Source organism: Streptomyces sp. NPDC058239 (assembly GCF_042882185.1).
Lineage (GTDB): Bacteria > Actinomycetota > Actinomycetes > Streptomycetales > Streptomycetaceae > Streptomyces.
This window is the reverse complement of sequence record NZ_JBHVWS010000002.1, coordinates 161,083-216,819: the sequence shown is the minus strand read 5'-3', so window position 1 is coordinate 216,819 and position 55,737 is coordinate 161,083. Positions and strand designations below refer to the sequence as shown.

At 69.3% G+C, this 55,737-nt stretch carries 56 protein-coding genes and 3 pseudogenes (2 of these 59 cut by a window edge); 36 read left to right on the top strand and 23 right to left on the bottom strand.

Annotated features, from left to right (window positions below; translation table 11 throughout):
* From ACFVYE_RS03555 to ACFVYE_RS03545, 3 genes are all read right to left on the bottom strand, one after another.
* Positions 1–237, bottom strand: the start of a protein-coding gene (locus ACFVYE_RS03555; protein WP_327272219.1) for a glycine C-acetyltransferase. Its footprint begins 957 nt before the window's first position; the window shows 237 of its 1,194 coding nt (coding positions 1–237); it begins with the start codon at positions 235–237; the stop codon falls past the left edge of the window.
* A gap of 36 nt (positions 238–273) precedes the next feature.
* Positions 274–1,302 carry an L-threonine 3-dehydrogenase gene (gene tdh, locus ACFVYE_RS03550; RefSeq protein ID WP_383972132.1) on the bottom strand — a complete coding sequence of 343 codons (1,029 nt, stop codon included), beginning with the start codon at positions 1,300–1,302 and terminating at the stop codon, positions 274–276.
* 394 nt (positions 1,303–1,696) lie between these two features.
* Entirely contained in the window at positions 1,697–2,941 is a 1,245-nt protein-coding gene (locus tag ACFVYE_RS03545; protein WP_383972129.1) for an MFS transporter, read from the bottom strand.
* Positions 2,942–3,051: 110 nt separating this feature from the next.
* Here ACFVYE_RS03545 and ACFVYE_RS03540 point away from each other — a divergent pair, with 110 nt between their 5' ends.
* The 4 genes from ACFVYE_RS03540 (at position 3,052) to ACFVYE_RS03525 (ending at position 5,128) form a co-directional block, all read left to right on the top strand.
* Positions 3,052–3,270 (top strand): hypothetical protein, encoded by a 219-nt coding sequence (locus tag ACFVYE_RS03540; protein WP_389603863.1) that lies wholly within the window; start codon positions 3,052–3,054, stop codon positions 3,268–3,270.
* Between the two features lie 29 nt (positions 3,271–3,299).
* Positions 3,300–3,632, top strand: a complete 333-nt coding sequence (locus tag ACFVYE_RS03535) for a hypothetical protein (RefSeq protein ID WP_389603861.1) — start codon at positions 3,300–3,302, stop codon at positions 3,630–3,632.
* Complete coding sequence (locus tag ACFVYE_RS03530; RefSeq protein WP_389603859.1) at positions 3,589–4,380, top strand: hypothetical protein; 792 nt, start codon at positions 3,589–3,591, stop codon at positions 4,378–4,380. Before ACFVYE_RS03535 ends, ACFVYE_RS03530 begins: the two co-directional genes overlap by 44 nt.
* 229 nt (positions 4,381–4,609) lie before the next feature.
* Entirely contained in the window at positions 4,610–5,128 is a 519-nt protein-coding gene (locus ACFVYE_RS03525; protein ID WP_389603857.1) for an RICIN domain-containing protein, read from the top strand.
* Positions 5,129–5,318: 190 nt separating this feature from the next.
* Here ACFVYE_RS03525 and ACFVYE_RS03520 read toward each other — a convergent pair whose 3' ends face one another.
* The 3 genes and pseudogenes from ACFVYE_RS03520 to ACFVYE_RS03510 form a co-directional block, all read right to left on the bottom strand.
* Positions 5,319–6,155: an alpha/beta fold hydrolase gene (locus ACFVYE_RS03520; protein WP_389604134.1), complete on the bottom strand. Its 837-nt coding sequence runs from the start codon at positions 6,153–6,155 to the stop codon at positions 5,319–5,321.
* A 702-nt stretch (positions 6,156–6,857) separates the two neighbouring features.
* A pseudogene (locus ACFVYE_RS03515) lies at positions 6,858–6,983 on the bottom strand (IS5/IS1182 family transposase); the annotation flags it as partial.
* A gap of 124 nt (positions 6,984–7,107) precedes the next feature.
* Positions 7,108–8,118: a hydroxyacid dehydrogenase gene (locus ACFVYE_RS03510; protein ID WP_383960685.1), complete on the bottom strand. Its 1,011-nt coding sequence runs from the start codon at positions 8,116–8,118 to the stop codon at positions 7,108–7,110.
* Between the two features lie 472 nt (positions 8,119–8,590).
* On the opposite strand from ACFVYE_RS03510, the gene ACFVYE_RS03505 reads away from it, so the two are divergent.
* The 9 genes from ACFVYE_RS03505 to ACFVYE_RS03465 all read left to right on the top strand — a co-directional run bounded on the left by ACFVYE_RS03505 (position 8,591) and on the right by ACFVYE_RS03465 (position 18,579).
* On the top strand, positions 8,591–9,919 hold the full coding sequence (locus ACFVYE_RS03505; protein WP_383960688.1) for an extracellular solute-binding protein: 1,329 nt from the start codon (positions 8,591–8,593) through the stop codon (positions 9,917–9,919).
* A complete protein-coding gene (locus ACFVYE_RS03500; protein WP_389603855.1) occupies positions 9,916–10,890 on the top strand; it encodes a carbohydrate ABC transporter permease in 975 nt (324 codons plus the stop codon). Before ACFVYE_RS03505 ends, ACFVYE_RS03500 begins: the two co-directional genes overlap by 4 nt.
* On the top strand, positions 10,887–11,753 hold the full coding sequence (locus ACFVYE_RS03495; RefSeq protein ID WP_383960693.1) for a carbohydrate ABC transporter permease: 867 nt from the start codon (positions 10,887–10,889) through the stop codon (positions 11,751–11,753). Before ACFVYE_RS03500 ends, ACFVYE_RS03495 begins: the two co-directional genes overlap by 4 nt.
* Before the next feature lie 42 nt (positions 11,754–11,795).
* A complete protein-coding gene (locus ACFVYE_RS03490; RefSeq protein ID WP_383960696.1) occupies positions 11,796–12,074 on the top strand; it encodes a hypothetical protein in 279 nt (92 codons plus the stop codon).
* Positions 12,058–13,413, top strand: a complete 1,356-nt coding sequence (locus ACFVYE_RS03485) for an alpha-L-fucosidase (RefSeq protein ID WP_383960699.1) — start codon at positions 12,058–12,060, stop codon at positions 13,411–13,413. The genes ACFVYE_RS03490 and ACFVYE_RS03485 overlap by 17 nt, the downstream gene beginning before the upstream one ends.
* Before the next feature lie 44 nt (positions 13,414–13,457).
* Positions 13,458–14,891, top strand: a complete 1,434-nt coding sequence (locus tag ACFVYE_RS03480; RefSeq protein WP_383960702.1) for a chondroitinase-B domain-containing protein — start codon at positions 13,458–13,460, stop codon at positions 14,889–14,891.
* A gap of 129 nt (positions 14,892–15,020) precedes the next feature.
* The gene (locus ACFVYE_RS03475) at positions 15,021–16,448 is read left to right on the top strand and encodes a polysaccharide lyase 6 family protein (protein ID WP_383960705.1); all 1,428 of its coding nucleotides are present in this window, start codon (positions 15,021–15,023) and stop codon (positions 16,446–16,448) included.
* A 450-nt stretch (positions 16,449–16,898) separates the two neighbouring features.
* Positions 16,899–17,672, top strand: a complete 774-nt coding sequence (locus tag ACFVYE_RS03470; protein ID WP_383960708.1) for a sugar phosphate isomerase/epimerase family protein — start codon at positions 16,899–16,901, stop codon at positions 17,670–17,672.
* Positions 17,673–17,784: 112 nt separating this feature from the next.
* Positions 17,785–18,579 carry an SGNH/GDSL hydrolase family protein gene (locus ACFVYE_RS03465; RefSeq protein WP_383960710.1) on the top strand — a complete coding sequence of 265 codons (795 nt, stop codon included), beginning with the start codon at positions 17,785–17,787 and terminating at the stop codon, positions 18,577–18,579.
* 187 nt (positions 18,580–18,766) lie between these two features.
* Here the strand turns inward: ACFVYE_RS03465 and ACFVYE_RS03460 are convergent, their stop codons facing one another.
* Both ACFVYE_RS03460 and ACFVYE_RS03455 read right to left on the bottom strand, forming a co-directional pair.
* Positions 18,767–19,195, bottom strand: a complete 429-nt coding sequence (locus ACFVYE_RS03460; protein WP_383960713.1) for a TIGR03668 family PPOX class F420-dependent oxidoreductase — start codon at positions 19,193–19,195, stop codon at positions 18,767–18,769.
* An 81-nt stretch (positions 19,196–19,276) separates the two neighbouring features.
* A complete protein-coding gene (locus tag ACFVYE_RS03455; protein WP_389603850.1) occupies positions 19,277–20,101 on the bottom strand; it encodes an LLM class F420-dependent oxidoreductase in 825 nt (274 codons plus the stop codon).
* 347 nt (positions 20,102–20,448) lie between these two features.
* Between ACFVYE_RS03455 and ACFVYE_RS03450 the strand changes: the two genes are divergently transcribed.
* The 3 genes from ACFVYE_RS03450 (at position 20,449) to ACFVYE_RS03440 (ending at position 23,165) form a co-directional block, all read left to right on the top strand.
* Positions 20,449–21,177, top strand: a complete 729-nt coding sequence (locus ACFVYE_RS03450; RefSeq protein WP_383960719.1) for an SDR family NAD(P)-dependent oxidoreductase — start codon at positions 20,449–20,451, stop codon at positions 21,175–21,177.
* A 180-nt stretch (positions 21,178–21,357) separates the two neighbouring features.
* The gene (locus tag ACFVYE_RS03445; protein ID WP_383960722.1) at positions 21,358–22,344 is read left to right on the top strand and encodes an LLM class flavin-dependent oxidoreductase; all 987 of its coding nucleotides are present in this window, start codon (positions 21,358–21,360) and stop codon (positions 22,342–22,344) included.
* A 335-nt stretch (positions 22,345–22,679) separates the two neighbouring features.
* On the top strand, positions 22,680–23,165 hold the full coding sequence (locus ACFVYE_RS03440) for a hypothetical protein (protein ID WP_383960725.1): 486 nt from the start codon (positions 22,680–22,682) through the stop codon (positions 23,163–23,165).
* Between the two features lie 32 nt (positions 23,166–23,197).
* Here ACFVYE_RS03440 and ACFVYE_RS03435 read toward each other — a convergent pair.
* Positions 23,198–23,549, bottom strand: a pseudogene (locus ACFVYE_RS03435) (ATP-binding protein).
* A 158-nt stretch (positions 23,550–23,707) separates the two neighbouring features.
* On the opposite strand from ACFVYE_RS03435, the pseudogene ACFVYE_RS03430 reads away from it, so the two are divergent.
* Positions 23,708–24,562 (top strand): annotated as a pseudogene (locus ACFVYE_RS03430) (helix-turn-helix transcriptional regulator).
* On the top strand, positions 24,559–24,804 hold the full coding sequence (locus tag ACFVYE_RS03425) for a DUF397 domain-containing protein (protein ID WP_383960728.1): 246 nt from the start codon (positions 24,559–24,561) through the stop codon (positions 24,802–24,804). The pseudogene ACFVYE_RS03430 and the gene ACFVYE_RS03425 overlap by 4 nt, the downstream one beginning before the upstream one ends.
* Positions 24,805–24,891: 87 nt before the next feature.
* On the opposite strand, the gene ACFVYE_RS03420 is transcribed toward ACFVYE_RS03425, so the two are convergent.
* Positions 24,892–25,068, bottom strand: coding sequence for a hypothetical protein (locus ACFVYE_RS03420; RefSeq protein ID WP_389603847.1), 177 nt, complete (start codon positions 25,066–25,068; stop codon positions 24,892–24,894).
* A gap of 13 nt (positions 25,069–25,081) precedes the next feature.
* On the opposite strand from ACFVYE_RS03420, the gene ACFVYE_RS03415 reads away from it, so the two are divergent.
* The 3 genes from ACFVYE_RS03415 (at position 25,082) to ACFVYE_RS03405 (ending at position 30,044) form a co-directional block, all read left to right on the top strand.
* The gene (locus ACFVYE_RS03415) at positions 25,082–25,789 is read left to right on the top strand and encodes a hypothetical protein (RefSeq protein ID WP_389603845.1); all 708 of its coding nucleotides are present in this window, start codon (positions 25,082–25,084) and stop codon (positions 25,787–25,789) included.
* A complete protein-coding gene (locus ACFVYE_RS03410) occupies positions 25,786–28,224 on the top strand; it encodes a GTPase-associated protein 1-related protein (RefSeq protein ID WP_383960735.1) in 2,439 nt (812 codons plus the stop codon). Before ACFVYE_RS03415 ends, ACFVYE_RS03410 begins: the two co-directional genes overlap by 4 nt.
* Before the next feature lie 176 nt (positions 28,225–28,400).
* Positions 28,401–30,044, top strand: a complete 1,644-nt coding sequence (locus ACFVYE_RS03405) for a GMC oxidoreductase (RefSeq protein ID WP_383960738.1) — start codon at positions 28,401–28,403, stop codon at positions 30,042–30,044.
* 54 nt (positions 30,045–30,098) lie between these two features.
* Here the strand turns inward: ACFVYE_RS03405 and ACFVYE_RS03400 are convergent, their stop codons facing one another.
* Positions 30,099–30,578, bottom strand: coding sequence for a carboxymuconolactone decarboxylase family protein (locus tag ACFVYE_RS03400; protein WP_383960741.1), 480 nt, complete (start codon positions 30,576–30,578; stop codon positions 30,099–30,101).
* Positions 30,575–31,654: a dihydrodipicolinate reductase gene (locus ACFVYE_RS03395; protein WP_383960743.1), complete on the bottom strand. Its 1,080-nt coding sequence runs from the start codon at positions 31,652–31,654 to the stop codon at positions 30,575–30,577. Before ACFVYE_RS03395 ends, ACFVYE_RS03400 begins: the two co-directional genes overlap by 4 nt.
* 308 nt (positions 31,655–31,962) lie before the next feature.
* On the opposite strand from ACFVYE_RS03395, the gene ACFVYE_RS03390 reads away from it, so the two are divergent.
* A complete protein-coding gene (locus tag ACFVYE_RS03390) occupies positions 31,963–32,433 on the top strand; it encodes a hypothetical protein (protein WP_389603842.1) in 471 nt (156 codons plus the stop codon).
* Positions 32,434–32,467: 34 nt separating this feature from the next.
* Here the strand turns inward: ACFVYE_RS03390 and msrB are convergent, their stop codons facing one another.
* From msrB to ACFVYE_RS03370, 4 genes are all read right to left on the bottom strand, one after another.
* A complete protein-coding gene (gene msrB / locus ACFVYE_RS03385; protein ID WP_114247299.1) occupies positions 32,468–32,875 on the bottom strand; it encodes a peptide-methionine (R)-S-oxide reductase MsrB in 408 nt (135 codons plus the stop codon).
* 9 nt (positions 32,876–32,884) lie between these two features.
* Positions 32,885–34,279, bottom strand: a complete 1,395-nt coding sequence (gene murC / locus ACFVYE_RS03380; protein WP_389603839.1) for a UDP-N-acetylmuramate--L-alanine ligase — start codon at positions 34,277–34,279, stop codon at positions 32,885–32,887.
* 41 nt (positions 34,280–34,320) lie between these two features.
* On the bottom strand, positions 34,321–34,773 hold the full coding sequence (locus tag ACFVYE_RS03375; protein WP_383960752.1) for an indole-3-glycerol phosphate synthase: 453 nt from the start codon (positions 34,771–34,773) through the stop codon (positions 34,321–34,323).
* A gap of 147 nt (positions 34,774–34,920) precedes the next feature.
* A complete protein-coding gene (locus tag ACFVYE_RS03370) occupies positions 34,921–35,685 on the bottom strand; it encodes a pyrimidine reductase family protein (RefSeq protein ID WP_383960755.1) in 765 nt (254 codons plus the stop codon).
* 37 nt (positions 35,686–35,722) lie between these two features.
* Between ACFVYE_RS03370 and zapE the strand changes: the two genes are divergently transcribed.
* The 6 genes from zapE to ACFVYE_RS03340 all read left to right on the top strand — a co-directional run bounded on the left by zapE (position 35,723) and on the right by ACFVYE_RS03340 (position 41,315).
* Positions 35,723–36,838 (top strand): cell division protein ZapE, encoded by a 1,116-nt coding sequence (zapE, locus tag ACFVYE_RS03365; protein ID WP_383960757.1) that lies wholly within the window; start codon positions 35,723–35,725, stop codon positions 36,836–36,838.
* An 82-nt stretch (positions 36,839–36,920) separates the two neighbouring features.
* Positions 36,921–37,346 (top strand): OsmC family protein, encoded by a 426-nt coding sequence (locus tag ACFVYE_RS03360; protein WP_383960760.1) that lies wholly within the window; start codon positions 36,921–36,923, stop codon positions 37,344–37,346.
* 125 nt (positions 37,347–37,471) lie between these two features.
* A complete protein-coding gene (locus ACFVYE_RS03355; RefSeq protein WP_383960761.1) occupies positions 37,472–38,851 on the top strand; it encodes an alkaline phosphatase PhoX in 1,380 nt (459 codons plus the stop codon).
* Positions 38,852–39,083: 232 nt separating this feature from the next.
* Entirely contained in the window at positions 39,084–40,067 is a 984-nt protein-coding gene (locus ACFVYE_RS03350; RefSeq protein ID WP_383960764.1) for a LacI family DNA-binding transcriptional regulator, read from the top strand.
* A gap of 26 nt (positions 40,068–40,093) precedes the next feature.
* Positions 40,094–40,582: a hypothetical protein gene (locus tag ACFVYE_RS03345; protein ID WP_389603835.1), complete on the top strand. Its 489-nt coding sequence runs from the start codon at positions 40,094–40,096 to the stop codon at positions 40,580–40,582.
* Positions 40,467–41,315 (top strand): NAD-dependent epimerase/dehydratase family protein, encoded by an 849-nt coding sequence (locus ACFVYE_RS03340; protein ID WP_383960770.1) that lies wholly within the window; start codon positions 40,467–40,469, stop codon positions 41,313–41,315. The genes ACFVYE_RS03345 and ACFVYE_RS03340 overlap by 116 nt, the downstream gene beginning before the upstream one ends.
* A 53-nt stretch (positions 41,316–41,368) precedes the next feature.
* Here the strand turns inward: ACFVYE_RS03340 and ACFVYE_RS03335 are convergent, their stop codons facing one another.
* Genes ACFVYE_RS03335 through ACFVYE_RS03320 form a run of 4 tightly spaced genes read right to left on the bottom strand, consistent with a single transcriptional unit; the run spans position 41,369 to position 43,837 of the window.
* Positions 41,369–41,569 (bottom strand): hypothetical protein, encoded by a 201-nt coding sequence (locus ACFVYE_RS03335; protein ID WP_383960858.1) that lies wholly within the window; start codon positions 41,567–41,569, stop codon positions 41,369–41,371.
* A 14-nt stretch (positions 41,570–41,583) separates the two neighbouring features.
* Complete coding sequence (locus ACFVYE_RS03330) at positions 41,584–42,252, bottom strand: ABC transporter (protein WP_383960772.1); 669 nt, start codon at positions 42,250–42,252, stop codon at positions 41,584–41,586.
* Entirely contained in the window at positions 42,249–43,115 is an 867-nt protein-coding gene (locus ACFVYE_RS03325) for an ATP-binding cassette domain-containing protein (protein WP_383960850.1), read from the bottom strand. The genes ACFVYE_RS03330 and ACFVYE_RS03325 overlap by 4 nt, the downstream gene beginning before the upstream one ends.
* Positions 43,116–43,159: 44 nt before the next feature.
* Positions 43,160–43,837: an AIM24 family protein gene (locus tag ACFVYE_RS03320; protein WP_389603832.1), complete on the bottom strand. Its 678-nt coding sequence runs from the start codon at positions 43,835–43,837 to the stop codon at positions 43,160–43,162.
* Between the two features lie 72 nt (positions 43,838–43,909).
* Here ACFVYE_RS03320 and ACFVYE_RS03315 point away from each other — a divergent pair, with 72 nt between their 5' ends.
* The 6 genes from ACFVYE_RS03315 (at position 43,910) to ACFVYE_RS03290 (ending at position 49,966) form a co-directional block, all read left to right on the top strand.
* Positions 43,910–44,668, top strand: a complete 759-nt coding sequence (locus tag ACFVYE_RS03315; RefSeq protein WP_383960776.1) for a peptidyl-tRNA hydrolase — start codon at positions 43,910–43,912, stop codon at positions 44,666–44,668.
* Between the two features lie 131 nt (positions 44,669–44,799).
* Complete coding sequence (locus ACFVYE_RS03310; RefSeq protein ID WP_383960852.1) at positions 44,800–45,537, top strand: DUF4142 domain-containing protein; 738 nt, start codon at positions 44,800–44,802, stop codon at positions 45,535–45,537.
* A gap of 108 nt (positions 45,538–45,645) precedes the next feature.
* A complete protein-coding gene (locus tag ACFVYE_RS03305; protein WP_389603830.1) occupies positions 45,646–46,953 on the top strand; it encodes a DUF692 domain-containing protein in 1,308 nt (435 codons plus the stop codon).
* A 5-nt stretch (positions 46,954–46,958) separates the two neighbouring features.
* Positions 46,959–47,996: a TIGR04222 domain-containing membrane protein gene (locus ACFVYE_RS03300; protein ID WP_389603828.1), complete on the top strand. Its 1,038-nt coding sequence runs from the start codon at positions 46,959–46,961 to the stop codon at positions 47,994–47,996.
* Positions 47,997–48,093: 97 nt separating this feature from the next.
* Positions 48,094–48,885 (top strand): TIGR04222 domain-containing membrane protein, encoded by a 792-nt coding sequence (locus tag ACFVYE_RS03295; RefSeq protein ID WP_383960785.1) that lies wholly within the window; start codon positions 48,094–48,096, stop codon positions 48,883–48,885.
* Positions 48,886–49,423: 538 nt separating this feature from the next.
* Positions 49,424–49,966 (top strand): DoxX family protein, encoded by a 543-nt coding sequence (locus ACFVYE_RS03290; RefSeq protein WP_383960855.1) that lies wholly within the window; start codon positions 49,424–49,426, stop codon positions 49,964–49,966.
* A gap of 335 nt (positions 49,967–50,301) precedes the next feature.
* On the opposite strand, the gene hemQ is transcribed toward ACFVYE_RS03290, so the two are convergent.
* Positions 50,302–51,015: a hydrogen peroxide-dependent heme synthase gene (gene hemQ, locus ACFVYE_RS03285; RefSeq protein WP_383960788.1), complete on the bottom strand. Its 714-nt coding sequence runs from the start codon at positions 51,013–51,015 to the stop codon at positions 50,302–50,304.
* Positions 51,016–51,019: 4 nt separating this feature from the next.
* Entirely contained in the window at positions 51,020–52,507 is a 1,488-nt protein-coding gene (gene hemG / locus ACFVYE_RS03280) for a protoporphyrinogen oxidase (RefSeq protein ID WP_389603826.1), read from the bottom strand.
* 127 nt (positions 52,508–52,634) lie between these two features.
* On the opposite strand from hemG, the gene ACFVYE_RS03275 reads away from it, so the two are divergent.
* Together ACFVYE_RS03275 and ACFVYE_RS03270 are read left to right on the top strand one after the other, a co-directional pair.
* Complete coding sequence (locus ACFVYE_RS03275; RefSeq protein ID WP_383960794.1) at positions 52,635–53,615, top strand: DUF4349 domain-containing protein; 981 nt, start codon at positions 52,635–52,637, stop codon at positions 53,613–53,615.
* A 37-nt stretch (positions 53,616–53,652) separates the two neighbouring features.
* On the top strand, positions 53,653–55,041 hold the full coding sequence (locus ACFVYE_RS03270; RefSeq protein WP_389603824.1) for an FAD-dependent oxidoreductase: 1,389 nt from the start codon (positions 53,653–53,655) through the stop codon (positions 55,039–55,041).
* A gap of 28 nt (positions 55,042–55,069) precedes the next feature.
* Here ACFVYE_RS03270 and hemE read toward each other — a convergent pair whose 3' ends face one another.
* A protein-coding gene (gene hemE, locus ACFVYE_RS03265; RefSeq protein ID WP_383960800.1) for a uroporphyrinogen decarboxylase crosses the window boundary here: on the bottom strand, positions 55,070–55,737 show its 3' portion. The gene runs 406 nt beyond the window's last position; the window shows 668 of its 1,074 coding nt (coding positions 407–1,074); its start codon lies beyond the right edge, outside the window — the gene reads right to left on this strand; its stop codon occupies positions 55,070–55,072.

Genomic DNA, 55,737 nt, shown 5'->3' with positions numbered 1-55,737 from the left:
CATGCCGTAGCCCCAGCGGTCCAGCGCGTCGTGGGCGGCGGCGATCACGTCGGGGTGGTCGGCGAGGCCCAGGTAGTTGTTGGCGCAGAAATTGAGCACCTCACCGGGGCGGCCGCCCGCGGTGACGGCGACGGTCGCGGACTGCGGGGTGCCGATCACGCGCTCGGGCTTGTGCAGTCCGGCGGCCTCGATCTCGTCGAGGGTGGTGCGCATGTCGTCGCGTACGGAGTCGAACATGAGGGGTGTCTCCCAGCTGTCTACGAGGGCGTCGGGTCAGGAGGTCCAGTCGAGGATGACCTTGCCGCCGCGGCCGCTCGCCGCGTCGTCGAAGGCTGCTTCGAAGTCTCGGTAGCCGTACCGGCCGGTGATCACGGGGGCGAGGTCGAGGCCACCCTCCAGCAGTACGGACATGGCGTACCAGGTCTCGTACATCTCGCGGCCGTAGATGCCCTTGATGGTGATCATCGAGGTGACGATGCGGGACCAGTCGACGGCGAACTCCTCGGACGGCAGTCCGAGCATGGCGATCCGGCCGCCGTGCGTCATGTTCGCGATCATTTCGCGCATCGCCTCGGGCCGGCCGGACATCTCCAGGCCGATGTCGAAGCCCTCGCGCAGTGAGAGGCGCTTCTGCCCTTCGGCGATGGTCTCCTCGGCGACGTTGAGGGCGAGGCTGACGCCGACCTTCCTGGCCAGTTCCAGGCGGGCCTCGCTGACGTCGGTGATCACGACGTTGCGGGCGCCCGCGTGCTTGGCGACGGCCGCAGCCATGATGCCGATCGGTCCGGCGCCGGTGATCAGGACGTCCTCGCCGACCAGCGGGAACGACAGCGCGGTGTGCACGGCATTGCCGAACGGGTCGAAGATCGCGGCGATGTCGAGGTCGACGGGGACCCGGTGCACCCAGACATTGGACGCGGGCAGGGCGACGTACTCGGCGAACGCCCCGTCCCGGCCGACGCCGAGCCCGAGCGTGGAGCGGCACAGGTGGCGGCGGCCCGCCAGACAGTTGCGGCACTTCCCGCACACGAGGTGGCCCTCGCCGCTGACCAGGTCACCGATGTTGATGTCGACGACATCGGCGCCGATCTCCGCGATTTCACCGACGAACTCGTGGCCGAGGACGAGCGGGGTCTTCACGGCCTGCTGCGCCCAGCCGTCATAGTTCCGGATGTGCAGATCGGTGCCGCAGATGCCGGTACGGAGCACCTTGATCAGTACGTCCGAGGGGCCGATCTCCGGCTCGGGCACGTCCATCAGCCAGAGTCCCGGCTCGGCCTTCTGCTTCACGAGTGCCTTCACGGCTGCGGCTCCCTGCGCTGGTACGGCGTTGAGTACCCCGGGCCGGGGCAGCCTTGAGGAAGCCTGCGGCCCGGGGAAGAAAAGAGGGACGGCATGGCAGCACGCGTCGATCGGCTGCCGCGCACCATCCTCTGCCGTCACGGAGAAATCTGCCGCACCCCGCGCCACAGGTCCATCGAGGTTTTCTTAAGCGCGCCCGCAGTTCCGCTTCATGCCTTTCCGCAGCTCCGCCTCATACCGTTCCCCGGCTCCGCTTCACACCTTTCCGTACGGCCCCGGGAAGCGCGCCCGACCGTCATCGACCCGGTGGAGAAACATCCCCGTCTCCCCGTTACCGCATCGTTCGGTGATCGCGGGCTCGGCGTGGGCAGCGCTCGGGAGAACTGTTGCGGCATCAAGGCGTTCCGACGGCCGACGTCTTTTCCGCGGCTTCAGGGTGTGTCTGCCCGGCGTGCTGATGACGCTGTGCCCAGCGGACGGCAAGTGGTGCTGCCAGGCCCGTCAGGGTGAACAACGCTCCTACGACGTACCACCCGGGGCGGCCCCAGGTGATGCAGAGCGAGATGAGCAGGCTCGGCCCCAGGGCTTCGGCCAGGCCGGCGCCCAGACCGAACACGCCCAGGTACTGGCCGGTGGCATGTTGCGGGGCGAGAGCGAACGACACCTCGAAGCCTCCGGCGGAGTGCCAGAGCTCGCCGACCGTGTGGATCACCACCGCGGTCATGAGCAGCGTGGCGGAAGCCCACGTCGGTATCCCTGCGGACAGCGAGATCAGCGAGCAGGAGACCAGGAAGGCCACTCCTGATCGCCGGTAGGCGTTTCCGCAAGCCGCAGGGGAATCGATGGCGCGGCTGACCCGTACCTGAAATGCGATGACGATGACGGTGTTGATGAGCATGGTGCCCGAGATGAGCCAGCGCGGGGCGGTGGTGGCCGCGACCAGCCAGAGCGGAATGGCCACGGTGAGCACCTTGAACTGGATGGCCATGACGCCGTCGAGTGCGGTGATCAGTAGGTAGGGGCGGTCCCGTAGGGCGATCCAGCGAGGGCCGTTGACGACGGGCCCGGGCGCGACCGGCGGCAGGAAGACCAGGACGGCCGCGGAAGCCGCGATGGAGATCGCGGTGCCGAGGACGAGGAGCTGGTAGGCGGTGTGGGTGCCCACCTGGACGGCCCAGCCCGCCAGTAGGGCACCGAGAGAGATGCCGATATTGGTCACGGCACGGAGATGGGCACGGAATTCCTGCGGCCGGTCCCCGCCGTAACGCCTGATGATCGGACTGCGTGCAGCCAGTCCGGCCGCCTGAGCACCGATGGCTGTACATACCGCGAGGACGAACGGCCAGAAGCTGTCCACCAGCAGGAAACCGGCTGTTGCCGCCGCTCGGACGACAAGGGTGGTCGCATAGACACCGCGTGCTCCGCGTGTGTCCGCGAGGCGGCCGATGGCGATGCCCACGGCGAGCGAGACGAATCCGGCGATGCCGAGCCCGAGCCCCACCTGTGTTGCCGGAAGGTGAACCGCCTCGGTGAAGTACAGCACCCCGGCGGTCAGATAGAGGCCGCTGCCGACGGTGTTGACGAAGTTCGATGCCGCGATGGTGCGTTGGGGTCCGGCGTCCGGCAGCAGACGAGGCATGACGTGGCTCCGCATCCAGGGCAGGCAGTAAGGACCGGACAAGCTTGCTGCACATTACTTGCACTGGCAAGAGAGGCGGAGGTGGAGCGCGGCACGGTACCGAGCCCGACGTGGTGGTCGTGCCTGCGGTGGCCGACCCCGCCGGCGCCTACGAGGCACGGCTGCGGCAGTGGATCGTGGAGCGGCACCGCAGGGGCGCGCGTGTTCTGGGGGTGTGCGCGGGCTCGGAGCCGCTCGGCGCCGTCGGTCAGCGTTACATGCCGGACAGTGGTTCTCCCCGATGCTCGCCCTGGCATCCGGACGCGGTCGGGAGCTGCAGGAGTTGGTGAAGCAGAGTTGCCCGCTTCCGGAACTGCGCGTGGAAAAGCCGCGGTTGGGCCCCACGTTTCACGAGTGCGGCATCTGGCGGGCGGACGTCCTGGACCGGATCCCGCTGTACCGGGACGACGCCCACTTGACCGATGTCGCTGCCGCGTTCCACTCCTATGCGGTCGAGGTCGACTTGAAGGCCGCCATCAACAAGTACGGCCTGCCCGCCCACTCGTCCCACCGAAGGAGCCGGGGCGCGCCTCTGCGCGGGATGCCCACGAACCCGTATGAGTACGAGTACGGATGGACGCCGCCAACTCCCTTACGACAATTGCCACATGACTGTGAAGTGGGCACCGGCCTCCGCATCTGCCATGCGTGACGCCGTCAAACGCCTCCTCGGCTTCCTCTCCCTCCTCCTCGTCCTCACCCTCTCCGCCTGCTCTTCCCAAAACCGCGCCACGAGCCCGAAGGAGGTACGCGACCTTGCGGACAGCACGCAGGCTCAACAGTCACGGAAGGCGGCCGAGGAGCATCTTCGGAACATCGTGCACGCTTACGACAAGAACACCGCCCTCACCCTTGGCCTGGTCACGGTGAACGACATGTGTATCGGGGGAGCAGCGAAAGAGTGGTTCTTCCCGACCGGTGATGACCAGTACAAGATCCGCTGCGCCATGCGCGTCACCGCCTATTACGGAGCCGACCCGCATCGGATCGGTGACGTCCTGGACGGCATCTTCACCGCAGGCGACCGTGACTCCCTCGCCGGAGCCCCCGGGGGGACGATCCCGTTCAACCACGACTACTACCGCAGACACCTCGTCGACTACTACCGGGGCCACGGCCCGAACCCGACGGGCCCTCACACGCAAGAACCGGCCCAGGTGTTCGACCCTTCGCAGACCTTGTCATGGGACACCGTGCGCAGCAGCCGGAAGAAGCTGGTCGAGGAGCAGGATCCGTGCGTGAAGAGTGAGCCACCTGTCACACGGTGCCTGCATGAGCCGACATCGAAGACAGTGGCGGACATCCGTAAACAGTACGGAACCGTATTCAAACTGGAAATATCAGCGGCCAACTATTACCAAGTGTCCAAGGACGGCAAAATTATCCAAACATTTGAATAAGCCCGCAATTTCAGCTTGCATTGACAGACCAGTGGAGCCGGTGGAGTTCATCCTGCCTCGATCGCGTACCGGCGAACCGGCGAGCGGGTGCCATCGGGCTTCGAGGGGGCCCGGGATGACCACTTGGTACACGAAAGCATGACATACCGCCATGACAGCCACTTAACACCCCCGGCGTCGTTGCTTTGTGTGATCCCGCATGGGGTCGGGAATGAGAGAAGGCTGTTTCATGCGGTTTGCAACAACGCCGGGGCGACGCGTCCTGACAACTCTGGCCCTCGCAGCAGCTGCTGTGGCCACAGCATCCACCACAAGCGCGTCGGGCGCAGGCCTGCAGAACGAGACCTTTCAGATCCAGACTTTCGTCCAAAAGTGCCTTGACGTGAGTGAGCAGAGCCCGGCGGACGACACCCCGATCATCCAGTACGGGTGCGCCGGCACGGCCAACCAGCAATTCAGGATCAGGAACGTCGGCAACGGAGAGTTCGAGATCCGGACCTTCGCCGACAAGTGCCTCGACGTGAGTGAGCAGAACCCGGCGGACGACACCCCGATCATCCAGTACGGGTGCGCCGGCACGGCCAACCAGCAATTCAGGATCAGGAACGTCGGCAACGGAGAGTTCGAGATCCGGACCTTCGCCGACAAGTGCCTCGACGTGAAGGGGCAGAGCCCGGCGGACGACACCCCGGTCGTTCAGTACGAGTGCGCCGGCACGGATAACCAGCGGTTCAGGATCGTTGCCTGACCCGGCTGCCGGACAGAACGCGGCGGGGCCACGACCGGGCCCCGCCGCTTCGCACGTCCATCGACTACGAGTGGCCCGGAAAAGGCCCTCAAGCGCAGCGAGTCTGACGCCAGGTATCCCGTCATCGTGGTGTTCGCCGTTGGTCTCCAAGCGGCTCGTCCGCCTGACCACATGAGGAACGGTCCAAGTTTCAGGAGCTCCGCAAGAATTCCCTGATATGCAGGGCGAGTTGTTGTGGCTGGTCCTCGGGAATGAGTGTGTAGCTGTCGGCGATCTCCACGAGTTCGCCCCTGGGCAGCATCTCGGCGAGCCTGCGCCCATGCTCGGGCGGCATGACCTTGTCCTCGGTCGCCCAGGCCACCAGCGCCGGGCGGTCGAAGTCACGCAACTTCTCGGCCCACCGCAGGAGTTCGCTCTTGGACGGCACGCCAAGGACATACTTCTGCAGATCCCGCCGGATCTCCTTCGACGTCCACAGCGGTCGGAACCACGCGTCCATCACCTCGTGCGGCACCGGACGCTTGCTCATCCACCCCCAGGTCATGGGCAGCCGCCGCATCGGCTTCGCCTTCAGCAGGGAGAAGGCCAATTTCAGCCCGCCGGGCAGTTTCGCGGAGGTGTGGAGATTGCTCCCGGGCAGCCCCGGCGGAAAGTTGTCGAACGCCTCGCAGGACGTGATGACAAGCCTTCCGATCCGCTGATCCCGCCCGTCGGCAACGAGAGCCTGCGCCCCGCCCCAGTCACTCATCACGAGGATGACATCGGCGAGATCGAGCGCATCGAGGAACTCCGCGACCAGCCTGGCCACCCCGAGGACCGACAGGTCCGCGTCCGGCTTCATGGGCCGACGGTGGCCACCGAGTGGCAAGGTCGGTACAACACATCGGTAATCGGAGCTCAGATCGGCGACGACATGCCGCCAGAGTGAGCCGTCCATGGCCACGCCGTGCAGCAGGACGACGACGGGGCCGTCACCACCGGTGTCCTGGTACTCCACCGGGCCTGCGGACAGCTGGACCTCGGACACTTGCGGTGCCGGCGATGTGCAGGGCTGTTCGGTCACGCCGTGTGCACTCTCCTCGATTCGCGACGGACAGGGTCGTGCGCTGCCCCGAACCTATGCCGGTGGCGCACGCCAAAGCACCACATCCTCGACCTTGCTGAGGAGCGCGCGTGCTATCGGATCGGGCGGGACGGTGGGCTGGATTCGGGCGTATGCATGACGAGATATCACAATGGGACAGAGAGGGATCACGAAATGTGATGTCATCGGGCCCTGTCGGGTGGCGGACCGATCACGCGCCTGACGCCGTGGCCTGCTCCGTCCAGGCTTGAGCGCCGCCTTCAGCGTGTCGTGTCGATGGCGAGGGGGATTTCTCGTGTCGGTGTCCGTAGCGGACCCGCCCGTCGGCTTTCCGCTTCCGGAACAGGACTTCGTCCTGGCTTCCGGGTCGTGGGACCTGCCTGAACCGTACGAGCTCTGGACTCTGGTCGTAGCCGCTCTTGCCGCAGCCGTCCACTTCACCAACTTCGGTGACCTCACCGGCACCACATCGATCCTGGCCCTTGCCGGCGCGGTCGTCGCGATCGTCGCGGTCGGTTCCGGGATCGGCCTGTGGCTGACGCGGAGCAGCGAATCCGCCCAGGGCAGTGCCGACTGGGGCGTTTTGCACAAGGCTGTGTTCCGACAGGTCAGGGCCGGATGCGGTGGTTCTGGCCACGCGGTCGGGGCGAAGTTGTGCATGTGGACGACAGCCTGGACCGCGTGTAGGCCGTCGCCCCGTTGTCGGCAGTCGCGGAGGATCTTGTAGTTCTTCATGCGGGCGAAGGCGTGCTCGACGCGGGCTCCCACCCGGCATGCGGTTGCCGGCGAGCACCCCAGCAGTGGTGCAAATTGCCGCACTGTGAGGTTCGTTGGCCCACCATCGGCACCTGTCCGAACCCCCGGGCCCGCAGGTGCCGCTGCGACTTCTGCGGCGTCAGGCCAGGGACGCGGCGCGGGTGGGGTCGATGGCGAACTGAAGAGGCTGGTCCCCTGTGAAGCGGCGGAGTTCGTCGAGCACAAGCTGTCCGAGACGGTGACGTTCGGCCCCGAGGGCACCGCCGAGGTGGGGTGTCAGGACAACATTGGGAAGGGTGAAGAGTGGCGAGTCACGGGCCGGAGGCTCCGGGTGTGTGACATCGAGTACAGCGGTGAGGTCGGGTCTGGCACGCAGGACCTCCACTGCGGCTCGCTCGTCGATGAGCGCGCCACGCGCGGTGTTGATCAGCGTCACGCCCGGCCCCAGGGAGTTCAACAGCCGTGCCCCGATCGTGCCGCGGGTCTCAGGCAGGAGGGGTGCGTGAAGACTGACGACGTGGCAGGTGGCAAAGAGCTCCTCGATGCCGACGAGCCGGACGCCTGTCCGCCGGGCGGTGTCGGCGGAGGCGATGGGGTCCGTGGCGAGGATCTCGATGTCGAAGCGGCTGAGGTGAGCCGCAACGAGGCGACCGATGTGCCCGAGCCCCATCAAGCCCACGCGTGACCGGTAGGCACCCGGGACCTTGGGATTGTGAGGAAAGCGACGGCTGCTCGCCATCTCCCGGGTGATGCGGTGTACCTGCTTCAGCCCGAGGAGGACCTGGGCGAGAGTGAACTCCGCCACCGGAACGGCGTTGGCCGCGGCCGCGGAGACGATCGGAATACCGCGTGCCCAGAAGGCGGGCGTGGTCAGGTGCCGTACGGAGCCCGCCGCGACGAGGACGGCCTGCAGCTGAGGGGCATGCGACAAGAAGGCGGCATCGAGGACGGGCGCGCCCCAGCCCGTGAGCAGGACGTCGGTCCGCCCCAACACGTCGGGATCCTCATCGAGCTGCTGCCGCGTGAGAGGTGGACCCTGCCGGTGCACGAGCCGGTCGATTTCGGCCAGGACCTCGCGGGGATAGACGTCTGCCCTGCGTTCTTCCTCCATGACCAGCAGTGCTGTCGGTCTGGGTGCCGGCTCGTTCATATCGGTTGCGCTCCTCAGCTCTTTCACTGACAGGACGTCAGTGAATCGACTCGCGGCCCCTGGTCGGGCGTGTGGGGAAATGTCTGACCGGATGTCGAAGATTGGCGTGCCTTGTTCAGCGCCCCGACAACACACTGCAACACGATACATCGGATGACTGAAAAACCCTCAAGTGAAGCTCGGCCGCCCGGTGTTCACCGCCCCGGCGACCGTCACGATCGTGCACAATGTTGGGCGTTCGGCGCCTCGCGCGACTGAACTGCCGTTCTTTCAGGTATTACTTCGGGGCACCACACCCCTCGCGGCGGCGTCGAACTGTGGGGGTGGCGCACGGAGGCGCATCTGCGCAGATCTCGCGAGCCACCGCAAGGTTTTTGTATTCATCGGACTATTGACCGCCGATTCACTCCCCCGTTAGCGTCCCCAGTAAGCGCTTTCCAGGCCAACTGTGATGCGGGAAACGGGAGTTGTCATGCAGAGATCGCGGTGGGTCGGTGCGGGTTTCCTCGCTTCGGCACTGGTCCTCACCAGCTGTACATCCGGGCCTGCGGGAGTGGACGCCAAGCAGGACCCCAAGGCACCGCTCGAGTTATGGACCAGGACCACACCGGGCGGACCGGGAGAGCAGGGCACGCTCAGAGTCGCTGCCGCTTTCGAGAAGGCCACGGGCTACAAAGTCAAGGTCACGGCCATCTTCGACGACTTCGAGACCAAGCTGCAGCAGCGGGCCGCTCAGAAGAACCTCCCCGACATCGTCATGAACGATGTGACGCAGCTCGGCGCCATGCACAGCCAAGGCCTGCTCCGGGAGATCGACCTGGACAAGGTCAAGAGCAGTAGGCAGACCGTCGGCCAGGCGCTGGACTCCGGCAAGAGCGTGGACGGCAAGCAGTTCGGCCTGCCGTACTCGGCGCAGGCGTCCGCGCTGCTCATCCGCAAGGACTGGCGGGAGAAACTGAAGCTCCAGGTCCCGCAGAACTGGGACGACTTCGCCGCGATGGCCGAAGCCTTCACCACCAGGGACCCCGACGGTGACGGCAAGAAGAACACCTTCGGCCTCGCCGCTCCCCTGTCCACCAAGCGCGGATACGCCTCCTGGTACTTCTCCAACTTCCTCTGGGCCGCGGGCGGAGACTTCATCACCGAGACCAAGGACGGCAAGTACAAGCCCGCGATGACCACGAAGCAATCGGTCGAGGCCGTGCAGTGGTTCCGCGGCCTCGGCTGCAAGGACAAGGTCATCCAGCCCGGTGCCGTGACCATGGACACCCCGCCCACGAATGAGACGTTCGAGGCGGGCCGGACCGGCATGTTCGTCGTCGGCCCGTACCTCATGCCTCGCTTCGACGAGACCCTCGGCAAGGACAAGTACGAGGTCGTGCCGATGCCCAAGGGTCCGAAGGACGCCACCGTGCTTGCCGAGGGTGGCTCCCTCTACCTGATGGCGGGCTCCAAGAACCGGGCGGGCCAGGACGCCTTCGCCGACTTCGCCATCTCCACCGAGGGCCAGAAGACCGGGATGCAGGGCGACACCGGCTTCACCGTGCAACTGCCTGTCAACAAGACGCTGGACATCTCCAAGGTCCGCCCCGACCCCCGCTGGACGACCTATGCCCAGGTGTACCAGAACTCTGGGCGGTACGCACCGTCCATCCCGAACTGGACCCCGGTACGGCAGACGACCGCGGAGACCATCAACGCACTGATAGCCGACTGCGACCTGGACATCGAGACCAAGTTGGGTGAGCTCGACAATCAGCTCGCCGACATGCTCGAGGAACAGGGAATCGCCGCGTCATGATTCTCGACCAGGCGAATCCGGCCGTCCCCTCGGCGGCCGGCCCCGCCACCCGGACATCGGTCCGACCGGCCGGCGGGGCCGGCGCCGACCGCCGCAGGCGCAACCGCCGGGCGGGCCGGTGGTGGACGCCGTGGCTGTTCCTGGCCCCGGCACTGCTCCTCTTCCTGTACTTCAAGTTCATCCCCATGGCCAGCGCGCTGACCATGTCCTTCCAGGACGTCCAGCCCTACCTCGGAAACAAGTGGGTCGGCACCGAGAACTACTCCACGGTGCTCCACTCCGACGGCTTCCGCGAGGCCGCGTGGCACACCGTCGTCCTCGCCGCCGGGCAGACAGCCGGCTCGATGGCTCTCGGCCTGGTACTCGCGCTGCTGATGGAAGGACAGAGCCGCCGACTGCGATTCGTGCGTTCCGCGGCCTTCCTGCCGGTAGTGGTGCCGATCGCCGTCGTCGCCGAGCTGTGGCGGATCATGTATCACCCGACCGGGGACGGAATGCTCAACTCCGTCCTCGGCCTGGTGGGGCTCGGCCCCTCGGGATTCATCAACGACCCCGACACGTCGATGGCCTCCATCATGCTCACCGGCATCTGGCGGGGCGCCCCGTACGACATGATGATCTTCCTCGCCGGGCTTACGAGTGTGGACCGCGGTCTGTACGAGGCCGCGAAGGTCGACGGTGCCTCCAGGCTGCAGCGGGTGTGGCATGTGACGGTGCCCGGACTGCGGTCGGTGTTCTCGATCCTGTTCATCCTCGCCGCGATCCGCGGACTGCGCGTGTTCACCGAGGTGTTCCTGCTCACCAACGGCGGGCCCGACGGCTCCACCGAGGTCGTGATGACCCTGATCTACAAGCTCGGGCTGGAGCAGAACCGACTCGGCGTCGGCGCGGCGGGAGCAGTCCTGCTGTTCATCGCGACGCTGATCCTGACAGTCGTCGTCCACCTGTTGCGACGGAGGGAGAGCAAATGAACGCGCCGACCGAGACCGCGCTGGGCCTGGCGGAGAGCAGGAGCCCGGGCGGGCGGATCCTGAAGGCCGTCACCTACCTGCTGGTCCTGATCGTCTTCGCCGGGCCCCTGATGGCCCTGCTGGTCAGCGCCTTCAGCCAGGTCAAGGACCCGACACAGCTAAGTGTCATCCCCTCGGGCCCCACTCTGGACAACTTCAGGATCGCCTTCGACCAGGGCGTGCTCGCGTACCTGCTGAATTCGTTCTTCGTGGTCGGCTTCGGACTGCTGCTCCAGGTGGCCGTCTCCGTCCTGGCCGGATACGCGCTGGCCAGGAAGGTCTTCCCCGGGATGACGCTGGTGCTTGTCGCCATCCTGGCAACGCTGATGCTGCCCGAGGAGATCCTGGCCCTCCCGCTGTCCTTGATCCTCGCCGATCTGCCGATCGTCCACTTCAACCTCATCGGCACCCTGGCCGGAATGATCGTCCCGTTGGGAGCCTGGGGATTCTCCATCCTGGTGATGACCGAGTTCATGAAGGACGTGCCCCGGGAACTCGAAGAGGCCGCCCGTATCGACGGTGCGGGCGACCTGCGCATCTTCGCCCAGATCATCCTGCCGATGTGCAAGCCCGCGCTCGGGGTCATCGGAGTCTTCGGTTTCACCATGATCTGGGACCAGTACCTGCTGCCCCTCCTCGTCTCCACCGACTCCTCCTCCTACACACTCCCCCTGGCGCTGCGAACCCTGCGGATCGACCCCGCCGTCACCCCCGGAGTGGTGATGGCCGCCTCTCTGCTGGCCCTGCTTCCCTCCGTGATCGTCTTCCTGTTCTTCCAGCGCTCCTTCGTCCACGGTCTGTCCTCCGGCGCCCTGAAGGGCTGACCCCCCGGCAAGCTGTCTGCCCTTCAGGACCCCGGTCCCGGAGTGGAACTGCACCGCGACGCGCTCGTCCGCCCGAGCGGTGCCCGGCCTGCGGGCCGACGCCGCGGCGACGACACCGCCCACCCGGCACGTGGCGCCTCGTCGGCCGGCTGCGGCGCGGACATCCGTCAGCCGGTCCGAATCCCGCCCGCGCCCGCCATATCCCGAACCACACCGCACAACCAGCCCTCCGGTCGCGCCGACCGGAACGCCGACAGCGCACCGAACGCGTCACCGGACGCCGACGACAAGGAGCGATGCCCCCATGACCCCGAACACTGACATCTCATCGGCGTGTCCGTCCGCGCCCGCCGCGCCCCCGGATCCTGCAATGACCCCGGAGACGACCTGGTTCACCACTGACCGGTTCGGCATGTTCGTCCACTGGGGCCTGTACTCCCTCGCCGCACGGCACGAGTGGGTCAAGAACCGGGAGAAGCTCACCGACGAGCAATACCAGGTCTACTTCGACCACTTCGATCCCGACCGCTACGACCCGGCCCAGTGGGCCAAGGAGGCCAGAGCGGCGGGCATGCGGTACCTCGTCCTGACCACCAAGCACCACGACGGCTTCTGCCTGTGGGACAGCGCCCTCACCGACTACAAGGTCACCAACACCCCGCACGGCCGCGACCTCGTCGGACCGTTCGTCGAGGCGTGCCGCGCCGAAGGGCTCAAGGTCGGCCTCTACTACTCCTTGATCGACTGGCACCACCCGTCCTTTCCCGTGGACGGCACCCATCCGCAGCGTGACGACGAGGAGTTCAAGGCCGCGACCGCCGACCGCGACATCCGCGACTACCAGCGCTATCTGCACGGCCAGGTCCGTGAACTGCTCACGTCCTTCGGACGCGTCGACTACCTGTTCTTCGACTTCTCGTACGCGGGCCGCAGTTGGTGGGGCGGCAAGGGCCCGGACGACTGGGATTCCCGGAAGCTTCTGGCGACGATCCGCGAACTCCAGCCGCACGTTCTCGTCAATGACAGGACCGGCCTTCCCGGCGACTTCGTCACCCCCGAGCAGTACCAGCCCGCCGGCCCCATGACCAAGGACGGGCGGCCTGTCCTGTGGGAGGCGTGCCAGACGCTGAACGGAAGCTGGGGATACGACCGGGACAACCTCGACTACAAGAGTGCCGACCTGCTGATCCGCATGCTCGTCGACGGGGTGTCCAAGGGCGGCAACCTGCTGCTCAACGTCGGCCCCACCGGTCGCGGCGACCTCGACCCGCGCGCCGTCGCCGTCCTCGGGCAAATCGGCAGGTGGATGGACCTGCACGAGCGGTCGGTCCGCGGCTGCGGCCCGTCCCCGTACACCGCCCCCACCGAGTGCCGGTACACCCAGCGCGGCGACCGGCTCTACGTCCACCTGTTCGCCTGGCCGTTGCGCCATCTGCACCTGCCGGGACTCGCCGGCCGGGTGCGCTACGCCCAGTTGCTGAACGACGCGTCCGAGATCACCCAGGTCCATATCGACCCTGACCGGCCCGCGCTCAATACCGAGATGGGCGGGCAGCCCGCCGGAACGCTCACGCTCCAGGTCCCCGTCCAGCGCCCCGACACCCCCGTGCCCGTCATCGAGCTGTACCTGGACACTCCGGCCGACCGGGCCGACGGCTGAGGCAGATCCCGGCCCCGATCCACCACCACACTCACGGAGGCATCATGCAACGCCGCACGTTCCTCATGGGTACCGCGGCAGGGGCGGCGCTGGTCGCCGTCCCCACCGGCGGTCTCCTGACCGCAAGCGCGACGGCGGCCACGGCCTCCGTCGGCTCACTGGACGAGCTCCAGGCCGCGATCGACCATGCACGACCCGGTGACCGGATCGTCGTCGCCGACGGCAGATACACCGTGCCGTCGGACAGGCCCGTCATCATCCGGAACAAGCAGGGCACCGGGCGCGCGCCCGTGACCGTCGTCGCCCAGTCCCGCGGCGGCGTCGTCTTCGACGGCGCCCACAGCTTCGTCTTCGACCGGTCCAGCCACATCACCGTCAGCGGCTTCTCCTTCCGTCAGAGCAGCACCTTGGAGATCCCCGAGACCTGCTCGCACATCAGGCTCACCCGCAACGACTTCCAGCTCGCTGACATCGAGGGCGTGCACTGGGTGATGGTGCGTGCGGACGACAGCTCGGTCGACCACAACCACTTCCACGGCAAGAGCACGCTCGGCATCTACCTCGGTGTCGAGGGCGCGGGCACGGAGGAGATGGCCCAGCGTGTCCACGTGTACCGGAACTACTTCTCCGACCACAGCTTCGCCGGGTCCAACGGCGGTGAACCGATCCGGCTCGGCGTCAGCCCCCGGGCGCTGTCCAGCGCCCACGCGGTCGTGGAGTACAACCTGTTCGAGCACGCCAACGGTGACCCGGAGGCCATTTCCGTCAAGAGCTCGGACAACGTCATCCGGTACAACACCATCCGCGCGAGCCTCGGCGGGATCGTCCTGCGGCACGGCAACCGCAACCGGGTGGAGGGCAACCATCTCATCGCCGGCACCGAAGGTCTGCGGATCTACGGCAACGACCACCTGATCGTCAACAACTACCTCGCCGACCTGTCCGGGCGGGCCCTGGTGATCGGCAGCGGTTCGGCCCGCGACCATCTGCCCGGCGAAACGCCCGACGAGCGCCGCGGCAACGACGCACCCGACCGGGTCGTCATCGCGTACAACACCCTTGTGAACAACCACGACACGCTCTCCGGGGAGAGCCAGCGTCCGCACGAGCCGCGGGACGTGACCGTCGCCGACAACCTGCTCGTCGCGGACTCGGGCGAGCTGGTCGCGATGGCGAACACCGTCCGGTTCACCTGGTCGGGCAACATCCTGTGGGGCGCCGCCGCCGACGGCAACATCCCGGCCGGTGGCTACACCCGTATCGACCCGAAGCTGGTGACAGGCCCTGACGGCATCGCCCGGCCGGCCCCGGACAGCCCGGCGATCGACGCGGGCACGCTCAGACGGCCGCCCGTCACGCACGACATCGACGGGCACCCGCGCGGCCGGGCACGGGACGTCGGCGCGGACGAGTACTCGAGCAGGCCACCCGGGCGCCGGCCGTTGACCCCGGCCGATGTCGGCCCTCACTCCCGCTGAGCACGCGCCCCGAGAGGGACAGCCGGTCCGGTTCGCCTCCGGCTGTCCCCACCGCCGGTCACCCAGCACGTCCAGCCGCGGGGGCTGTACGGATCGGCCCGGTACGTTCTTGTCCCTACAGGAGGCATCATGCAACGACGCACGTTCCTCAGAAGCACCGCGGTGGCAGCACTCGCCGCCGTGCCCCTCACCACCTCGCTGTCGGGGAGCGCATCGGCGGCCGACATACCGGTCGCCTCCCTGGCCGAACTCCAGAGCGCGATCAACGGCGCCGCAGCCGGCGACCGGATCGTCGTGGCCGACGGTACCTACACCGTGCCGTCGGGGGGCGCTGTCAACGTCTCCGGCAAGAACGGCACCAACGCCGCGCAGATCACCATCGTCTCGGAAACCCGTGGCGGTGCCGTGCTGCGCGGCGAACGCAGCTTCGTCTTCAGCAATTCGAGCAACATCACCATCAGCGGCTTCGCCTTCCGGCAGACCGCCACGATGGAGATCCCGGAGAACTGCTCGGCGATCCGGCTGACCCGCAACGACTTCCAGCTCGCGGACATCGACGGCCTGTACTGGGTCGTCGTACGGGCGAACGACTCGAAGATCGACCGGAACCGTTTCCACGACAAGACCACCGCCGGCATCTTCATCGTCGTCGACGGCCCCGGCTCGACCGACATGGCCCAGAACCTCCACATCTTCAGGAACCACTTCTCCGACCACAGCTTCACCGGGTCCAACGGCGGTGAGCCGATCCGGCTCGGCGTCAGCGGCCGGGCACTGTCCAGCGCCCACGCGGTCGTGGAGTACAACCTGTTCGAGCGCTGCAACGGCGACCCCGAGGCCATCTCGGTGAAGTCCTCGGACAACACCGTCCGTTACAACACCATCCGCGACAGCCGTGGCGGAATCGTGCTGCGCCACGGCAACCGCTCCACGGTGGAGGGCAACTACGTGATCGGTGGCACCGACGGGGTGCGCCTGTACGGTAACGATCACCTGATCGTCAACAACTACCTCAGCGGACTGTCGTCCCGGGCCCTGGTGATCGGCAGTGGCACCACCCGTGACCACAATTCCGGCGAGACGGCGGATGAAAGGCGGGGGAACGACGCGTGCGACCGCGCGGTGATCGTGCACAACTCCCTTCTCGACAACGCCGGAACGCTCTCGGGCGAGACCCGCGAGTACGAGCCCCGGGACGTGGTCGTCGCCGACAACCTGCTGGTCGGCAACTCCGGCAGCCTGGTCGAGATGGGGGCTACCACCGGCTTCACCTGGCAGAGCAACATGGTGTGGGGTGCGGCCGCCAACGGCAATATCCCTTCCGGTGGTTACACCCGGGCCGACCCCCGGCTCAGCCGGGGACCGGACGGTGTCCTGAGGCTGTCGGCGGGAAGCCCGGCGATCGGCGCGGCCACGCTGGGCAGCCCGGCCGTGGACGATGACATCGACGGCGACTCGCGCGGCAGCACGCGGGACATCGGTGCCGACGAGTACTCGGTTCTGCCCGCCCTCCGTCATCCCCTCACGGCTGCGGACGTGGGTCCGAACGCATCGTGAGCGGCCGCGGGTGACGGGGCGCCGGTGAGAGTCCTTCCGCCCCGGCCGGACCTCTTCGCCGTCGTCCCGGTCGGAGCGGACCGGCTGGGTCTGCGGATCCGCGGCAGGCCCGAGTACCGGCCGCAAGGGCCCTGGCCACCGCCCTCTGACTGTTTCCATGGGGATCCGGGCCGGCGCCCAGCGCCTGATCGGACTCGGCCACCGCTCGGTGGCCGTTCCCACAGAACCGCGAGGGCAGTTCGCCTCCCAGGACGGTCTCCAGGGCTTCCGTCCGGGCCTCGCCCGACCAGAGGCCCGCCCCGGGGCCCGTCGACCGCCACCGTACGGCCCCGAGAAGGGCCACAGAAGACGCGCCGCAAGGCGCCACAGGAAGGGCGTGACCGTGAGGAGAAGAGGCGTAGTGCGGCGTACCGCGTTCCGAGCCGCCCACCGACCGGGTCGGGTGGCACCGTGACCAGGCTGGGTCTGTGCTCGGTCACCTTCCGGCAGCTGCCCGCCGCCGACGTCGCACGCTGCGCCGCGGACGCCGGCCTGGAGGTGGTCGAGTGGGGAGCGGACGTGCATGCGCCTCCGGAGGATCCCGGCACTGTCCGCGCGACCCGTGACGCTTCCGACAGGTACGGGCTCGTCTGCTGCTCGTACGGCTCGTACTTCCGCGCCACCCCGGGCGAACTGGCCGAATTTCCGGCGGTCGCCCGTGCCGCAGTGCTCCTCGGGGCGCCGCGGGTGCGGGTCTGGGCGGGCGGAATCGGGTCGCGGGCCGCCACGCCGCAGGAGCGGGGCGGGATCGTGGCCTGCCTGCGGGAGGCGGCCAGGATCGCCGAGGACCACGGGTTGGAGCTCGCGCTGGAGTTCCATTCAAAGACCCTCAGCGACACCGTCGCCTCGACCCTTCGGCTGCTGGACGAGGTGGGCGCGGACAATCTCCGCACTTACTGGCAGCCGCCGCTCGACGCTCCCGACGAGGAGGCGGTGGCGGGGCTTGCCGAGCTCGGCGACCGGGTCAGCGCGGTGCATGTCTTCTCGTGGTGGCCGGGCAATCGCCGACTGCAGCTGGCAGACCGTGAGGACCTGTGGGCCGGGGTCTTCGACCTGCTGAAGGTGCGGCGCGAGGGGCTTGAGGCGCTATTGGAGTTCGTGCCCGGCGACGATCCCGCCGTGCTGGCGCGCGAGGCCGCGACGCTGCGGCGCGCGGTGGCTCACCGACCTGGGCCTCCGGCGTAGTTGACCGCACGAAGGCGGTCTGGCGGGAGCATCGCGCGGCAGTCACCGACGCGGTGATCGTCAAGGTCACCTCGCCCTGGCGCATCCCATGGTGATCTGCACTGTCACCGGCATGGGAATGCGTGTACGCGACCTGCTGACGAGCCGCTCCCATTCCACCCCACCCGACACCAGGACGGTAGACATGCACATCAAGGACGAGGACACACTTCTGTTCATCGGTGATTCCATCACCGATGCGGGCCGCGACCGTACACATTCCGCATCGCTCGGCAGCGGATACGTCCAGGAGATCGCGCATACCCTGCGCGCCCGGGCGAGCGCCGGGCCCGGCCCCGCTGTCATCAACAAGGGCCTCGACGGCAATCGTGTGTACGACCTCGAATCCCGCTGGACCACCGACGTCATCGATCACCGGCCCACCGTGGTCACGGTCGGGATCGGCATCAATGACACCTGGCGGCGCTACGACCGGGGACTCATCAGCCCGGTCGACGAGTTCGAGGCGTGCCTCGACCGCCTCCTCGCGGACACCGCCCGGAAACTGTCCGCACGACTGGTCGTCATCACCCCTTTTCTGCTCCCGGTCACCTCCGGCCAGGAAGCCTGGTACGAGGACTTGTCGCCCCGTACCGACGCCGTACTTCGCGCCGCGCTGGCCAACGAAGCCCGGGTCGTTCGTGCGGACCTCGCCCTGCTCCGCGCCGCAGAGGAGCAAGGGACAGCGGAGCTGGCCCCGGACGGAGTCCATCCGAGCCCCCTCGGCCACAGGCTGATCGCCGACGCCTGGCTTGCCGCGGTCGACCCTGTCCGCCTCGAACCTGCGGCGGCAGCGCCATGCGAGAGGCGGCCGGTCCGCCCGGAGGGCGACCCGGGGAGGCCCGTCCGGGACGGCGTACGCGGCTGAACAGCCAGGAAGAGCCCGGGGCCGGCAGTGCAGGCATGTCCGCCCGTCATGTCGAGGGCTGCCGGCAGTGGTGCCCCGGGTCGCTTCCGGCATCAGGTGCGCGACAGCGCGGCTGCTCGACCGCAGGGGCCCGGGGCGCCTCCTGGATTTGAGGGCCGAAGTGCTCGCACTCTCCGACGACGTGCTGTCACGATGCGCGCCAGCCGCTCCAGCGCAGGACCGAGACCTCGACCACCGGTCCGTCGGGGGGCCGGTCGGCGTACTGCTGGTATTTCGCCGTGAGCAGGCCGATACAGCGGGCCGACTCCGGGGACCGGTCCGGCGGCGAAAGCACGCGGGCTTCGCCATCGGCCCGGGCCCACCACAGGCGGTCCCAGTCATCCTCGTAGTGGTCGGTGAGCAGACAGACCGACGGGTTGGCGGCGATGTTGGCCAGACGTTTCAGCCGCGTCGTCCGCTTCGGTTTGTGGTCCACGGCCAGCATCACCGAGTCGCCGTCCAGGGCGAACACCACCGGAACCAGGTGCGGGCGGCCCTCCGCGTCGGCCGTCGCGAGATGGGCGACGCGCACCGCGGCGAACCTCTCCCGCGCCTCAGCGCTCGTCAGAGTCGGCATCGCACCCCCTTCCAGCAGTCACGGCGGTTACGGAATTTCGGATCGGTCCCGCGCTCCCGAGGCGCAGCGGTCTCCGGCGCCTCAGCGGTAGCGGGCAGCGACTTCGGCCAGTCGGTCCAGGTACTCCAGCGTCTCCCGCTCAGGCATCGTCGGTACGTAGAACAGCAGCCGCTCGACCCCCAGACCGATGTAGCCGTCGATCTGCTCGGGATCGTCGGGAGCCGCGTACACCGTCACCGGCACCTCGCGGTCGGCGAGGGCGCGCAGCCGCTCGATCTGCGGACCGAGCTCCTGCGGCGGCACGCTGTTGGCCAGCCACGCATCTCCGAGCTGCGCAACCCGTCGGAACGCGCCCTCGCCGCCGCCGACGTAGATCGGTGGATGGGGGCGCTGCACGGGCTTGGGCCAGGCGTAGACCGGATCGAAGTTCACGAACTCGCCGTGGAACTCGGCCTTCTCCGCGGTCCAGAGCTCCCGCATGGCACGCAGCCGCTCGTCGGTGAGCCGGCCGCGGGTGGAGGGGTCGGTGCCATGGTTCCTCATCTCCTCACGGTTCCAGCCGACACCGACGCCGAGAATCACGCGGCCACCGGAGACCAGGTCGAGCGAGGCCACCTCCTTCGCCGTGATGATCGGGTCGCGCTGCGGGATCAGCGCGATGCCGGTCCCCAGCAGCAGCCGCTCGGTCACCACACCGATCGCGGTCAGAGCCACGAAGGGGTCGAGGGTGCGGTAGTAGATCTCCGGCAGCTCACCACCCCCCGGGTAGGGCGTCTCGCGGCTCGCCGGGATATGGCTGTGCTCGGCGATGAACAAAGAGTCGAATGTACGTTCCTCAAGGGCGGTTCCGAGCGAGGTCGGGCTGATGCCCTGGTCGGTGATGAAGGTCGAGACCCCGAATTTCACGACGGCTCCTCAAAGGGGCGAGTACGGGAAAAGAACTGGTGGCACAGATCCCTGACTACCCGCCCCGGGTGATCCCGCCCCCATGACTACCCGGGAGAACCATCACGGCGCATGGTTCCGGGCCTGCGGCCGGAACCATGCGCCGGGGTACCGGCGACCGCTTCGACTCACAGAAAAATCGCCGCCAGAGTTTTTTGCTCAGGCACAGGACCGCCGCTCGGCGGATTAATTCGCCATGGGGTGTGTGTATCGGATCGACCCGATCTCTCCGAATGATGATTGCGTCGTCCGGGATGAACCCCGGGCCGTTCGACCATCCACGTCCACCACTATCGGGAGCAGTGACCATGGGTAAGCTGCAGGGAAAAATTGCGGTCATCACCGGCGGCACCACAGGGATCGGGCTGGCCACAGCAAAGCTCTTCGTCAGAGAGGGCGCCTATGTCTTCATCACGGGCCGCCGTCAGAAAGAACTCGATGAAGGCGTGCAGGCAATCGGCAGCAACGTATGCGGCGTTCAGGGCGACGTCACCGAACCGGCCGACCTTGACCGCCTCTACGAGACCGTCAAGGCGAAGGGGCGGATCGATGTCGTTTTCGCCAACGCCGGTCTGGGTGAGATCGCTTCGCTGGAAGACGTCACCGAAGACCATTTCGACAAAATTTTCGACATCAATGTGAAAGGGACGCTCTTCACGGTACAGAAGGCCCTACCGCTATTGAATGACGGTGCTTCTGTCATTCTCACGGGCTCCGTTGCAAGCGTCAAAGGAACCCCCGAGTTCTCGGTCTACGGCGCCAGCAAGGCTGCCATCCGGAATTTCGTTCGAGGATGGACTGTAGAGCTGAAGGATCGCCGTATCCGGTCCAACGTCCTCAGCCCTGGTCCGATCAGAACGCCGCTCGTGGCGGCGCAACCCGAGGAGGCCATCGAGAGGATTGTGTCCACCATCCCGATGGGCCGCATGGGGGAGCCCGACGAAGTTGCCAAGGCGGCGCTTTTCCTGGCCTCGGACGACTCCAGCTTCGTCACGGGAATCGAACTCTTCGTCGATGGTGGCAGAGCGCAGATCTGACAACGCAACGACGCATCGGACAGTGCCGTTCGGTTCGCGGGCCCGTCGCGCGCTTCCGGATGGTGCTCACCACCCGCTGCACGCCGCACGTGCCGATTGATCACCCGCCCGGCTCAGAGCCCCGAAGGCCTGGGCCCGGGGGGGGGTGGGATTTTCCTTCCTGCCCAAGGAGCCTGACCGATGGACATCTCCTGTCAGTTCGCCACATCCCTGCACTCGCCCGAACACATCGCCGTCGCCGAGCAGTTGGGCTACCACCGCGCCTGGCTCCACGACACTCCCGCCCAAAGCCCCGACGTGTGGGCGATGCTGGCACTGGCCGCCGAACGCACCCATCGCATCGACCTCGCCCCCGGTGTCCTCGTCCCGACACTGCGCCATCCAATGGTCAACGCCTCCGGCGCCGCCACCCTCGCCGCCCTCGCACCCGGCCGAGTGACCCTCGCCTTCGGCACCGGCTTCAACGGCACGCGCGCCCTCGGCGCACCCCCGGCCACCTGGTCCTATCTCAGCACCTACGTCCGGACGGTACGCGGTCTGCTGCGCGGTGAGACCGTGGAGTGGGACGGCGCCCCCATGCGCATGATGCATCCCGGCACGAACGCACCGCAGCGCCCCATCGACATTCCGGTGCTGGTCTCCGCGCTCGGCCCCAAAGGTCTCGCTGTCACCCGCGAGGTCGCCGACGGCCTCTTCAGCGCCAACGGCGAGACCGCCCACGCCCACGAATTCACCTGGGCCGCCCTGGTCATCCACGGCACCGTCCTGGGCGAGGACGAACCACTCGACTCCCTGCGCGTCCGCGCCGCCGCCGGGCCCGGCAACGCTCTGGCCCACCACGCCGCCTACGAATTCGGCGGCGACCCCACCGCCCTGCCCGGCGGACAAGCCTGGCTCGACGCCATCACCGCCCATCCCCGCGCCCAACGCCACTTGGCCGTACACGACCAGCACCTCACCGCCCTCAACGCGGCCGACACCGCTGCCTGGAACGCAGGAAGCTGGCAGGCCATCACCTCCACCACCGTCACCGGAACCCCCGACCGCATCCGCGACAGGCTCAGCGCCTACGCCCGGGACGGCATCACCGAAATCGCCTACCAGCCCACCGGTCCCGACATCCCCGGCGAACTCGAACGATTCATCGCCATCGCCCGCGACGTATAGGGACCGACGCGTCGCCCATGTTCCCTCGATCTGCGGGTACGCAACCGTAGGAAGTCGCATCGCCCCAGCTCGGAGGGCATCGACTTCTTCATACCCAGGCCCTGGACCGGCTGTTTATCGGTGCAACGAGGCTTAGACCGACCGGCACATGGGGGCGGGTGAAGGAGCGGGGCTGGGTGCGTGCAGCTGCAAGGCGGAGGAAGGAGTCAACGCGAAGGGGCCCCTCCCATGCCTTCAAGGCTATGGGGGAGTTGGTGACCGACGACAACGCCGCAGATGCGCGTGCCCAGCCCCGCGACGCCGCCCCATGTGCCGGTCGGTCTTAGGCTGCGACCGTGCAGAACCAGCGTCCGACGCGTTCGACGAATGACCAACTGTCCGTCATCGACAGCCTCAACGCCCTGCCGTTCCCCGACCAGGAAGAGCAGCAGCGGGCTGGGGAGCGGTGGAGCGGCCCCGGATATCACCTGGCCGTACTCCGGGAGAGCCAGGACTTCTGGGAGGACCGCAGTGAGGAGATCGTCGATGCTGCCGAGCAGGCGCTCGAAGGCGATCTTGCCGTGCTGACTGCGGTTCTGACCGACCGCTGGGGCAAACCGGAGACCGTCGACCTGTGGCCGTATCTCAGCGTCGACAGTCCCGACCCCGATTTCATGGCACCCGAGCCGGTGGGCTTCCTGTGCTGCGTCGCAGGCAGCATGCAGGTCTGGCGGCCTACCGCTCCCGGACGATGGCTCGCGCTGACCATCGGCCAGGCCGATCCCGAGTTTCCGCTCCAATTGCTCGCGGCTTTCGGTGAGGCGTCCTCACTGCCCGAATGATCCGGCTGCGACGGACGGTCCGCGCGCGCCGCTCAGTACAGCAGGTCCGGCTCGGCTCGGACCGTCTTTCCCGGCGGTACGCGGTCCAGCACCGCCAACCGGTCGGCCAGCGCCTCGACCAGAATCAGCCCGTGCCCGCTGCCGGAACCGGGCGGCGACGGTACAAGCTGCCCCAGCCCCGGAGGGCGTCGCCGCGTTCGCGGCCAGCTCGGCGACGTTGAGCGCCGCCGTCTCCGATGCGTCACTGCGGTACGGGATGCCCCAGTCGTGCAGCACGTGCAGTGCGAGATGCCGGGCGAGCCTTGCTCCTCGCGGTGTGGAGCTGAAGCGCTGAGCGAACACACGTACGGTGAACGGTGGTTGGGAAGTGGAAAGTGCTTCCATGCGCCCACCGTGACGACCGGAACGCCCATCGGACCAGCTCAGCGACTCGTACGCTGAGTCAGCGTACGGGCGCGGAGGGTAGACGGTATGCGTAACAGTCCGTGACCATGGGCGAGTTGCGAGCCAGGACGGGCGCAGGGCACAGGAGGTGGCCGGACATGACGGACGGTGTCGGCGAAACGGGTGGGGCGACGGGCGCGAACGGGGAGCCGGAACCCTCGGACATCCTGAAGGCGTTCGGGGAGGTCGTCAAGGCCTTTTGTAAACGAGCGCCGCTGACACAGGAGCAGTTCGCCCCGAAGGTGCGGTACTCGGTGCCGACGGTCGCCTCGATCGAGCAGGGGCGGAGGTTCCCGCCGCCGGCGTTCGTGGACCGGGCGGAGGATGTGTTGGATGCGTTCGGGGTCATCAGGGCCGCGGCCAAGCATCTATCGCGGCGACCGGGATTGGCGAGTTGGTTCCGGCAGTGGGCGCAGATGGAAGCGGAGGCAGTCAGCCTATACACCTACGAATGCCGCTTGGTTCCAGGCCTGTTGCAGACCGAGGCGTACGCGCGCGCATCGTTCGCTGACCAGCTTCCCCCACTGCGCGACGAGCAGATCGAGGACCAGCTTGCAGCACGGATGGAGCGGCAACGCCTGCTTCGGGATCGACCGAACACCAACTACAGCTTCATCCTCGAAGAGCATCTCTTCCTGCGACACACAGGTGGGCGGTCCGTCACCTCAGAGCTCATCGACCATGTGCTTGATCTGTCTCAGCTGCGAAACATCGAGATCCAGGTAATGCCGCAGGTACGCGAGCGCCATGCAGGACTGCACGGCCCCATGCAACTGCTGGAAACACCGGAGAACAAGTGGTTCGGCTACGGCGAAGGCCAGGAGCATGGCCACTTCATGTCAGACCCAAAGGTCGTCAGCACGCTCCAGATGCGGTAAGCCAGGATGCGTTCACAGGCCCACTCCCTCGAATACTCCGCGGGCCTGTTGCAGCGGATGCGAGGAGCAGCATGAGCACCACAGACCTGACCTGGTTCAAGAGCAGCTACAGCAGCCCCTCAGGCGACTCCTGCGTAGAAGTCGCCCTCTCCTGGCACAAGTCCACCTACAGCGGCGGATCCGGCGACTCCTGCGTAGAGGTAGCCACCTGCCCCACCACCGTCCACGTACGGGACTCCAAGGTCGAGCAGGGCCCACAGCTCGCCCTCTCCCCCGCCGCCTGGACCGGCTTCGTCGCGTACGCCGTGAGCGGCTGACCGGACGCGGACGGCGCGACATCGTGCCGCGCAGCGGATCAACTCCGTTGCGCGGCACGGCGGGTATCAGTGGTCAGGCGTCGGACGTCAGGACAGCGCCAGCTCGATGACGTTGTCGGCCTCCAGGACCCACGTCGCGCTCAGGCCGCCTTCCTTGACCCGCGCGTCGCCGTCGCCCTTGAGGACGCCGATGCGGTTGCCGGACAGGGCGATCTGCTTGACGTCGTCGGCCTCCCGGACCGCCGAACGCAGCCACGACAGCATCTCGCAGACCTATGTGGACTCGAACCCCGCACTCCCGGAGGTCGCCAGGCTGCCCACCACCGGCGACCGCACGGAGGACGAGAAGCGGATCAAGGAGCACCCGATGGCGACCCAGTCCGCCCTCGCCTACGAGAAGGGCCGGCAGCGGCCCCGGCAGTGGTTCAGCAGCGACCGGCGGGAGATCGTGGAGAAGATCCAGCCGGGTGAAGTGAGCTGGGTCGAGATGCAGCCGAGCCGCGAACGGGTCGAGGGCTGGTTCCTCAGCGGCAAGGACGACTACCGGCTGCACGCGGTCATCGACGGCCCCTCGCGGGCCGTACCGGACCGCATCCTCCAGCGCACCGGCCCCATGTCCGAGGCGGAGAAGCAGCGTTGTGCCGCGTCCCGGCCGATGACCAGCACGCCGGTGGGTGCGGACTCGGCGGCATCCTCCGCCGACAAGGGCCGGCTGAACGTCGGAACCCCGACCTCGCCGGGCGTACGGGCGCTGCGTACCGTCCCGTTGGACCGAACGTCTCGAGAGGGGATGACCGGGCGACCTTCCGGCAGGGTGCATGCGGGAGCGGTGTGCCTTGATAGCGTCGCTCCCGCGATTGCGGACCGCTCCCCGCCGGGGTCGTCGCTGCGCCCGGACGGCCTGCCCTCGACGGACGGCCGACGGAGCGGGCGTGCTGACGGTACGGGGACGTTCGCGGCAAGGACGAAGAGGGCCGACGCATGAGCCTCGCGCAGTTGCACTACACCTCTGCCTCTGCGGGGGACGACGGGGGCGGCGCACGGTTCTCAGCGGTCAGCGCCGGTATACCCACGCCGGTGCTGGCCGAGGCCGAGCAACTCCTCGGCTACGAGCCGCCGGCCGGAGCCCCCTACCACCCCACGACCGATGAACTCCGGTCGTTCCCGGAGGCGTTCAGCTTCAGCGCACTGTCCGACGGCAGCCATCTGCTGAGCCGTACGGTGGCGCTCGGCGGCCCCGGCGCCGGCCGTTTCCACGCGCACGCGGTGCATCTCCCGGCCGGTACCGGGCTGCCGGGCGACGTGCCGGCGATCACGGCATGGCGGTCGCCGAACTGGGCCTCCACCACACCGGACGGCGGCACGCCCGGCCGAATAGCCTCGCTGCCCGCCTCCGCCGCCTTCGGGCCGGAGGCGCTGAACGACTTCGCGGTCTCCCGGAGCCCCTGGCTGGCGGCGGTCTTCGCCGACCTGCGCCGGGCGAGCGAGGAACCGTCCTCGGCGCGAGTGGTTCTCGTGGAGCGGCAGAGCGCCGATGTGGCCCGGTGGATCGCCCTGGCCGGATCCGTACTCCCGCCAAGGAACGCGCAGCGGCTGACCTTCACGACCTACACCCGACGTCCGGCGCAGTCCCCGCACCGGGTCGTCGGAGTGCTGCCGGAGGACACACCGCAACCGAACGGCTCCGACAATGGACTGCGGGTGCACACCTGCACCGGGCCACGCCCGGAAGGACCGGTGGACGACACCTGGGCCGAGACCTGCGCCCGGATCTGGCGGAGCCGGTCTCCGGAGCTGTTCCGGGCGGCGGCGGAGCTGCCCGGCGAACCCTTCGCCGCCGGACCGCTCGCGGTCACGGCACTCTGTGCGGGCGTCGCGCTCGGCCCCGCCGAGCGTGCCGCGGCGGCCGACTGGGCCGCCGAGCGGCCGTACGCGCTGGACGAGGAGCGGACGCGGCGGCTGACCGACGCGCTGACCGCTCCCGGCATCGACCGCACGAGCGCCGAACTGTCCTGTGTGGCACGGCTGTTGACCGCTCTGGACGGACGGTCTCCCGCCGCCACGACCGCATCGCTCGCCGCTCTGCTGGTGACGGAGGCGGTACGCGGTGGCAATGTCACACTCGAACCGCCCGCGCGCTCGGCCTTCGCCGAACCGGCCGGGGAGCGTGCCGCCGCCGCACTCGTCACGGCCCTGGGCGACGACCTGCGTACCGAACTCGCCACCGGTGCGCCCAGCGTGCCCACCGTGCCCGGCCGCAGTGTGGCGCGCACCGTGCAGCTGCTGCGGATCGCGCGGCTGCTCGACGTGGACTGCGCGGACCTGCTCCCCGATGTCGTGCACCGGATGGCCCGGTCCCTGCTGGGCGAAGGGGCGGCCGACTGCGGGCCGGTACTGCTCGACCTCCTGGACGAACAGTTCGACGTCCGCACCGCGCTGCTGGGCGAGCTGGACCGGATCGCCCCGCACGATCCGGCGGGGACGGAGCGGCTGCTGACCGGTGTCGCCCTGCCGTTCACCGGGACGCAGGCGCTGCCGCATCTGCGGATGTGCGCGGCGGCGCCGGACGCCAGGGCGGGCGGCAGCGACCGCGTGAAGGTGTTGCACACGGTGGTCCGTGCCGGTGGAATGTCACCTTTCACTGAACCGCTGGTGCTGCGGACCGCGGTGGGTCTTGTGTGGGGCGAGGACACGCCCACGGCGGGCGAGGCCCGGCTGCTGCTGGGCGGGACCACCTCCGACGCGCACCGTACGGCCGGTACGTGGTCCACGCTCGTCGCGGCGGCGCTCGGCGCCCCCGCCGACGACGAGGAGGCCCCCGAACTCGCCCATGACCTGCTGCGCGGCTTCCCGCAGGAGATCGACGCGCGGGTGCGCGGCGCCCTGCTGCTCCTGGAGTTCGCGCGGGACGTGCGGTCGGGGGCGGCGGAGCCCGGCTGGACGGAACGGGCCCGGAAGCTGTGCGCCGGGGCCGGCCCGGTGGAGCCGGGCGTGCGCGACCAGGCGTTCGGCGCACTGGCCGGCAGGCTGCTCGCTGCGGACCGGCCCGAGGCGGAGCTGTACGCGTTCGTCCACAGCGACGACGCGGACCTCATCGCGGCCTACGGCAGGGCCGCCCGCCATGACACCGTCCTCGCCCGGCTTCGTTCCGACCCTGCCTATGTGGCCGACTGCTTCGCCGTCTGGAGCTCACACCCGCATGCGGGCCGCGCCTGGAGCGAGACACGGGCGGCGCTGCTGGAGGAGGTGCTGCGGCCCGTCGTGCGCGCACTGTCCGCCGGCGAGGTGGCGGCCGTGGAGGAGGCCGCCGAGCGTACGGGCAGCAGCCGCACGGCGGAGGCGTTCCGGGCATGGAACCGGCCGGGTGGCTTCGGCAGACGGCTCGGCAGCAGGCTGACGGCACGGGTGCGGCGGTCGTAGCCGAGCTCAGGACATCAAGAGGCCGCGAGTCCTCGGGCAACCCGCGGGCGTCAGTTGTGCCGGACCGTGCTGCCCGGAGTCCGTGATCGGCCGGAAGTTACCTATGAGTATGCAGTGACTTTGCGCGCAATCGACAGTAGAACCTGTTTCACTCTGTCGAGAGTGAAGGACGCCACATGAGTGACACCACCATGCATGATGCTGGATCCAAGAGTGTCTCGCGTCGAAGGTTCATCGCAGGAACCAGTTCCATTCTGGGAGCCGTGGCTCTCATCGGCCACGCCGCCTCGGCTCAGGCGAAACCTGTCTCCACTGCGGCTCCGATCGACTCCGGGACCCATGTCCCGGCCCTGGTGATCGGCACCGGATACGGGGGCTCCGTCGCCGCCCTGCGTCTCGCCCAGGCCGGCGTCGACGTACACATGATCGAGATGGGCATGGCCTGGGACACACCCGGCCCGGACGGCAAGATCTTCGCCAACACGACCCAGCCGGACAACCGGTCCTACTGGCTCCGCACCAGAACCAAACAGCCCCTCAGCAACTTCCTCGGCTTCCCCATCGACAAGGACATCTCCCGCTACACCGGGATCCTGGACGCCGAGGAATTCGGCGGCATCACGGTCTATCAGGGGCGCGGTGTCGGAGGCGGTTCGTTGGTCAACGGCGGCATGGCGGTCACTCCCAAGCGCGAGAACTTCGGCGCCATCCTCCCGTCGGTGAACGCCGACGACATGTACGGCATCTACTACCCGCGTGCCAACGCCGGGCTCGGGGTCAACACCATCGACCCGGCCTGGTTCGAGACCGCCGAGTGCTACCAGTACGCCCGGGTCGGCCGTAAGCAAGCCCAGCGTTCCGGCTTCCCGTTCGTCTTCGTTCCCGCCGTGTACGACTGGGACTACATGAAGCAGGAGGCGGCCGGTACCGTCCCCAGATCGGCGCTGGACGGCGAGATCCTCTACGGCAACAACTACGGTAAGAAGTCGCTGCCGAAGACCTACATCGCCCGGATCAAGGCCACCGGCAAGGTCACCATCTCTCCACTGCACAAAGTCACCTCGGTGGCCCCGGCGGCCGGTGGCGGCTACACCGTCGTCATCGACCAGATCGACACCAACGGGGACACCACGGCCACCAAGTCCGTGACCGCGGACAAGGTGTTCTTCGCGGCAGGCAGCGTCGGCACCAGCAAGCTGCTGGTCACGCTGAAGGCCACCGGAGCACTGCCCCGCCTGAACGACGAGATCGGCAAGGGCTGGGGCGACAACGGCAACGTCATGTGCGGCCGCGCCAACCACCTGTGGGACCCGACCGGCAAGGTCCAGGCGTCCATACCCACGGGCGGCATCGACAACTGGGCTACTGGTGGTGCGTTCGCCGAGGTCGCGCCGCTGCCCACCGGGATCGAGACGTACGCCTCGTTCTATCTGGCGATCACCAAGAACCCGAACCGAGCCGAGTTCTCCTGGAACGCCGCGACGAGCAAGGTCGATCTGAGCTGGCAGACCTCCTGGAAGCAGCCGTCCATCGACGCGGCCAAGACGATCTTCGACAAGATCAACAAGGTGGAGGGGACGATCTACCGCACCGACCTCTTCGGCACCTACAAGATCTGGGGCGATCACCTCACGTACCACCCGCTCGGAGGCGCGGTGCTGAACAAGGCCACCGACAACTACGGCCGCCTCCACGGCTACTCCGGCCTGTACGTCATCGACGGCTCGCTGATCCCCGGCAACACCAGTGTCAACCCGTTCGTCACCATCACCGCGCTCGCCGAACGGAACATCGAAGAGATCATCGCCGCCGACCTGTAACGGTGAGATCGAAGCCCGGGGCCGGGCGGGCTCACCGAGCGGCCCCGGACCACTTCAGCGCCCGGGCAGCGCGCACACGGTGTCGAGGCCCAGCACATGGTTGAGCCGGCCGAACGCCAGCCACGAGCCGATGCTCATGCTCAGCTCCACGATCTCGGGCTGGCTGTAGTGCGCGGTCATCCGAGTCCAGAACTCGTCATCGAGGCCGTGGTGGTCCAGGGCGTACCGCTCGGCGTACTCGGCGGCCAACCGGGTCCGGTCGTCGAAGGCGTCAGTGGTGCGCCACTGGGCCACCGCGTCGGCGAACTCCTCCTCGACCTTCGCTCCGTCCCGTTCGGTCCGCCAATCAAGGCAGAAGACGCACCCGTTGATCTGTGCGATCCGCAACCGCGCGGCCTCGAACTCGCGTAGTCCGAGGGTCGTGTGGGCATACACCGACATCGAGAAATTCGCGGCGGCGGTCCCGATCCCGGGGATCATCTCCCCCCACACGTACTCGATCGCATCCTTGCCTTCGGGGATATCGATGTTCATCGTTGTCTCCTTCCGAGCCTGCCGACCGCGGGGCGCAGTGGGACGTCGAGCGCGTCGTAAAGTCCGGGTTCCGCGCCCACAAGCCAGTCGATGGCGCTCACGAGCCTGCCGACCGCGGTGGCGTTCCCGCCCGCGGACCGGTTCTCGCCCTCGTCGGTGGCCTCGACCGTGACCTCGATGCGCGGGCGGCCCTCGATGACCACCCGATGTGCGCCGTCGCCGTCGGGCGGCGTCGGCCAGTCCGGTGCGCAAGACGGATGGATGCGCGTGATGTGCTCGATGATGATGCGGGGTTCGCCCTCGACGATGCCCTGCACCTCGAACCGGACAGCGCCCTGGGTGCCCGCCTCGAACTCGCCCATCGTCCTGGTACTCACCATGGTCTCAAGAGGGCGCCGGTCCAACGTCTCGCGGATGTCGTCGAGTTCGACACCGAGGGCCCTGGCCATCAGCCGCACTTGGCCGCCCCAGACCATCGTGGGGACCGTCGGCGCGAGCATCAGCGGCTCATAGTCCATCGGCTGTCCCATGCCGACCAAGTACCGGACCGAGTCCTCCTGGTCGTAGGTGGAGTAGTCGAAGATCTCCTGACAGCGGATCACGTCCACGGTGGTGCCGAGTCCGCTGATCAGCAGCGGCAGCACGTCGTTGCCCCAGCCGGGGTCGACACCGGAGACGAACAGCGAGCCGCCGCCCTCGGCGATGGCGGCCAGCACCGGATCCCGCAACTCCGGCGGGGCGCCCAGCTGGTCGTAGAGCGCGTACAGCGCAGGGGTGACGACTACGGCTCCGCCCCGGATGGCCCTGATGATGTCGGTGAGCGCCTCGTCGGGGCGGATGTCGCCGGACGCCGCGTACACCACCGCCCGGGGACCGGAGGCCAGCACACTGTCGATGTCGTCGGTCGCGGCAACCCCCAGACCGCGGTCGAGCCCTCCGAGGTCGCCCGCGTCGCGGCCGACCTTGTCGGGGTTGTGGACGAGCACGGCAGTGAGCGTCAGCGCCGGGTGGGCATCGACGGCACGGATCGCCGCGCGGCCGACGTTGCCAGTACCCCAGACAACCGTGGAAATCATGCGCGGAGGGTAGCGAGAGGGCGCATCAGTTCATAGTGGCGTGACCGGAAAGAATTCCCATCGCTCGTGCGTAGCAGGGCGATGAGTGGGCTTTCCCGGACAGCGTGCCGTTCCAGCAATTCCAGCACGAGCTGAGGCACACCCAGGCGCACTGAAGGGTGGCGGTGAGGTTGCGCCCCGTCCTGAGCTTCCGGACCCGGCCGGACATACGTCACGGCTTCCTCCGAGCGACCGGTACCGTAGAACGAACAATCTCGTGGGCCTCCTGACGGGCTGCGTGAACCGCCAGAGGAACAGATGAGGAAGCCATGACGACGAACCGCGGACGCAAGGACGTCATCCGGGACCGGATGGCCGCGACCGGCGAGTCGTACAACGTCGCCGCCCGCAATCTGAAGGCGATGAAGGACATGGGCGCCACGCGTGAGGCCGTCCTCACCCAGCGCTGGCGTCCCGCCGAATCGCTCGACGTTCCGTGCCCCTGCGGTGGTACGTGCGAGCCCGGCGAGCGGTGCGAGCGCTGCCACGCGCTGCACCGGCATGTGGCGCGCTACCCCGGCAGTGTCACGGACGTGGAGACCTGGGCGGACCGTTACGACTGCACGGGCTGCGCGTCCTCGTACATCCTGACGGTCGTGCTGCCCGGCCGGCCGTGGGGTGTCGCCGAGACGGTCGTCCAGGGCGGGGCCGCGGAGCCGGTCGTGCGGGCCAGGGTCTTCCCTGGGGTCGCCCACCCGCTGCTGCGGCCGGAGAACCCCGAGGGCGAGGAAGAGGGCTGACGCCCGGCGTCAGCCCTCGCTCAGGTCGTGGCCGTCAGCCCTCGTCGGGCGTCAGGCGCAGTGAGATCGAGTTGATGCAGTACCGCTGGTCCGTCGGGGTCGGGTAGCCCTCGCCCTCGAAGACATGGCCGAGGTGCGATCCGCAGCGGGCGCAGCGGACCTCGGTGCGGACCATGCCGTGGCTGCGGTCCTGGATCAGTTCGACCGCGTCCGTGTCCTTCGGGTCGTAGAAGGACGGCCAGCCGCAGTGCGACTCGAATTTGGTGTCGGAGCGGAACAGTTCCGCGTCACAGGCGCGGCAGGAGTAGACGCCCGTGGTCTTGGTGTCGGTGTACTCGCCGACGAAGGCGGGTTCGGTGCCGGCCTGGCGCAGGACCGCGTACTCGGCGGGCGTCAGCTCCGCCCGCCACTGCTCGTCCGGCTTCTCGATGTCGTACGACACGTCGCTCCCTCAGCTCGACAGGTGGTCCAGGATCTGCGGGCCGAGGTCCGTGACGTCGCCCGCCCCCATGGTGAGAACGAGGTCGCCGGGCTTCGCCATTCCCGCGATGGCCTCGGGGACCGCCGCCTTGTCGTGGACGGCGGTGACATCGGCGCCCGCGGACTTCGCGGCGTCGATGATCAGGTCGCTGGTGATGCCGGGGATCGGGTCCTCGCGGGCCGGATAGATGTCCAGGACCACGGAGGCGTCGGCCAGTGCGAGGGCCTGGCCCATCTCGGCGCCGAGCTCCTGGGTGCGGGAGAAGAGGTGGGGCTGGAAGACGACCAGGAGGCGGGCGTCGGATGCGGCGCCGCGCATCGCTTCGAGGTCCGCGGTCATCTCGGTGGGATGGTGTGCGTACGAGTCGATGACCTGAACGCCCGCGGCCTCGCCCTTGAGCTGGAGGCGGCGCTTGACCCCGGTGTACTTGCCGAGGGCCGAGGCGAGGTTGTGGGCCGGGATGCCGAGTGCGACACCGGCGGCGAGGGCCGCGACCGCGTTGTGGGCGTAGTGGCGGCCGGGCACGGAGACCGTGAACGTGAGGTACTTCCCGTTCAGGATGACCGTGACCTCGCTGGTCAGACCGCGCGGGGTGACCTTGTGGACGCGTACGTCGGCGGTCTCGGACTCGCCGTAGGTGACGACCTTCACCGAGGACAGGGCGCGCACCCGCTTGGTCAGCTCGACGGCGCCGGGCTGGTCGGCGGCGATCACCAGGGTGCCGTCGGGGACGATCTTGCCGGTGAACGTCTCGAAGGATTCGTAGATCTCGTCCATCGAGGCGTAGTTCGCGTGGTGGTCCAGCTCGACGTTGAGGACGATCGCGACCTCGGGGTCGTACTTCTGGAAGCTGCGGTCGCTCTCGTCCGCCTCGGCGACGAAGATCCGGCCCTCGCCGTGCGCGGCGTTGGTGCCGGGGCCGGCGAGGTCGCCGCCGATGGCGTACGAGGGGTCGAGGTTCAGCTCGGTCAGGGCGACGGCCAGCATCGATGTGGTGGTCGTCTTGCCGTGCGTACCGGCCACCGCGATCGCGCGCAGGCCCGCCATCAGGGAGGCCAGCGCGTCGGAGCGGTGCACGACGGGGATCGACAGCTCGGCGGCGCGCACCAGTTCCGGGTTGTCGGCGCGGATGGCGCTGGAGACGACCACGCACGAGGCGTCGTCCGCCAGATGTCCGGCGGCGTGCCCGATGTGGACGGTCGCCCCCAGCGCCCGCAGCGCCTCGGCCGTTCCCGACTCCTTGGCGTCACTGCCCGCGACCTTCGCACCGCGCTGGGTGAGGATCTTCGCGATGCCCGACATTCCGGCGCCGCCGATGCCGATGAAGTGCGGTCGTTCCATGGCGGCAGGAATACCGGGTGCCATGCGTGTGTCTCCCCAGAAGTTGAAACGAGTACCCGCCCAGCCTATTCGCTGTGCGCGAAGAGCTTGAGCACCGGTACGCCGACCTTGTGCCGGGCCCTGGACGCCCAGTCCCTGTGGAAGAACTCTTCCACGTAGTGCGGCGCTGTCAGCACGATGACTTCATCAGCCTCCGCGTCGTCGACCACGGACTTCAGCTTGTTCAGCGGGTGCTCCTCGACCACCTGCCCGACCGCTTCGGAGCCTGCCTGCCGCAGGGCCTCGAGCGACACTTCGAGCGCCAGTTCGGCGGACTGCCTGGCATTCTTGCCCTCCGGCTCCTCGCCCTCCCGGGCGGCTTCCTTGAGCTCGCCCATCGCCAGGTCGTCGATGGCTCGCAACAGCACATCGGCCTGGTCACCGCGCGGCTGCATGAGCACGACGAAGGAGGTCTGCTCCTCCCCGTGCAGGGTGGTGACGAACTCGACGTCCTCGGAAGTGAGGGGCTTCTCGATCATCAAAACGCTGGTGAACACCACGGGCGCCCTTCTGCTTCAGTAACCGTCGCCGGTCTCTGCTGAAACCATCCTTCCCCGTGCTCGCACGGGGTCTGCGAGTAATTGTGCCCACCGGAAGCTAACCGGAACGGTAAATTCCGCCGATTGTCAGATCCGACGGTATCGGGTGAAGAGGAACCCGGCCTCTTCCAGCATCGATGTCAGGGCGAATCGTTCCGGCACGGCCACCGAGGGGCCACCGGCGATCCGCTGCGCGTCTCCGGCGGTCAGCATCGGCGAGAGGGTCAGACAGAGCTCGTCCAGCACCCCGGCGGCCACGAACTGGCCCAGCATCCTGGGTCCGCCCTCGGTCAGCAGCCGCTTGAGTCCGCGGTCCGCCAGCTCGCGCACGGCCCTGGCGGGGTCCACCCGGGAGCCCTCCCCCGCGATCACCACCTCGGCGCCCGCCTTCCGCGCCGCTTCGATCCGGTCCGCAGGGGCTCCGTTGCCGGTCAGCACGAGAGTCGGGACGAGCGGCGAGACGAAGAGCGGCAACGAGAAGTCCAGGTCCAGGCTGCCGCTCACCACGGCGATCGCCGGTGCGGGCCCCTGCCCGGCCGCTGCCCGGCGGGCGGCGAAGGCCTCGCGGGCCCTGGCGGGCCGGTAGCCCTCCAGCCGTACGGTCTCCGCCCCCGCCACGACCACATCGGCCAGACCGCGCAGGGTGCCGAAGATCCGCATGTCGCTCTCGCAGGAGATCGGCTGCGAGCGCCCGTCGTGCTGAGCGGCGCCGTCGAGCGTCGAAACCATGTTGGCGCGCAGCCAGGGGCCGTCCTGCTCGGGGTACGCGTAGGCATCGGCCAGATGGTCCAGACTCCACTCCCCCTCGTCGTCAGCCGGTGTCAGGTCGGTCACAGGGAAGAGGCGTCGCATGTTCTGCAGTCTGGCACGGCCCTTAAGGTTGAGAGTTGTGTCGTCCTCCACCGCCGTGCCGGGGCAGAGCCCCATAGCCGAAACGGCCCCGCTGTCCCTGTGTGCCCTCGAGCCGCACGTCCCCGCCGACCGCCTGGTCGCCGAGATGGTGCCGCCGCCGCGCTTCGACTCCGTGCGCTTCGGTACGTATGTCCCGGACCCCAACCAGCCGAGCCAGGTCGAGGCGGTCAATGTCCTGAGCGGCTTCGCGGACGGGCTGGGCGGGGCGCATGCCACCGGCTCCGGCAAGAACAAGGGGTGGTGGCGGGCGACGGGTGGACGGTTCGGCAAGAAGGCCGCGGCGCCCTCGGCACCCCTCGGGGTCTATCTCGACGGCGGCTACGGCGTCGGCAAGACGCATCTGCTGGCCTCCCTCTGGCACGCCACACCCGCCGCGCCGTCACTGAAGGCGTTCGGCACCTTCGTCGAGCTGACAAACCTTGTGGGTGCGCTGGGCTTCCAGAAGACCGTGCAGACGCTGAGCGGGCACCGGCTCCTGTGCATCGATGAGTTCGAGCTGGACGACCCGGGCGATACGGTGCTGGTGTCGTCGCTGCTCAGCAGGCTGGTCGAGGCGGGGGTCGCGCTCGCCGCCACCTCCAATACGCTGCCCGGCAAGCTCGGCGAGGGCCGGTTCGCCGCCGCCGACTTCCTGCGGGAGATCCAGGGACTGTCCGCGCACTTCCGCCCGCTGCGGATCGATGGCGAGGACTACCGCCACCGCGGGCTGCCCGAGGCCCCCGCGCCGTACTCCGACGAGCAGGTCACCAGGGCCGCCTACGCCACCGAGGGCGCCAGCCTGGACGACTTCCCCTCGCTCCTGGACCATCTCGCACGGGTCCATCCGAGCCGCTACGGCGCACTGACGGACGGACTGCGGGCGGTCTGCCTCACCGAGGTCCAGCCGGTGCCGGACCAGTCGACCGCGCTGCGGCTCGTCGTCCTCGCCGACCGGCTGTACGACCGGGAGGTTCCGGTGCTCGCCTCCGGGGTCCCGTTCGACAAGCTGTTCAGCGAGGAGATGCTGAACGGCGGGTACCGGAAGAAGTACTTCCGGGCGATCTCCCGGCTGACGGCGCTGGCGCGCGACGCAAAGGGGCTGGTGGCGCAGTAGGTTCGGGGCGTAGCACCCGAGGTGCCCCGGCGCGCCTCGTATCTCCCGTATCACCGCGCACACCGTTTTGAAGGGATCCAGCATGGCTACCACGCGTCAGGCGCACACGGTCTGGGAAGGCAACCTGATCGAGGGCAAGGGAGTCGTCACCTTCGACTCCTCCGGCATCGGCGACTACGAGGTCTCCTGGCCGTCCCGCGCGGAGAAGGCGAACGGAAAGACCAGTCCCGAGGAGCTCATCGCGGCGGCACACTCCAGCTGCTTCTCGATGGCGCTGTCCAACGGCCTGACCACCGCCGGCACCCCGCCGACCCGGCTGAACACCCAGGCCGAGGTCACCTTCCAGCCCGGTACCGGCATCACCGGTATTCACCTCACCGTCCAGGGCGAGGTGCCGGGTCTCGACGAGGCGGGCTTCGTCAAGGCCGCCGAGGACGCCAAGGCGAACTGCCCGGTCAGCCAGGCGCTCACAGGCACGACGATCACGCTCACCGCGTCCCTGGCCTGACCCCACGGGCCCCTGTGGGCCCGTGACACGCACGAGGCTCAGTGACCCGCGTGGTTCCCGCGCGGCAATACGCGTGGTACACACATGCGGGTCACTTCTCCTGTCCGCCAGCAGGGAGTTGCCTCATGTCATCAGCAGCAGCACGACAACTCGCAACACGACGACAGGTCCTGGCCGGCAGCGGCGCGGCCGTTGCCTCGATCGCCTTCGCCGGGGCGTTCTGCGAACTCTTCGCGGGTACCGCCGCCGCCCGTGGACACAGCGGCTACGGCCCGCTCGTGCCCGACCCGGACGGTCTGCTCGACCTCCCGAAGGGCTTCCGCTACCGGGTCCTGTCCCGGGAGGGCGACCCGCTCCGCTCCGGCGAGGGCCAGGTCCCCAGCAACCACGACGGCATGGCCGCCTTCGCCGGCCGGCACGGACACGTCCGCCTCGTACGCAACCACGAGAACCGCGCCACCGGAAGAATCCCGGTCCCGACCGTCGAGGGCCTCACCTACGACCCGATGGGCAAGGGCGGCTGTACGGCCCTGGAGCTGGACGGCCGCAACAACGTCCTCGGCGAACGCGTCGCCATCGCCGGTACGGCGGTGAACTGCGCGGGCGGCCGCACCCCCTGGAACACCTGGCTGACCTGCGAGGAGACCGAGGACAAGGCCGGCACCAACGGCTACACCAAGGACCACGGCTTCATCTTCGAAGTGGACGGCGCCGATCCGTACCGCACCGGGGCCGTGCCGCTCACCGCGATGGGCCGCTTCCAGCACGAGGCGATCGCGATCGACCCGAAGAGCGGGATCGTGTACGAGACGGAGGACGCGTTCGACAAGCCGTTCGGGCTCTTCTACCGCTTCCTGCCGAACAAACCGCTCGGCGGGACGGGCTCGCTGCGGGCCGGCGGCCATCTGGAGGCCATGCGGGTGCCCGGCGTCCCCGACCTCTCCGTGATCCAGGAGACCGGTGCGAGCTTCGAGGGCGTGGAGTGGGTTCCCGTGCCGGATCCGCAGGCGGCCGGGACTCCGATCCGGTTCCAGGACTTCGGCCCGAAGGGCATCACGCACGCGCAGAAGCTGGAGGGCTGCTACTGGGGCGGGTCCTCGGTCTACTTCGTCTCCAGTTTCGCGCACCGCTCGCAGGGTTCGGCGGCCGACCACTACGGCCAGGTGTGGCGGTACGAGCCGAAGCGGCGCCGTCTCACGCTGGTGATCGTCTTCGGTCCCGGTACGGACGTGCAACTGCCCGGTGAGTCCCCCGACAACATCTGCCTGGCGTCCGACGGCGGACTGATGGTGTGCGAGGACGGCGACGGCGCGCAGCATGTGTTCGGCCTGACGCGGGGCGGCGAGGTGTACGCGATGGCGCGGGGCCGGCAGAACATCGGGACGTCCGAGGAGCCCGCGTGGGGCGAGTTCGCCGGGGTCACGTTCGCTCCGGACGGCGGGACGATGTTCGTCAACTGCTATACGCCGGGGACGACGTTCGCGGTGACGGGGCCGTGGCGCTGATGCGTTGACGTGCAGGGGGCGGGCAGCTGTTGCCCGCTCCCTGCACGCTCCTCCATGAAAACGTTCCTACAATTGCAGGGCAGTTATCGAGAACGCATCATCGGCAATGAGTGGAGCACAGCACAATCCTCTTGCGCACAGCGGATTTTCCTCGTGAAAACGCTCTTGACACGTCCGGGAACGTTCGTAAGGATCCACCGCAACCAGCAGGGGTCAGGCGAGGAGGCCGGTCGTGGCAGTCACAATCCGGGAGGTGGCGAGCGCCGCGGGCGTCTCGGTGTCGACGGTGTCCCGTGCGTTCACCGCACCCGATCAGGTCCGGCCGAAGACCCGGCAGCGCATCCTCGACGCCGCGACCGAGCTCGGCTACTCCCCCAACCCGGCGGCACGCAGCCTGCGAGGCGGCGGCACCGGAACTCTCGGGCTGATCATCCCGGACATCGCCAACCCGTTCTTCCCGCCGATCGTCAAGGCGATGCAGGCCCGTGCCCGGCGTCTGGGCTACACGGTCCTGGTCGCCGACAGCGACGAGCGCGAAGCCGACGAGCTGGAGACGATCGCGGCATTCTCCAAGCGGGTCGACGGCCTGGTCCTGTGGGCCTCCACACTCGCCGAGGACCGGCTGCGCGAACTCGCCGCCCAGATGCCGGTGGTGGTCGTGAACCGCCATGTGCCGGGCATTCCCGAGGTACGGATCTCGCTGTCGGCCGGCATCGCCCAGGCCGTCGAGCATCTGCGTGCCTACGGCCACCGGCGCTGTGTGTTCATCAATGCCTCACGGGCCGAGCTCAGCCGCGGCAAGTCCATTCAGGAGTCCTTCGAGGCACTGGATCTCTCGCTCGTCGAACTCGGCCCGTACGAACCGCGGTTCGAGACCGGTGTGCACGCGGCGACGCTCGTCGCCGCACACGGGGCCACGGCGGTCATCGCCCACAACGACCTGGTCGCCCTCGGTGTGCTGCACCAGATGGCGGGACTCGGCGTCAGCGTCCCGGAGGACATCAGCGTCATCGGCATCGACGACACGCTGCTGGCCTCCGTCTCCACCCCCAGCCTCACCACCATCAGGATCGACCCCGAGGAGATCGCCACCCGGGCCAGCGATCTGCTCATCGAAACGGTCAACGGCCGGACAGGTGGCGAGAAGACCCCGTGCGTGGAAATCGGCTCCCGCCTGATCCCGCGCGCCTCCACGGGACCCGCCCCCGCCAACTGAGCGACCACCTCACCGACGGCCCGCACATGCGGGTCTCCGAGCCCCTCCAGGAGGACGCCGGAGCCTGGCTGGAGCCGGCCTGGCCACAGCCCGTCACGTTCCGCCGGATCGACATTCTCGCCGATGACGACGTGGACAAGGACCTGATCGACCCGCACCACCACAGGACCCCGTTCGACACGCTGCCCACCCTGCTGCGGGACTACCGCATCGAGGCGCGCGGCCCGGACGGCACCTGGCGGACCGTCTCCCGCGCGACGGACAACCGGCGCCGCCGCCAGGTGCACACCCTGGACGAGCCGGTGACCGCGGCAGCGGTGAGGATCGTCGTAGAGGCAACCAACGGAGCCGCGCCGGCGCACATCGTCGCCGCTCGCGCATACGCAGAGGAGCATGAGCGTGGTCACCAGAGTCCTGGTCACGGGGGCGGCCGGGCGCATCGGCCGGGCAGTGCTGGCCCTGCTCGCCGAGCGCGACATCGAGGCGAACGCCCTCGTCCTGGACGACCCCGGTGACCTGCCCGCGCGCCTGGTCGTGACGGGGGATGCCGCCGACGAGAACACCGTGCGGGCGGCGCTGGACGGCGCCGATGCCGTGATTCATCTGGCCGCCATCCCCACGCCGCAGCGCAACACCGCTCGTGAGGTCTTCGCCACCAACACCCTCACCACGTTCGCGGTCCTGGAGGAGGCGGGACGGGCCGGCGTGCGGCACGCCGCGGTCGCCAGTTCCTGGGGGGTCACCGGCCTCCCCTGGTCGACCGATCCGGCGCCGCACCCCGCGTACGTCCCGGTCGACGAGGCCATGGCGCACCAGGTGGAGGACGCGTACGGACTGTCCAAGCAGGTCGACGAGGCGACTGCCGCGATGATGGCACGGCGGCACTCGATGAGTGTGATCTGCCTGCGCTACCCCTTCGTCGGCGGCTTCGACGAGCGGCTTCGTGCGCATGCGGCGCGGCTCACCGCCCAACCGGCTGACGGTGCCCGGGATCTGTGGACGTACCTGGAGGTCCGGGACGCCGCACGGGCCGCCCTGCTCGCCCTCCATGTACCCGGGCCGGGTGCGCACGCCGTGTATCTGTGCGCACCCGAGACCCTCGTGCCGTTCCCGACGGAAGAGCTCCTGCGCCGCTATCACCCCACCGCCCGGCTCCTGCGTCCATTGCCCGGGCGCACCGCGCCGGTGGACACCACGGCCGCGCGGCGGCTCTTCGGCTTCACCGCGGAACACCTGCTCGACCACTGAGCGCGGCGCCGGTCACGGACGAGGCGGTGCGTCGGACGGCCCCGGAGCCGGACCTAGCCGGAGCACGCCGTGCGCTGGGCCTCCTGCCATTCGCAGACCGGGCAGAGCGTGACGCCCCTGACCGACTCCGGGTACTCCGTCGGCTTCCGGCACAGCACGCACTCGGCGTACGGAGGTCCCGCGGCGGGTGCGGGGGCCACGGCAGGCGTTCCGCAGTACGACTCGTCCATGCGTACGTCGATGCGCTCATCCATGCGCAGGAGCCTACTCAGCCGCGCAGCGAAGTGAGCCTGCAGGCGAGCGCGGCCGCCGCCGCTGCGAGAGCGGCGGCTGCGACGAGCGGCAGGAGCGGCACATGCACCGTGCCGGTCTGCGAGCCGGTGACCAGGCCCGTCACGGCGTGGTTCGCGGGCGAGCCACTGGTCACCAGGGCCAGCAGTGCGGCGAGCACGGTGGTGGCGACGGACCAGCCGCGCCGGTGCAGCAGCGGCCTTGTGCACAGCGCACCGACAGCCGCCCCCAGCAGCACGCAGCAGACGGCGGCGAGCAGGCCGGCGAGCCCGGCGGGCAGCAGTGGCACCCGGACGGCGTTGTCGGCGCTTGCAGGCTTGCTGATCAGCAGCACGATCAGGGTGGCGGCCGTGCCCAGCAGCCCGGCGCACCCGAGCGCGGCGAGCAGCGACGCCAGATGGGCCCGCGGCGATCCCGCCACCGCGGCGGTTACGGTCCGGGCGGCGGGCGGCTCCTGATTGGCACAGAGCTGTACGAGCCAGGCGGTGACGGGCAGGAGCCCGGCGGCGGCGTATCCGAGCGAGTCGAGGACGGGCTGCCCCGACTGCACGCCGATGCCGAGGAAGGCCGCGTACAGCAGCACGGGGGCGAGCCAGCGCTGGGAGCGGATCAGCAGGGCGGTCTGGTAGCGGAGGAGGGCGGTCATGGTGCCTCGGGGGTCGAGCGGGCCCCGGGGGGCGGGGCAGCCTTCGTATGCGGAGCGGCCTCCGGCTTCGGGAGGCCGCCGGGGGCGGTCGTCAGGTGTCGGATGTGCCAGGGCGGGCGCGCGGCGAGCAGGGCGCGCAGCAGCGCGTCGGAGTGCGTGGCCGCGACGGTGAGCCGTACGGCCCCGTCTGCCGCGGGCGTGCGCTCGGGCGTACCCGGCAGCCCGGTGGGAAGTGCGGCGCCCGGTGGGCCTGCCGCCTCGATGCGTACCTGCGGCCCGGTCCCCGCGGCTCGCGCCACGGGTACGGCGGCGAGCCCGTGCCCCTCGACCCGGAACGCGGCGTCGACCGCTCCGGCGAGCCGGCGTGGGTCGTGGTCGACGAAGACGACGGTGGCGCCCGCCGCGACCCGCTCGGCCACGGCCCGGTCCAGCTCGTCGCGGGCCGCGGCGTCCAGGCCGGTCCATGCCTCGTCCAGGACCAGCAGCTCCGGTTCGGCGAGGAGCGCCTGGGCGACGGCGACCTTCTGGCTGGTCCCTTTGGAGAGTTCCGGAAGAGGTGTACGGGCATGGCCGGCGGCCCCGAAACGGGCGAGCCACGACTGCGCCCGGTCCGCCGCCTCGGAGGTCCGCAGGCCGTGGACCCGGCCGAGGTGGACCAGGTACCCGGCCGCGGTGAACGGCAGCGCGGCCGGGAAGCGCTCGGGGACGTATGCCGTACGGGGCCTGCGGCCGGTGATCCGGCCCTCTGTCGGGGCGTCGATCCCGGCGAGCAGCCTCAGCAGCGTCGACTTGCCGGTGCCGTTGGCGCCCTCGATGCGGATCAGGGTGTGCGAGGGCAGGTCGAGGTCGACCCCGCGCAGCACCCATGGCCCGCCGAGGCCGTACCGGCGGCCCACCCCGCTCAGGTTCAGTTGGCCGACGCCTTCTCGGGCTTGAGCTCGCTGGGCCGCACGATCACGAATCCCTCGCCGTCCAGCCGCAGTTGGACGGCCTCTCCGGACCCGCCGCGCATCATCGAGCCGAAGCTCTGCGAACGGTGCAGCGACGTGGTCAGGTTGGCGCTCCAGCCGACCACCGCGTCCGTGTCGACGCACACCGGCTGCTGGGGCGTGACGGGTATCACGATGGGGTGGCCCTCACACATCAGGCCGAGCTTGCCGTATCCGGTGAAGACGCTGTTGAAGAGGCCGCCGCCGGTCATCCCGGCGCCCTTCACGGTCTTGATCTCGTAGGCGAGCGTGGCGTCGAAACAGAGCACGTTGCGGCCGTTGATGGTCAGGACGTCGCCCTGCTCCATGTCCACGATGAAGCAGTTGGCCGCCTCGTGCGCGAACCAGGCCTCGCCCTGGCCGCGGACCGCCATCAGCGGCAGCCCTTCACCGGTGACGGCGCGCTTGAGCATGCCGCCGAGGCCCTGGCCCTTGCGCTCGAACTGCAGATCACCGCGGAAGGCGATCATCGACCCCTGGCGGGCGTGCATCTCGCCGTTGACGGCGTACTTGATGGATTTGGCGTTCTGCAGGGTCATCCCGGGGGCGGTTGCCTGCTGCGCCATGTTCTCGCTGGAAAAGAGATCGCTCTTCATGCGGTGCATCCTCACCCGGAGCGATTCATTCCGCCAAGAAGGGATTCTCGGGCGGCTGGCAGACTGGGACGAGTGAGCTACAACGACACCCCCGTATCCCCGGCCGAATCCCCGGCCACGTCCTGCTCCCCCGCGGCGGACAGCCCGTTCAGGTCCGAGCGGACGCGCCGGGACGAGGCCCCGCAATACGTGCTGCCGCTGGTCGTGCACATCGAGAAGACGGCTCCCCCGGCCCGTACCGACGCGCTGCGGACCGCCGCCCGCGCGGTGCTCGTGATGCTCTCCGACGAGCGGTCGGCCGGCGAGGGCGAGTGGGCGCAGGCGATGCGGGACTGGCAGGACGCCCGGATCCGCAAGGTGGTGCGACGGGCGCGCGGTGCGGAGTGGCGCAAGGCGTCCGTGCTGCCCGGCATCACGGTCACCGGCGAGAGCGCCGAGGTACGGGTCTTCCCGCCCGTTCCGCTGGACGGCTGGCCGAAGGAGCTGGCGAAGCTCCAGGTCTCGGGGACGGATCTGGACGACCCCGAGCCGCCGGCCGCGCCCGATACCGCGGCCCCGGTGCTGTGGCTGAACCCGGAGCTGGACATGTCGGCGGGCAAGGCCATGGCGCAGGCCGGGCACGGTGCGCAGCTCGCCTGGTGGGAGCTGTCGGAGACGGAGCGCAAGGCGTGGCGCGAGGCGGGCTTCCCGCTGTCGGTCGCCACTTCGGAGGCGGGCCGCTGGCAGGAACTCACGGTGAGCGGGCTTCCGGTGGTGCGTGACGCCGGGTTCACCGAGATCGCTCCGGGGTCGTGCACCGTGGTCGCCGACCATCCCGCGCTGCGGGGCTGAGCGGGGGCGGGGGCCGTTCCCCCTTGTCCGCCGGGCCCGTTGAACATCCCGGTGTGGTGATACGTACCTCCCGGTACTGCCGTACCGGCAGTAGTTCGACGCCGTCACGCCTCGGCCCGGGAGAGACCTTGTTGCGACGCATCAACGGAACGGCCCTCATCATCGCGGCGCTCGTCGCCACGCTCGGCGCGCTCGCCTATCCCGTCTGGTCCTATGCCGACCGCTCGGGCACCGGCCAGGCCAATCTGGACGCCTCGACCGTCGCCACCCAGTGGGGTCCGCTCTCCGCGACCGACCGGGACCTCCTGGTGAAGGTGCGTCTCGCCGGACTCTGGGAGTTGCCCGCCGGGCAGCAGGCCATCGAGCGCGCGCCGACCCGGGCGATCAGTGCGGCCGGGGACCATCTGGTGGTCGGGCACACGGATCTGGACCGCCGGGCCCGGGACGTGGCGGCCAGGCTCGGTGTGGAGCTGCCGAACCAGCCGACGGAGCAGCAGCAGGGCTGGCTGCGCGAGCTGACGGCGGCGCGCGGCCAGGAGTACGAGCGCAAGTTCGCCAATCTGCTGAGGGACGCGCACGGCAAGGTCTTCGCTCTGATCGCCCAGGTCCGGCACACCACCCGCAATTCGCTGATCCGGCAGCTGGCGACCGACGCCAACCAGACGGTGCTCGATCACATCACCATGCTGGAGGGCACCGGCTTCGTGGACTTCGACGCGATCGCGCGCGAGGCGGCGGGCGCGGCGACGGCCAGCCCGACAGGGCCGCCCGCTCCGGCCGGCACGGTCGTTCCGGCGGTGCCGGTGCCGGCGGAGCCGACCGGGGACATGTCGTTCACCTCGCGGCCCTCCACGATGCCGATGCCCTGACCGCCCCGGACCGGGAACCTCAAATCAACCTCTGAACGTCCCCCTCTTCGGATTCGCCACCGCCCACGAGGGCCATTAGCCCTGCACGGAGTGGAGGAGGGGGACGACATGAAGCTGGGAATCGGCATCGGCTGGCGGCCGGAGATCGCAGAGTCCGTCGAGGCGCTGGCGGGGATCGACTGGGTGGAGGCGGTCGCGGAGAACATCTGCACCGACCATCTGCCCGATTCGCTGGTGCGGCTCAGGGCACGCGGTGTCACCGTCGTCCCGCACGGCGTCTCGCTCGGCCTCGGCGGGGCGGAGCGTCCCGACGCCGGCCGGCTCGCGGATCTCGCCGCCCGGGCCGAGCTGCTCTCCACGCCGCTGGTCACCGAGCACATCGCGTTCGTACGGGCCGGGGGGCCGCGCACCGCTTCGCCGGGGCTGGAGGCGGGTCATCTGCTGCCCGTGCCGCGGACCTGGGACGCGCTGGACGTGCTGTGCGAGAACGTACGGATCGCGCAGGACTCGCTGCCGGTGCCGCTGGCACTGGAGAACATCGCGGCGCTGATCTCCTGGCCCGACGAGGAGCTGACCGAAGGGCAGTTCCTGGCGGAGCTGGTCGAGCGCACCGGCGTCCGGCTGCTGATCGATGTCGCCAATCTGCACACCAACCACGTCAACCGCGGTGAGGACCCGGCCACCGCGCTCGACGAACTGCCGGTGGAGGCCATCGCGTACGTACATGTGGCGGGCGGCGTCGAGAAGGACGGCGTCTGGCACGACACCCACGCCCACCCGGTCACCGAGCCCGTGCTCGACGTCCTCTCCGAACTCCGCTCCCGGGTCGACCCGCCCGGCGTACTCCTGGAAAGGGACGACGACTTCCCGCCGGCCGAGGAACTGACGGGCGAACTGATCACGATCCGCGCCACGCTGGACCGGGCGGCTGCCCTCGGCGCCGGTGCGTCGGCGCACGCCGGGGAATCCGTATCGCGACCTGCCCGGAGCCCCGGTCCGTCCCCGGAATCCGCGCGGGACCGGGTCGGGGTCGCCCAGACCGCGTTGCTCTCCGCCCTCGTCGCGGGCACCCCCGCCCCGCAGGGCTTCGACCGCCGCCGTCTCGGGATCCAGAGCCGTGCCCTGGCCGCCAAGCGCGCCGGGGTCGTCGCCAAAGTGGCACCCGAGCTGCCGGAGATTCTGGGCGCCGGCTACCGGGACGCCTTCCTCGCGTACGCCAGGAACCGTCCCATGTCCGCCGGCTACCGGCGCGACGCGCTGGACTTCGCCGAGGGGCTGCTGATCGCCGGCCGGCCCACCGACGACGCGGCACGGCGCCGGCTGACCCACTGGTGGCAGGACCGGGCCGCCGCGCGACCGCCGCGCCGCTCCACCCGGCTGGTACGAGCGGCCCGTGCGGCCCTGGTCGGAAGGTGACGGTCATGAACACCCTCGCAGTGCTGATGGATCTCGGCATCGTGGTCTCGTCGGTCCTCCTGATCGTGGGGCTCACCCGTGCCCGTGGCGGGTCCGGCGGCCCCGCCCACGACCTCTTCGAAGTCGCCTTCCTGAACGGTGGTCCGGGCAGGGTGGTGGACACCGCGCTCACCGCGATGCAGACGGACGGGCGGCTCACCATCGGCGGTCCCGGCATCGTCGCCGTCCAGCAGGTGGACGCCCGTGACCCGGTGGAGCGTGCGGTGCTCCAGGAACACGCCATGGCGCCCAGTGGCGCGCTGCACACCCTGCGCGACGCGGTGATGCGGCACCCCGCGGTGCAGGAGATCGGCGACGGTCTCGCGGCCCGCGGTCTGCTGGTCCCGCCCACGGCGAGCCGTACGTGGCTCCGCTGGGGCATCGCGCAGGGGCTGATATGTCTGCTGGCCATCCCGCTCACGGTCGTGATGACGGCTGTGCAGTCCATGTCCGACTACGCGGCCGACATGGACTTCTCCGTACCGTTCATCTTCAAAGTCCTCCCCTTCCTGCTGGTCGGCTTCCCGATCGGCTTCGTCTGCGCCGCCGTCGCCCGGGGGCGGGTCACCAAGGCGGGGCGCCGGGCCGCCGAGGCGTACCGCACCGCCCATGCGTACGACCCGCACCCGGCCCATCTGGTGGCCACGCACGGACTGCGGGCCCTCCCCGATCCCGTACTGCAGACGCAGCTGATCGCGGCGGCCAGGATGCGCCCGGCGGGACGGCCCCTGCGCTCGGGCTCGTCCTCGTCCTCGGACTCCTCCGGCCTGTTCGTCGCACCGGCGGTGTGGTGCGCCGGTACGGGCCCGGGCAACGGCAGCTGCGGAAGCTCCAATGGCAGTGGCAGCAGCGGAGGTGGCGGCGGGTGCAGTTCGGGGTCGAGCTGCGGTTCGGGGTCCAGTTGCAGCTCAGGGTCCGGCTGCGGCGGGTCGAGCGGCTCCAGTTGCTCCAGCAGCAGCGGTTCCAGCTGCGGTGGCGGGTCCAGTTGTGGCAGCAGCTCCTGAGCGACGGCGGTGTCCCGCTGCCCGGCTCACGCCGCCGAACCGTCCGCATGATGAACAGGCCATGGCGTTCCACGCCCGACTCGCATAGAAATCCGCCATGCTCTGGGTACTGTTTCTGCTGGTCGCATGGGGTGCGGCAGCCATCTCGTGCATCCGGCTCTGTATCGTCGCCGCCCGCACGGGGCTGCTGCACGACACATCCGCGGATTCCGCACGGAAGGTGCCGGACGGTCCTGAACTGACCCTGTACGAGACCGCGTTCCTGGCCGGCGGCCCGCACCGGGTGGTCGATCTGGCGCTGGTCGCCATGCATCTGCGACGGCGGCTGCTGCTCGCCCACACCGGGTGGGCGACGGTCGTCGACCCGGAGGGCCGGGACGAGATGGAGCGCACGGTGATCCGTGCCATCGGTCCGCAGGGACAGTCCCCCATACCGCCTGTCCGGACGGCCGTGGCGGCCGCCGAAACCGTGCGCGCCCTGGCCGACCGGCTCGTCACCGCGGGCCTGGCCGTCCCCGGCGGCGCCGGAACCGATGTCGCCGCCGCGGTCCGGGCGGTGCGCGCCGCGGCTCTGCTGGTGGTCGCGATGGGCACTGTCGCGCTGCTGATACCCGGTCAGGAGCGCAGCGCCGACGGTCCGGTGGTCCCGCTGCTCGTCTGGTTCGGGCTGCCGCTCGCACTGACGCTGGGCTGTCTGATCATCGCCCGGATGGAGATCCATCCGTACAGCTCCTGGGCCTCACCTGCCGGGCAGCGACTGCTTGCCGCGAACGAGATCACGGCGACGGAGGACCATGGCGTCCTGGCGGCGATTGCCGTACGGGGCGTGCGCGCCGTGGACGATCCGGCGCTGCGGGCCGCGCTCGGGGTCCACGGTCCGTCCAGCTGATACTCCCCCGGCGGCGAGACCCGTGGGAGCACAGGTCCATTCCCTCCCCCACGAGGTCGAGGCCGGCTCCACAGCAGAGCAACCGATTCAATGACGATCAGTCAGTTCTCGTCGTGGAGCCAGATGTTGACGAGCAGGGACAGCAGTGGCACGACGGGCCGGCACCAGGACGGGCTGTTGCCCCTGCATCGCAGCCGGTCCAGTCGGTTGTCACCTTCTCCCGCAGGTAACGCATGCACACCCCCGCTGCAGGCTCGGCATCAGAGGGGAAAGGAGTAATGATGGAAATCGACAAGCCGACGTCACGTATTTCATAGCGAAAATGACCGGCGGCCCGACCGGACTGATGCGAGAACGGTGGCGACAGTCCAGCTGACCTCCTGTTCCGACCGTGTCCCGGCAACGTCGCGGTCTTCCGCACATGGCATTGCCTTGCAAAACGCCATAAGTGACTGAACAACCCGCCCTGCCGTTTCCTCGGTGGTCGGTCGGCACCGCCCCGGGACCTCGGAGCAGAAGAGAGCCCCCGGTGAAGTCCATAGTTGAGCAGCTGCGCGCCTCACCCAGGTCTGCGGACGACGTCCCGGACCGGCCGGCAGTGTCCGCCGGCGACTGCGGACTGCTTCTCATCAGGATCACGTTCGGCCTGCTGATGGCAGGGCACGGCTGTCAGAAACTCTTCGGAATTTTCGGTGGTGACGGTCTCACCGCCACGGGCAAGGGGTTCGCCGCACTGGGCTACCGCCCCGGGACGGTCTACGCCGTCATCGGCGGCGGCTCCGAGTTCCTGGGAGGCATCGGTCTGGCGCTGGGACTGTTCACGCCACTGGCGGCGGCTGCCCTGATAGGCGTGATGATCAACGCCATGGTGACCGTCACCGCGGCACACGGTCTGTGGGAAACGCAGGGTGGCGTGGAGTACAACCTGTGCATCACGGCCGTCGCACTCGGCATCGCCGCCATCGGCCCCGGACGGCTCGCTCTCGACCGGCCGTTCCGCTGGGGAAAGGGCGGTTGGTATGAAGCCGCCTTCGCGCTGTGCCTCGGCGGCATCGGCGCCGCCATCACGCTGAGTCTCTAGGCTCGCCGCCTCGGTTGTGACGGGGCCTGTCGACGGTTGGCAGCCGGCGGTCGGAAGTGTGAGTGCCCATGCGTCGCCGTATTCGCGATGACCACATGACGATGTCGCGCGGTGCACTGTGCGCTGCGGCTGTCCCGTTCGGGCTCGGCGCCTTCGACAGCACCGCGGATGGGAGCCGTGCTCCGCGTGCTTCTCTGTGGGTTCCGGGGTCGCCGCAGGTCGGAGCCTGCGGCGAACCCGGAGCCGAACCCGGTGTCGCTGGAACGACGGGCAGCGCGGAACGCGCCGGTGCCCGTCGTCTGATCTTCCGGGTTGGGGTGGTCGGAGCCCGCTCGCTACGCGAGTCCGGCCACCAGGTCTGCAACCGACTTCCTGCGCCCCGTGTAGAACGGGACCTCCTCGCGGACGTGCATCCGCGCCTCGGAGGCCCGCAGGTGGCGCATCAGGTCGACGATGCGGTGCAGCTCGTCGGCCTCGAAGGCGAGGATCCACTCGTAGTCGCCGAGCGAGAAGGAGGCGACGGTGTTGGCCCGGACGTCGGGGTAACCACGGGCCATCTTGCCGTGGTCCGCGAGCATGCGGCGACGGTCCTCGTCCGCCAGCAGGTACCAGTCGTAGGAGCGCACGAAGGGGTAGACGCTGATGTAGTTGCGCGGCGTCTCGTCGGCCAGGAACGCCGGGATGTGCGACTTGTTGAACTCGGCGGGGCGGTGCAGCGCCATGTTCGACCAGACCGGCTCCATCGCCAGGCCCAGCTTGGTGCGCCGGAAGAGGTTGTACGCCTCCTGCAGCTCGTCCGCGGTCTCGGCGTGCCACCAGATCATGATGTCGGCGTCGGCACGCAGGCCGGAGAGGTCGTAGGTGCCGCGGACGGTGATGTCCTTCGCCGCGAGCTGGTCGAACAGCTCCTGGACCTCGTCGGCGTAACCGGCACGGTCCGCGGGCAGGACATCGCGCAGCTTGAAGACGGACCACAGCGTGTAGCGGATGACCTCGTTGAGGTCCTTGGCCTTCTTGCCGGCGTTGGGGATCTTCTCAGGCGCACTCATACGGCTATTGTCCCGCCTCGCTCCGTGTGCCCTGAACCAGGGTCGACGTGGCGATGATCTCTTCCCCGGACCCGCCGGTGAGGTCGCGGGCGATCTCGTCGGCGGCACGGTGGGCGCTCGCGATGCACGCCGGGATGCCGACCCCGTCGTAGACCGCTCCGCAGACCCGCAGGCCGGTCAGCTTGGCGACCTCGTCACGGATCCGGGCGACCCGGGAGAGGTGGCCCACGGGGTACTGGGGCAGTCCGCCGATCCACCGGGTGACCTCGGTGTCCACGGGCTTCGCGGCCAGTCCGGTCGCCTCGGCGAGGTCACGCAGAGATACGTCGACCAGCTCGCTGTCCTCGCGGTGCAGGTGGTCCTCCTCGCCGTACCGGCCGACGGAGGTGCGCAGGACGAACAGGTCGGGGGCGGAGTCGGCGACCCAGTTCCACTTGTGGGTGGAGAAGGTGGAGGCCTTGATGGTGCGGCCGTCGACCGGCGGTACGAGGAAGCCGGAGCGTCCGTCGAGTGCGCCGGTGGCGGCCACCTCGGAGCGGCGGAACGCCATGGTGACGAGCGCCATCGACGCGTACTCGACACCGGCGAGCTCGGCGGAGGCGGCCGGGGACTCGGCGGCGAGCAGGGTGGAGGCGGACCAGGCCGGGGCGGCAAGCACGATGCCGTCGGCGGTGATCACCCGGGTGTCCGTGCGGACGTCCCAGCCGTCGGTGGTACGGGTCAGGCCGAGGACGGGGGTGGCGGTCAGGATCTCCCCGCCCGCCGCGCGTACGGCGTCGGCGACCGCGTACGGCAGGGTGCCGATACCGCCGTCGATGCCCTGGAAGACCGGTCCGGTCTGCTGCCGGGCCGCGGCCCGCTCCTGGATGCGCCGGACGCCGTCGAGCAGCGAGCCGCCCTCCCGCACCACCTCGAAGAGCTGCGGTACGGCGGCACGCATCGAGATCCGGTAGGCATCGCCCGCGTACACGCCGCCGAGCAGCGGTTCCACGAGCCGGTCGACGACCTCGCGGCCCAGCCGGTCGGCGACGTACGCGCCGACCGCGACATCGTCGCCGACGGTGGTCGGGGTGAGGTCGCGCTCCTGTGCGATGCGCGCGAGGCCCTCCGGGGAGAGCACCCCGCTGACCGCCGCCGGGTCGCCGGGTACGCCCATCACATGGCCCTTGGGCATGGGTCGCAGGGCGTCGCGCGTCCAGACCGATGCGGTGGCGGTGGCGGGCGGCTGGAGGCGGTCGCCGAGCCCGACGGCGCGCGCCAGGGCGACGGCTTCGGGACGCCGGGCGAGCATCGACTCGGCGCCCAGGTCGACCCGGGTACCCGCGATGTCACCGGTCATGAGTTTGCCGCCGAGCCGGTCGGTGGCCTCGAGGAGGGTGACCCGCAGCCCGGTCCCGAGGAGCCGGTGGGCGGCGGCGAGACCGGCGATGCCACCGCCGATGACGACGACATGACCCGTACCTGTGTCCGCGCGGTTTATTGAACGCTGCATGCCTCCACTCTCTCAAACCTGTTCCGAGTCCTGAACGTGACCGCTTCGAAACCGGTATCAGGCAACCCGCACCACCGCCCCGCACGTCGAACCGGCACCATCAACCACCCACCTCGGGGGAGCAGTTATGCAGACAGACCGGCATCCTGGCCGTTCATCCGGCCGTCGTTCGCGCACGATCCTGGCCGCCGGGCTGCTGGCCGGCCTCCTCGCACTGAGCGGCTGCGGCGCCGCCGACAGTGCGAGCGACGAGAGTTCCGGGGACAACAAGAGAGCGATCTCCGCGGACGAGCGGGGCGCCGCGGACGCCGCGGCCGGGAAGACGGCACAGGCTCCGCAGGAGGCCGGTGGTTCGTCGGCGGAGCAGAAGAAGCCCGACGCCCTGGCCGCCGGCACCCATGTCATCCGTACCGCCACGCTCTCGGTGGAGGTGAAGAGCGTGGCGAAGGCTGCCGCGGCCGCCCGCTCGGTCGCGGAGGGTTCGGGCGGCCTGGTGGCCCGCGAGGAGACGGAGCGGGTCGACGACACGCATGAAATGTCACATCTCGTACTGCGTGTTCCGCAGGGTGAGTACGACGCGGTGCTGCGGGATCTCTCGGGCGCCGGAAAGCTGTTGTCGCGCACGTCGTCCGCGAAGGACGTCACCGACCAGGTGGTCGACGTGGAGAGCCGGATCGCCACCCAGCGGGCGAGCGTGGCGCGGGTGCGCAAGCTGATGGACCGGGCCGAGAAGCTCACCGATGTGGTCGCGCTGGAAGGTGAACTGAGCAGTCGTCAGGCTTCTTTGGAGTCGCTGCTCGCCCAGCAGGAGTCGCTGAAGGACCGCACCACGCTCGCCACGATCACGCTCGACCTCTCCGAGCCGGAGACGGTGGCGAAGGACGGCGACGACGACCCCGGTTTCCTGGACGCACTCGGCGGCGGCTGGCACGCGTTCGTCACGATGCTGCGGTGGCTCGCGATGGCGGTGGGTGCCGCGGCCCCGTTCCTGGCCGCGGCCGCCGTACTTCTGCTGCTGTGGCGGCTGCTCCCGGGCCGCCGGCCCCGACGCCGTGCGCCGCGGGCGCCCGAGCGGCCCGAGCCCTCGTCCACACCCCCGGCGTCGTAGCGTGGTCCCTTCGGACTCGGCGTCGAAGGGACCAGGCATGACGGCGGAGCGACTGGTAGTCATCGGCGGTGACGCGGCGGGCATGTCCGCCGCGTCCCAGGCCCGCAGGCTCAAGGGTCCCGACGAGCTGAGCATCGTCGCCTTCGAGCGGGGCCATTTCACCTCGTACTCCGCCTGCGGCATCCCCTACTGGGTCGGTGGCGACGTCACGGAGCGGGACGACCTCATCGCCCGTACGCCAAAGGAGCACCGGGCCCGCGACATCGACCTGCGGATGCGAACAGAGGTCACGGAGATCGATGTCGCCGGGCAGCGGGTGCGGGCCCTGGACCGGGAGACCGGTGAGACGTACTGGACGGGCTTCGACAAGCTGGTGATCGCGACGGGAGCCCGGCCGGTGCGTCCGGCGCTGCCCGGCATGGACGCGCCCGGGGTGCACGGGGTGCAGACGCTGGACGACGGGCAGGCGCTGCTGGAGTCGCTGGACCGGGTGGCGCCGGAGCGCAGGCGGGCGGTCGTCGTCGGGGCGGGCTACATCGGCGTCGAGATGGCGGAGGCGATGCTGAAGCACGGCTTCGAGGTGACCGTGCTCAACCGCGGCGAGCAGCCGATGGCGACGCTCGACCCCGACATGGGGCGGCTGGTCCATGACGCGATGGACGGCCTGGGCATCACCACGGTCAACCGGGCCGAGGTCACCGCGATCCGCACCGGCCCGGACGGCCGGGTCCGCGCCGTCGTCGCGGGCGGCGCCTCCTACCCGGCGGACGTGGTGGTGCTCGGTATCGGTGTGGAGCCGGAGACGACGCTGGCGCGGGCCGTCGGCCTCCCGCTGGGCCCGCACGGCGGCCTGCTCACCGATCTGTCGATGCGGGTCGTCGGGCACGACAACATCTATGCGGGCGGCGACTGTGTCGAGGTCCTCGACCTGGTGGCGGGCCGTACCCGCCACATCGCGCTGGGCACCCATGCCAACAAGCACGGCCAGATCATCGGGGCCAATGCGGGCGGCGGCTACGGGACGTTCCCGGGGGTGGTGGGCACCGCGGTGAGCAAGGTGTGCGATCTGGAGATCGCCCGCACCGGGCTGCGGGAGAAGGACGCCCGCGCGGTGGGCCTGCGGTTCGTCACGGCGACGATCGAGTCGACGGGCCGGGCGGGCTACTACCCGGGGGCGCAGCCCATGACGGTGAAGATGCTCGCGGAGTACCGCACGGGGCGGCTCCTCGGTGTGCAGATCGTGGGCCGGGAGGGGGCTGCCAAGCGCGTGGACATCGCGGCCGTGGCGCTCACGGCCGGGATGACGGTGGACCAGATGACCGCCCTGGACCTGGGCTACGCCCCGCCGTTCTCACCGGTCTGGGACCCCGTCCTGGTGGCGGCCCGCAAGACGGTGACGGTACTGCGGCGGGCGGGCACCGCCTGAGTGCGCGGTGCCCGGTGTCCTCTGCCGCTCAGCGCGCGGTCCGTTCGTGCACGTACTCCACGAGCCGCGTCAGTGCGTCCGGGTCCATCGACGGCATGACGCCGTGGCCCAGGTTGAAGACATGGCCCTCGAGACCGGCGGCCGCGTCCAGTACCTCCTGGGCCTTCTCCTCCACCGTCGCCGTCGGCGCGAACAGCACCGCGGGGTCGAGGTTGCCCTGGAGCGCCTTGCCGGGGCCGACGCGGCGCGCGGCCTCGTCCATGGGAACCCGCCAGTCGACGCCGACGACATCCGCGCCTGCCTCGCCCATCAGGCCGAGGAGTTCGCCGGTGCCGACACCGAAGTGGATGCGCGGGACCCCGTACGGGGCGACGGCCTCGAAGACCTTCGCCGAGGCGGGGAGCACCGAACGCCGGTAGTCGGCGGGGGCCAGCGCGCCCACCCAGGAGTCGAAGAGCTGGACGGCCGAGGCACCGGCCTCGATCTGGACCTTGAGGAAGGCGCCGGTGATCTCGGCGAGCCGGTCGAGCAGATCCGCCCAGAGCTGCGGGTCGCCGTACATCAGGGCCTTGGTGTGCTCGTGGTTGCGGGACGGTCCGCCCTCCACGAGGTAGCTCGCGAGCGTGAAGGGCGCGCCCGCGAAACCGATGAGCGGGGTGGAGCCCAGTTCGGCAGTGAGCAGGCCGATGGCCTCGG

Coding starts and splice junctions, on each gene's coding strand:
- ACFVYE_RS03505 (WP_383960688.1), top strand. CDS start 8,591: ATGCAGAGATCGCGGTGGGTCGGTGCGGGTTTCCTCGCTTCGGCACTG.
- ACFVYE_RS03390 (WP_389603842.1), top strand. CDS start 31,963: ATGACGACGAACCGCGGACGCAAGGACGTCATCCGGGACCGGATGGCC.
- ACFVYE_RS03295 (WP_383960785.1), top strand. CDS start 48,094: ATGCTCTGGGTACTGTTTCTGCTGGTCGCATGGGGTGCGGCAGCCATC.
- ACFVYE_RS03480 (WP_383960702.1), top strand. CDS start 13,458: ATGCAACGCCGCACGTTCCTCATGGGTACCGCGGCAGGGGCGGCGCTG.
- ACFVYE_RS03450 (WP_383960719.1), top strand. CDS start 20,449: ATGGGTAAGCTGCAGGGAAAAATTGCGGTCATCACCGGCGGCACCACA.
- ACFVYE_RS03425 (WP_383960728.1), top strand. CDS start 24,559: ATGAGCACCACAGACCTGACCTGGTTCAAGAGCAGCTACAGCAGCCCC.
- murC (WP_389603839.1), bottom strand. CDS start 34,279: ATGGCACCCGGTATTCCTGCCGCCATGGAACGACCGCACTTCATCGGC.
- ACFVYE_RS03370 (WP_383960755.1), bottom strand. CDS start 35,685: ATGCGACGCCTCTTCCCTGTGACCGACCTGACACCGGCTGACGACGAG.
- ACFVYE_RS03320 (WP_389603832.1), bottom strand. CDS start 43,837: ATGAAGAGCGATCTCTTTTCCAGCGAGAACATGGCGCAGCAGGCAACC.
- ACFVYE_RS03460 (WP_383960713.1), bottom strand. CDS start 19,195: ATGCCGACTCTGACGAGCGCTGAGGCGCGGGAGAGGTTCGCCGCGGTG.
- ACFVYE_RS03335 (WP_383960858.1), bottom strand. CDS start 41,569: ATGGATGAGCGCATCGACGTACGCATGGACGAGTCGTACTGCGGAACG.
- ACFVYE_RS03270 (WP_389603824.1), top strand. CDS start 53,653: ATGACGGCGGAGCGACTGGTAGTCATCGGCGGTGACGCGGCGGGCATG.
- hemG (WP_389603826.1), bottom strand. CDS start 52,507: ATGCAGCGTTCAATAAACCGCGCGGACACAGGTACGGGTCATGTCGTC.
- ACFVYE_RS03475 (WP_383960705.1), top strand. CDS start 15,021: ATGCAACGACGCACGTTCCTCAGAAGCACCGCGGTGGCAGCACTCGCC.
- ACFVYE_RS03275 (WP_383960794.1), top strand. CDS start 52,635: ATGCAGACAGACCGGCATCCTGGCCGTTCATCCGGCCGTCGTTCGCGC.
- ACFVYE_RS03420 (WP_389603847.1), bottom strand. CDS start 25,068: ATGCTGTCGTGGCTGCGTTCGGCGGTCCGGGAGGCCGACGACGTCAAG.
- ACFVYE_RS03400 (WP_383960741.1), bottom strand. CDS start 30,578: ATGAACATCGATATCCCCGAAGGCAAGGATGCGATCGAGTACGTGTGG.
- ACFVYE_RS03360 (WP_383960760.1), top strand. CDS start 36,921: ATGGCTACCACGCGTCAGGCGCACACGGTCTGGGAAGGCAACCTGATC.
- hemQ (WP_383960788.1), bottom strand. CDS start 51,015: ATGAGTGCGCCTGAGAAGATCCCCAACGCCGGCAAGAAGGCCAAGGAC.
- ACFVYE_RS03405 (WP_383960738.1), top strand. CDS start 28,401: ATGAGTGACACCACCATGCATGATGCTGGATCCAAGAGTGTCTCGCGT.
- ACFVYE_RS03525 (WP_389603857.1), top strand. CDS start 4,610: ATGCGGTTTGCAACAACGCCGGGGCGACGCGTCCTGACAACTCTGGCC.
- ACFVYE_RS03545 (WP_383972129.1), bottom strand. CDS start 2,941: ATGCCTCGTCTGCTGCCGGACGCCGGACCCCAACGCACCATCGCGGCA.
- ACFVYE_RS03410 (WP_383960735.1), top strand. CDS start 25,786: ATGAGCCTCGCGCAGTTGCACTACACCTCTGCCTCTGCGGGGGACGAC.
- ACFVYE_RS03300 (WP_389603828.1), top strand. CDS start 46,959: ATGAACACCCTCGCAGTGCTGATGGATCTCGGCATCGTGGTCTCGTCG.
- ACFVYE_RS03375 (WP_383960752.1), bottom strand. CDS start 34,773: ATGATCGAGAAGCCCCTCACTTCCGAGGACGTCGAGTTCGTCACCACC.
- ACFVYE_RS03530 (WP_389603859.1), top strand. CDS start 3,589: ATGACTGTGAAGTGGGCACCGGCCTCCGCATCTGCCATGCGTGACGCC.
- ACFVYE_RS03395 (WP_383960743.1), bottom strand. CDS start 31,654: ATGATTTCCACGGTTGTCTGGGGTACTGGCAACGTCGGCCGCGCGGCG.
- ACFVYE_RS03500 (WP_389603855.1), top strand. CDS start 9,916: ATGATTCTCGACCAGGCGAATCCGGCCGTCCCCTCGGCGGCCGGCCCC.
- ACFVYE_RS03305 (WP_389603830.1), top strand. CDS start 45,646: ATGAAGCTGGGAATCGGCATCGGCTGGCGGCCGGAGATCGCAGAGTCC.
- ACFVYE_RS03330 (WP_383960772.1), bottom strand. CDS start 42,252: ATGACCGCCCTCCTCCGCTACCAGACCGCCCTGCTGATCCGCTCCCAG.
- ACFVYE_RS03445 (WP_383960722.1), top strand. CDS start 21,358: ATGGACATCTCCTGTCAGTTCGCCACATCCCTGCACTCGCCCGAACAC.
- ACFVYE_RS03345 (WP_389603835.1), top strand. CDS start 40,094: ATGCGGGTCTCCGAGCCCCTCCAGGAGGACGCCGGAGCCTGGCTGGAG.
- ACFVYE_RS03495 (WP_383960693.1), top strand. CDS start 10,887: ATGAACGCGCCGACCGAGACCGCGCTGGGCCTGGCGGAGAGCAGGAGC.
- ACFVYE_RS03465 (WP_383960710.1), top strand. CDS start 17,785: ATGGGAATGCGTGTACGCGACCTGCTGACGAGCCGCTCCCATTCCACC.
- ACFVYE_RS03355 (WP_383960761.1), top strand. CDS start 37,472: ATGTCATCAGCAGCAGCACGACAACTCGCAACACGACGACAGGTCCTG.
- ACFVYE_RS03510 (WP_383960685.1), bottom strand. CDS start 8,118: ATGAACGAGCCGGCACCCAGACCGACAGCACTGCTGGTCATGGAGGAA.
- ACFVYE_RS03485 (WP_383960699.1), top strand. CDS start 12,058: ATGACCCCGAACACTGACATCTCATCGGCGTGTCCGTCCGCGCCCGCC.